This is a genomic window from Mycolicibacterium iranicum (assembly GCF_002101705.1).
GTDB lineage: Bacteria > Actinomycetota > Actinomycetes > Mycobacteriales > Mycobacteriaceae > Mycobacterium > Mycobacterium iranicum.
In genome coordinates, this window is record NZ_LQPC01000050.1 from 55753 (window position 1) to 102695 (window position 46943).

Consider the following 46943-nt stretch of genomic DNA (forward strand, 5'->3'; position numbering starts at 1 on the left):
ATGTTCGGATCCGATTGGGACGAGGGGTGTTCCGGCTGTTCCATGATGGCCGACCACATCGGTCCGCTGTCGCATCTTTACGCCAAAGACACGTCGCTCGTACTGGTGTCCCGTGCACCGGTCGGCAAGATCGTCGCCTTCAAGGACCGGATGGAATGGGACCTGCCATGGGTGTCATCCGGCCGCAGCACGTTCAACGAGGACTTTCGCGTCACCGTCGACGGCGAAGAGCGTCACGCGATCAGCGCGTTCCTTCGTGACGGCGACAGGGTTTTCCACACCTGGCAGACGTTCGACCGGGGCGAGGAACCCTTCATGGTGGTGTTCGATCTGCTGGACGTCACCGCGTACGGCCGGCAGGAGACGTGGGAGGACTCACCGCAGGGATGGCCGCAGAAGCCACCCTATGAGTGGATGCGACTCCACGACGCGTATGAAAGCTAGCGCAACCACTTCCACGGCTTGTCCCAGTGACCCGGGGGAACTCCGACCCACTGACCGATGTGCCCGGGCGGCACGTTGACGATCTGTCCGACATGCCCCGGCGGCGGCGGCGCGGGCCACCAGTGTGGATCCGCAGCAGCCTGACCGGCGCCGGCCAGCACACCGACACTTAACCCGCCGGCGGCGATCGCGGCCACCACATACTTCTTCGCCTGCATCGTGCACTCCTTGCCTGATTGGATGCTCGTTTCAGGGTGTTCTTCGGTTATATCGCGAGCGGCATCTAAGCCGTTAACCCATGGCGGAGTTGAAATAGTCCCAAGGACGAAGTCTGACGCCAACGATAAATTCTGGATCCAGTGCAGCAAACGGTCTGGGGCGAGTTACCGCAAACCGTGCTGGTCGAGCGCTTACTTAGCCCGCCGCTGTTTTTGCTGCTCAGATCCAAGAAATTTCGGGATTTGATCTTGAGAGATGTGGGGTAACCCCCGCAGCACACGATGTAGGGCATTACCGGTGAGCTACAGCAACGCCGTGTCGCGGCGAGAAAGCGAGACGCAGATGAGCGCGCAAGGGCTGAGTCCTGAAGAGTTGATGGCAGAGAGCGCGATCGCGCTGCCGGACAAAGAAGTGGTGTCGATCCTCGACCTCAACGCCGATGTCGACGTGGCCATCGATGCCGCGTCACCCATCGATCTGGCTGCCGCGGCGAATCTCAACGTTGCGGCCCCGATCGACGCCGCCGCCGGTGCCAACGTCCTGACCTACGGTTCGGGAAGCCAGGCCACCGTGGATCAGGGCACTTCGATCGAGCAGATGCTGGATGCCGACGCGTATGCCACCTCCACTCAGGTCAGTGGCATCGACCAGGGCGGCATGGACACCGACGACGACGAGGTTCCTGACGGCGGCACCGGAACGGACGACGGTGGAACAACGGAGGGAACCGGCGTGACGGACACGTCGGTGGACACCAGCCCCGGCGCGCTCCTCGACGGCAACCTGCTGAATGTCAACGTCAACGTGGACCTCGATTCCGACCTCGCGGCCCCGATCAGCGGAGCGGTCGCGGCCAACGCCAACGTCGCGGCGCCGATCAACGCCGGCGTGTCCGCCAACATCGGCTCGATCGACTCCGACGCGATTTCGGTGGCCGAGCAGGACGCCATCATCAAGCAAACGGTGGTCGGAGAAGCCGTTGCCGAAGCCGATCAGAACTCCACGATCTCGCAGGGTGACGGAGACGCCGACAGCGGCACGGACGCGGCTTCGGATTCCGGATCCTCGGATGCCGGCAGTGACGGTTCCGCAGCCTGAGATACCTGAGTTAACCGAGGGATTCCCGTGACCACCATGGGCGCCGAGCCGACCCAGGTCGTGCTTCGACGTGCGGACGGTGTCGAACTGATCGGCGAGATGGTGGGATCCGGATATCGGGTCCCACCATCGCTGGCCCGCCGCGCCGATGGTCAGACCGTGCAGTTGACACCGCTTCTGTATGCGGTGCTGCACCAGATCGACGGTGAGAAGTCCGCCGCGGAGGTCGCTGCTGCGGTGTCGGCGTCGACCGGGCGAACCATCAACGAGGACAACGTCTCTCAGCTCGTCGACGAAAAGTTGCGCCCCCTCGGGTTGTTGACGCTGACCGACGGTAGCCAGCCTGTCGTTCGCAAACGGGACCCTCTGCTCGGGTTGCGATTTCGCTACGCCGTCACTGACCCCGAGCGCACCAGAGCGTTCACCGACCCGTTCCGGATTCTGTTCCGGCCGTGGGTCACGCTCCCTGCACTTGCGGCCTTCGCCGTGGTCTGTTGGTGGGTGTTCTTCGAGAAGGGTCTGGCGTCGGCCGCCCATGATGCATTCGAGCGGCCAGGACTCCTGATCCTCGTCTTCGCGGTCACGATCGTGTCCGCTGGATTTCACGAATTCGGGCATGCTGCGGCGGCACGCTACGGCGGCGCCACTCCCGGTGTCATGGGGTTCGGCGTCTATCTGGTGTGGCCGGCGTTCTACACCGATGTCACCGACTCCTATCGCCTGGGCCGATGGGGCCGGATCCGAACCGACCTGGGCGGCTTGTACTTCAACGCTCTCGTCGCCATCGCGATCACCGGGCTGTGGTTGTGGCTCGGATACGACGCCCTACTGCTCGTCGTCGCCACGCAGATCCTGCAGATGCTGCGCCAACTCGCGCCGTTGGTGCGATTCGACGGCTACCACGTGCTCGCCGACGTCACGGGAGTGCCAGACCTCTACTCACGCATAAAGCCGACGCTGCTGGGTGCCCTGCCGTGGCGGTGGGGGGATCCGCACGCCCGCCTGCTGAAGCCCTGGGCACGAATCGTGGTGACACTGTGGGTGATTGTGGTCGTCCCGTTGCTTCTTGCGACCGTGGCGATCGCTGTGTGGGCGCTGCCGAGGGTGCTCGGCAGCGCGTGGGCCGGGTTGCAGAAGCAGCAGGACGTACTCGCGACGGCATGGGAGGATGGCGATGTCATTCAGATGATCGCCCGCGTGCTGGCGATGATCGCCATCGTCATCCCGGTCGCCGGAGTGCTCTACATGTTGGGCCGACTCGTGCGCCGCAGCAGCGCCGGGGTCTGGAAGTCGACTGCGGGCAAGCCCGTGATGCGCATGTTCGCCGTCGCCGCCGGCATGGCCATCGGGTGCGGTGTCGCCTATGCGTGGTGGCCGGGGGAGGCGAATTACCGGCCGATCCAGCCGTGGGAGCGTGGAACGATTGGCGACATCGTCTATGCGTTGGACGTCGGACGTTTGTCCAATTCGGCGGGCGGGGACGCAGATCCGCGCGCGGTGGCGTCGTCTCGCGCGCTGGTCAACGGTCAGCAGGGTGTCATGCAGGCGGTCTGGGACACCAGTTCCGCAATGCCGACGAAGCAATCCCCGCAACTTGCGCTGGTGCTCACCCCTGTGTCTGGGCCGGAGATGCGCGGCGGAAGCGGTGCAGGATCGACGGCGACCATATCGTCGCGTCGGGGTTGGGTCTTCCCGGTCGACAAGCCGCTGGCCCCTGAGCCCGGGGATGTCCAAGCGCTGGCGATCAACACCACAGATGGCACCACCGAATACGAAGCCGCGTTCGCGATGGTCTGGGTCACCGACGACTCCGATGCGATGAATGTCAACGAGGCGCAGGCCTACGCATCCTGCAATTCGTGTGCGGCCGTAGCGGTTGCGTACCAGGTCGTCTTCGTCGTCGACGGCGACGACACCGACGACAACGTGGTGGCCCCGCAGAACCTCGCCGGCGCGCTGAACTACGAATGCGTGAATTGCCTGACCTACGCGCTGGCGCGCCAAGTGTTCGTCACCCTCGACGAGCCGCTGTCGGAAGACACCATGCGGCAGCTCGACGAGGTGTGGTCGGAGATAAAGATGTTCGAGTTGCAGATCGAGCTCGGAATACTGCGTCCCGAGGAGATCGAGACACGAATCGGCGAGTACACCGAGCAGATCCTCGCGATCGTGGCTGCCGAACAACCGGAAGCCGCTGCGTCGCATACGGAATCGTCCACTGCGCCGACGACCACGACCAGCGGCGCGCCGACGACCACAAGTTCCCCCACGTCCGCGGTACCCACGACCTCCTCCACGTCCAGCGCGACCGCCACCAGTGCACCAGCGGAATCGACCGCGCCCACGACGTCAGCCGGCAGCACCGTCGTCGCCGAGCCGACCCCGACCGCCACGCCGGAGCCGACAGCTACGGCGGAGACCGCGACAAGCGACCCGAGCACGTCGACGGACACCGTCGTGGACAACACCGCCGACACCGACACTGGCGCCACGTCGGACGGTACTTCCTCGGCGGGTTCCGCCGAGTCGCCGTGAGGCGTGTGCGGCCTAGACCGAGACGACCTCGTAGTCGCCGAGGCGGCCGATCAGCACGTGCAGCTGGTCCTGCGTCGAGCCGAACGTGTTCTCGATGGCGGTGAGCCGTGCCGCGTAATGGGCGATCGGGTATTCGGCGGTCACGCCGATGCCGCCGTGCAGTTGGATGGACTCCTGGGCGATGTGGCGACCAGAACGGCCGATCTGCAGCTTCGCCCTGGCGGCCTTGGTCGGGTCGAGGTCGCCATCGGCGACCGACATCGCCGAGTAGAGCGCCATGCTACGGGCCAGCTCGAGCGAGACGTACATGTCGGCGGCGCGTTGAGTCAGCGTCTGGAATTTGCTCAGAGTGACGCCGAATTGCTTGCGCTGCGTGAGGTATTCGGATGTCAGGCGCAGCGCCTCCTCCATGGCCCCGAGGGCTTCGGCGCACAGGCCGGACAGGATCCGCACCACGGCGCGGGAGATCGCGCCCGATGCGTCGGTCGGCTCCCCCAGCGGTTCAGCGGACACCTTGTCGAAGTCGATCTCGGCACCGCGCTGACCGTCGAAGGTTCGATAGTTCTTGCGTTGCACCGCCTCGCCGTCGACGAGGAACAGTCCGGTACCGCCGTCGGGCAGCGCGGCGCTGACGATCAACGTGTCCGCGCAGTCGCCGGCCAGCACGGGGTTCTTCCGGCCCGAGATCGTCCACGAATCCCCTTCGCGCACAGCCTTGGTGGTGACCACGGCGACAGGTTGCCGCATTCCGGGCTCCAGGTGCGCGAACGCCAGTAGGCGCTCGCCGGCAGCCACCTCGTCCAACAGGGCCCGCTGCTCCACGCTGCCGACATCGGCGATGATCGCACCGGGGCCCAGAGCGGCATGCAGCACAGGCTCGGGTGCCAGCCGTCTTCCGACCTCGGTGAGCACCACCTGGACTTCGATCTGGCCGCCGGCGTCTTCGTCGAAGCCGAGCCCCAGGACACCGACTTCGGCGAGCTGAGTCCAGACGTCACGGCTCCAGCCGGGATCATTGTCGATGGTCTTGAGTCGGCTCTCGGGGTCGTACTTGCGCGACAGCATGTCGCGTGTGGTGTCGCGGAGCAGGGCCTGCTCTTCGCTGAGTTGAAAGTCCATGTCTTACCTCACAATCCGAGGATGGTCGACGCGATGATGGTGCGCTGGACCTCGTTGCTGCCGCCGTAGATGGAGGTCTTGCGGTAGTTGAGGTAGCGCGGGGCGCTGTGCTGGGCCCAGCCGGCCGAGGCGATGCCCTCGCCGTCGAACGGCAGCGCGTCGGGTCCGGCGACCTCCATCAACAGCTCGGTGGCGACCTGCTGCAGCTGGCTGCCCCGCAGTTTCAGTACGGACGACGCGGGATTGAGCTTTCCGTCCTTGGAGCCCGACGCCACCCGCATCTGCGTCAGTTCCAGTGCGAGGATGTCGTTTTCGAGTTCGGCGAGCCGGGCCGCGAACAACGGATCGTCGATCAGGCCGCTGCTCTGTGCGCGTTCCTTGACCTCGGAGATCCGCAGTTTGGTTCGACCCACCTGGGCAATGCCGTTGCGCTCGTTGCCCAGGAGGTACTTCGCGTAACCCCAGCCCTGGTTCTCCTCGCCGACGAGCTGGTCGGCAGGCACCCGGACATCTTCGAAGAAGACCTCGTTGACCTCGTAGCTGCCGTCGATGAGCTTGATCGGCCGCAGCGTGATGCCCGGGGTGTTCATGTCGATGAGCAGGAACGAGATTCCGGCCTGCTTCTTCGGGGCATTCGGGTCGGTGCGCACCAGGCAGAAGATCCAATCGGCGTACTGCCCGAGGGTGGTCCATGTCTTCTGGCCGTTCACCACATAGGTGTCACCGTCCCGCAGCGCGGTTGTGCGCAGCGATGCCAGGTCCGACCCGGCCTCGGGCTCGGAGAAGCCCTGGCACCACCAGATGTCCACTGCGGCCGTCGGCGGCAGGAAACGCTGCTTGAGCTCTTGAGAGCCGAACTCGGCGATCACCGGACCGACCATGTTGGCATTGAATGTCAGCGGCTCGGGCACGCTGGCCAGCTGCATCTCGTCGAGCCAGATCTGCTGCTGGATCGGCGTCCAGTCTTTGCCGCCCCACTCGACCGGCCAGTTGGGGACCATCAGCCCGTGGTCGTTGAGGATCTTGTTTGCCGTGACGATGTCGTCGCGGTTGGCCTCGGAGCCGGTGCGGGTGCGCTCGCGGATCTCGGCCGGAATCTTGGTCCGGTAGAACTCGCGAAGCTCGTCGCGGAACTCGGCTTCCTCGGGCGTGAGCGCCAGCTGCATGTGCGGCCTCCTGGTTCGTCGGCGTACCAACGGCCAGACTAACCGCTTGGTTGGGAGCCAAACAGGGTGCCCGGTGTTCTGTCACAATGCCGACCCGGTTGACCCCAGTCCCGACGCCGAACCGCGGCTCGACCACGGGCGGCCCGGTGCCGTAGGGATGCTAGCTGCGCAGCGTGAACCCGGCGTCGAGCGGCCACGAGGTGCCGGTGATGAAGGCCCCTGCGTCGGACACCAGCCACGCGACCGCCGACGCGATTTCCTCGGGTTGGACGAGCGCGATCGGTAGCGCGTTCTGCTGGGACAGCAGCCATGGATCGTTGTCGGCGGCCAGTGCCATGGTCGCCTCGTTGAGAATCATGTCCGTGGCCACACCGCTGGGGTGAATGGCGTTGACGCGTATCGAATGCGGGGCGAGCTGTTGTGCCCAACCCTGCATCAGGGCGACCAGAGCGCGTTTGGACGCGGCGTAGGCCTGAAGTCCGGCGCGATCGGTGCCGGACGCCTTGATGCCCTGGGTCGAGCTGGTCAGGACGACCGAGCCCCCGCGACCGCCGGCGATCAGCGCGGGGATGGCGGCTTCGACGGTGTTCCATGCGCCGATCAGGTTCACCTCGACGATCGACCGGAAGTCGCCGGCCCGGTCGTCGCTGTCGGTCACCCGGATCACTCCGGCGTTCGCGATGACGATGTCGAGACGACCGAATTCGCCGAGCCCGTCGGCAACGACGGAGGCCACGGCGTCGGGGTCACGGACGTCGGCCCGCCGCGCCATTATTCGACGGCCGTGCGCCTCGACCAGCCTCACGGTTTCGTTCAGATCGTCAGGGGAGGCGCCGGGGTAGCCGGTGAAGGGGAATCCTTGGCAGATGTCGAGCGCGATGACGTCGACGCCTTCACTGGCGAGCTTCACCGCGTGCGCACGGCCCATGCCCCTGGCCGCGCCAGTGACGAAGGCGACGCGGTCGGTGAGCGTGTCCATCGTCAGTCTCCGGTGCTTTCGTTCTTCGCGCCCGCGGGCGGAAAGTTGACGTCTTTGGTCACCGCTTCCCACTCGTCGATCGACGCCGAGAATGCGGCCAGCTTGTCCCGCACCGCCTTGAGCACGTCACGACCGAGCAGCAGCCGCAGCGGCGGATCATCGAGTTTGGTGACCATCAGCACTGCCTCGGCCACCTTGCGCGGATCGCCGGGAAGGTGATGGGCGAACTCTTTGATCAGCGTTTTGCGAGCCCCGACGTTCTCGTCGTAATCGCCGATCGGAGAGGATGATTCCCACATCGACCGCGCCGCCCAGTCGGTGCGGAACGCGCCGGGCTCGATCGCAGTGACCTTGATGCCGAACGGCGCGACCTCCTGCGCCAACGCCTCGGTCAGTGCCTCGAGGGCGAACTTGGTCGACGAGTAGTAGGCATTGGGCGGGTTGGCGACCAGCCCGGTCATCGACGAGATGTTCACGATGTGACCGCGGCGGCGGGCACGCATCTGCGGCAGCACCGCCTTGATGGTGTCGACGACGCCGAAGTAGTTGGTGTCGAAGAGTTTCCGGATCTGCTCGTCCTCGCCCTCTTCGACGGCGGACAGGTACCCGTTGCCCGCGTTGTTGACCAGGACGTCGACGCCGCCGAACCGTTCGTCGGCGGCACGCACGGCCGCGGTGATCTGGTCCTTGTCGGTGACGTCGAGGGCGACGATGGCCACGCGGTCCCCGAAATGGTCGGCGAAGTTAGACACCGATTCGGCGCGGCGAGCGGTCACCACCACCGATTGGCCGTCTTCGAGTGCAGCACGGGCGATTTCGCGTCCGATTCCGGTGGAGCATCCCGTGATCAACCAGCGAGCCATGTCAGATCGTCCCCTCGGGCAGGCGCCGAAGATACGCGGCGCGGCGCTGGGCAAGCTCGGTCGCCCGCTCCTGCTCGGACACCCGCGGCAGCGACGGCACCTCGTTGTCGAGATCGTCGAGTTTCACAACCCGGCCGCGCGCGCCCAGATCCTCTTTCGGCCCCTCCGGACCGAATTCGGCCATCCGCAGGGTCAGGATGCCCTCCCGAAGTCCGTCGGAGTCGATCCAATTGGCGGTGCCAGGGTCGGTGGGGGAGATGACAAAGGTGTAGGTGCCGTCCTCGTTCTCAGTGGATTGCGCCTTGTTGAGGCTGCCGGAGCGGTCTACGAGGTCCAAGGTGGTTCCCCAGATGTTGCTCAACGGGACGGTGAAATACTCTGCGCCGCCGTCGCCCACCTCCACGACGAAGGCTTCGCCCGGTTCCAGGTCGAAACGGCCCATGACATACACCTGGTTGCGCATCGCACCGACCTTGTCGGCAGACCAGGCGAGGTTGAAATGGTTTGCCGGCATCTTGTAGATGCCGTGGCTGAGCTTGCCGGTGAAGTTGGCGAAGTGGGCCATCATGTCAGCGGTCGCGTCGGCCTGCTCGTCGAGCGTCCGCGCCGGGGCCGACGGCTGCTCGCCGAGTCGTTGCACAGCAAGGTGATTGGGGTCGTCGCGGTCCCAGTTGAGCAGCACGTCGCGGATGTAGAACTCATGCGCCTCCGGCGTGGACTGCACATGGTTGGGGCGTCCGTTGGCGGGATCGGAGTCGACGGTGATAGTGAACGATCCGTCGGGCTCGACGTCCATGGTGCGGCCGTTGAGCACGGCGACGGTACCCATGTTGGCGTCCCACAGCGTGAAGTAGTTCTCCGTCATCCGGTGTGCGCCGACCCGGCCATGGATCTCGTAGCGTTCGTCACCTGAGATGGGGATGACGCGGTAGATGCTGTCCGGATTGTCGATGCCCCACCGTGATCCGGGTATGGTCCGGCCCTCGACCGGGTGTTGCAGCCGGGTGATGCAGCTGATTTTGGGCCGCAACGGATCCTGGTTCGACGACCAGATGGCGGCCGAGAACATCACCTCGGCGAACGCCGCGTCGAACACCTCGCGCATGGCCTCGGAGGGTTTCGCCCGTCCCAGCCAGTTCTCGGCGACGGTTCGATAGGCGGCTCTGACCGTCGGATGGTTCGTCAACTCCAGCGCGGCGAGCTCCTGCTCGTGTTGTGACACCGTGGCGACGGGGTGGCCGGAGAAGTCAGACACCGTGTCCTCCTATGCAGTTGCGGCGGCTCGGAATCTGTTCAGAACTTCAGGTGATGGCTGGTGTCGCCGACCTGGTCGACGAACATGATGCGGGTGTCGAACCACCAGGCGCCGTCGATGCGGTGGAAGGTGTCCCGATACCTTCCGGTCACGATGACCTGCAGCGGCAGGTCCGGAGTCGCCTGCGTCACGCAGTAGTACGCGCTGCCGCTGGCCGTACCGGCATCCTCGTCGACTCGCAGGACGACGTTGGTGGTGAAGTGTTTGGTCTTCGGGGTCCCGTCTTCGTGGAGGCGCGTCGCCATGTCGTACATCTGCCGCACCCGTGTCGTGCCTTCGAAGACTGTCTCCGGCGGACCGTCCTCCACGCCGCAGATCCGACCGTGCGCGAACAATGCGGCCACTCCGTCCAGGTCGCCTGCATCGATCCGCTCGGCGTACGTGTACACCAAGTTCTCGATCTCGCGGGCGGCGTCGCTCATCGCCGGTAGACAACCAGTCAAAAACTGTCATGTCAACGCTTGCGCGGTTCATCGGCGCAGCTAACCTCGGGGCGTGGCAACAACATGGTCGGAAAAGCGGCTCGGAGACATGACCGGTACACGCGTCATCGTCACAGGTGCGACGAACGGGGTCGGGCTGGGAACCGCGACGGCGCTCGCCCGAGCCGGAGCCCATGTCATCCTCGCCGTCCGAAACCTCGACCTCGGCGCACAGCGTGCGACGGAGATGGGCGGCGACACCTCCGTCGTCAAACTCGACCTCGCCGACCTGTCGTCCGTCAAAGCCTTTCCCGGACTGTTCGACGGTGACGTCGACATCCTGATCAACAACGCCGGACTCGTCGCTCAACACCGCGGCGAGACAGTGGACGGCTTCGAGTCGACCATGGGCACGAACTTCCTCGGCCCGTTCGCGCTGACGAACCTGCTCTTCGAACGGGTGCGATCGAAGATCATCAACGTGGGATCGGACGCCCACAAGTCGGCGGCAATAGCGTTCGACGACCCCCATCTGCGGACGCACCGATGGTCGGCCTTCCCGGCCTACGCACGTTCGAAGCTGGCCGTGATGCTGTGGGGCCTCGAACTCGACCGCCGGCTGCGCACAGCCGGCTCACCGGTCACCACCTACCTGACTCACCCCGGCTGGGTGTCGTCGAATTTGGCCAAGATGTCGGACACACGAATCATGACCGCATTCCACTCGGCGGTGAACCGGATGGCCGGCGTCGTCGGTAACGACATTCACGCTGGGGCCGCGCCGACGCTGTACTGCATCACCGAACCGATCCCGCCGGGCAGTTATGTGGGAATCGCGGGGCGGTTCGGCCTACAGGGCCCGCCGACGCTCAGCGGCCGGGCACCGGCTGCTTGCGACTACGCGGACGCGCAGAAGCTGTGGGAGTTCGCCGAGCGCGAGACCGGCACAACGCTGGGTATCTAGGTGCCTCACATCACCGGTCGGAGCACGACGATCCCGTTGATGGTGCTCAGATATGCCGACAGCGGAGTGTCGATCACCTGGCCGCTCTCTGACGACGCATGGCGGAACACGGGTCCGTCCGGCGCGTCGATGAACATGCCGACGTGTGTGACGTCGAGCCCGCCGTCCGGCGCGTAGGCCCCGAGGTAATCGCCCGTGGAGAGCCGGCTGACAACGTCGTCGTCGACGTTTTCACTCGGAACGTAGGTGACGGTTCGCGCGACGACCGGCAATCCCGGTAGGTACACGCCACCGTCGTCCTTGCTGTTGAGATCCTTGGATGTTCGCACTGCGTTGTCGCTGAGGCTTGCGGTGATGTCGGTGGCGAGCGCGGGGGCAGATGCGGACCAGTCCGTGAAGAAGTGCTTTCTGTTCTCGAACGAGACATCGCCGTTCTTGTAGCGGACGGCGATCAGGTTTGCGATGAACTCGTCGCGGTTGTCGGACCGTTTGAGCGCTTCGACGTAGTCGGCGTAGGTGAAGCAGTCGACGCGTTCCAGTTCCACGACATGCTGCTCGGGTTCGGTCGCCGAACCGATGAGAGTGTGTGCGCCATAGGGCGTTCCCAGGAAAAGCCGGGAGATGTATTCCGCCTGCGCACCCGCATCGGCACTCGGGGCGTCGTCGATCGCGGCGAGCATCGATTGCAGGTTCTGATCGCTGCCCTCGGTGATGCGAACGCCCGGCGCCGCGGAGGCCGAAACCGTTCCTCCGCCGGCGATCAGCGTGAGCACCACGCCAACACACGCAAGTCGGTGGAGGCTCATGATGCACCGCAGCATTGGGCCACTGTACGTCGAGAGTCCAACCGGATCGGTCAGACTGGTTGGATCACGGTGAACCGTCGTCGAGGAGATGGCATTGAGCGGCAATCGGGTTGGCGTTGCGGCGGTGGCCGCATCTGTGCTCGTCGGATGCTCCGCGCCTGCGCCGCCGGCCGCCGACCCTGCGCCACCTCAGGCGGTCGGGGCGCAGACTGCTCAGCCGACCCTGCCGAGCACCGCGCAACCGGTGCTCGCCCCGGATCCGGCACGGATCGTCGACGACCTCGTCGCCGACGAGCACGCCCTGCGCGATCAACAGTCCTCGGAGGAGACGCTGACCGCCGCTGCACGCCGGCAGCAGAAGGCCTACCGCGTCCTGGCCAGGCACCCGGAATGGGATGTGATCGCGCGCGCCCGCGTTCCCCGAACGCTTCTCGATGTGTACGACCGCAACATCGATGCGCGTAGGCAATTGAGTGCGATGGGCCGCGGCAAGCCGACGTTGCCGGCGTGGCGGATCGATCCGCCACGACCCGCCGAGGAGCTGCTCGGCTACTACCGCAAGGCCGAGGCGGCCTCGGGTGTCGGCTGGAACTACCTGGCGGCGATCAATTTCGTCGAGACCGCCTACGGGCGCATCTCGGGCGTCAGCACCGCCGGAGCGCAGGGTCCGATGCAGTTCATGCCCTCGACGTTCGCCACGCACGGCGCGGGCACGGACATCCTGTCCCCGCACGACAGCATCATGGCGGCCGGACGGTTCCTCGCCGCCCACGGCTTCGCGCGCGACCGCGATCACGCGCTCTATCGGTACAACAATTCGCGCCAGTACGTTCGCGCGATCAATCAGTACGCCACGCTGATCGGAGCGGACCCGGCTGTTTTCGCGGGCTACCACCGGTGGGACGTGTACTACAACACGGTGGCCGGCGACGTCGTTCTGCCGGTCGGCTATTCCTCGACCTCGCCCATCCCCGTGCAGGAGTACCTGAAGCGCCACCCGCAGTGAACGCCGGCCAGCTGTCAGCCGATCCCGGCTACGCTGCATCCCATGGCCGAGTCGATGTCTGCGAAGCGCAACGCCCGAGCTGTCGCGAACTTTCTTGACGCGCAACGATATACGCGTGACCAAGTGTTCGCCGACGACGATCCGGTGCCGGCTGCTGCGGGTGCTCACGGGTGGTGGTTCCGCCAGATTCCCGGTGGCATCGACGTCTCCGGCTGCGAGCAGCGCGATGGTTGGACGCTTCTGTACGTCGGAATCAGTCCCGGGCCGCCGCGCGCAGACGGCAAGCCCCAGGCGCCGCAGGATTTGCGCAAGCGCATCCGATACCACTTCGGTGCGGGCAACGCCAGCGCAGACGGGTCGACGCTGCGCAAGTCGCTCGGCGTTCTTCTCGGCGACGAGTTGGGTTTTGCGCTGCGCCGGATCGGCTCGGGCAAGCGACAGACCTTCGCAGGCGGGGAGGCGATCCTGACCCAGTGGATGGCCGAGAATGTCGCGGTGTCCTGGGTCCTGCATCCGGAGCCCTGGTACCTCGAGGCCAAGCTGATCAGCGCACTGGATCTGCCGTTGAACATTCAGAACAACGACCACAATGCGTTCGCATCGACCCTGAAGAAGCGCCGCAAGGACGCTGCGGTGAAGGCAGGCAAGATGCGCATCCTGGCGGAGTGGTCGTAGCGAACGACTTGCGAAGTGGGATGAACGCGACGCACCGCAGGACTACGATGCGAGTACGCAAAGTGGGTCGGGGTTCATCGCAGGAGGCCCGGATGCGGACGAGATCAATACGGACGGCGTTGACGGTCGCCGCGGTGGTGGCGCTTCCGGCTTCGTGGTTGGTGCTATCGGCGGGAAGTGCTCAGGCAGCCGAATGCGGCGTCGGCACGGTGTACGACGCACCGTCGAACACGTGTGTCGTTGCCCCGCTTCCACCGGCGCCGCCACCGCCACCGCCACCGCCGCCGCCTCCGCCGTGGAACGGTGACCCCACGCCGGGCTTCTCGATCGGGATCTGCGCGCCGATTCCTTTCGTGTCGCTGTGTACGGGGATCTGACGGGCCGGGGGCCACAGCCGGACGCCCTTGACGAAAACGATCCGGGGCCCGACCGAGGCTTCCTACACTCTCGGTAATGCGCTGATCAGCGCGAGGGAGGCATCATGAGAAACCTGACCGTGAGTGCGGTGGCCGCCGGTGTCTGTGCCACCGCCCTCGCTTTGGCGGCACCCGCGCATGCCGATCTCGCCCCGGGCCTGTATCAGTACCGGTCCGTCATGGCCACGGGTGCCACCGAGGACATCAGCATGCGTATCGACAGTTGCGGTCCCGGCTGTATCAGCCTGTTCAACCTCGAGAACAACAGGGATCAGGGCCAGGCGCGCATCCAAGGCGCGCAGTACGTGCTGGACCAGTTCGTGCCCGCAGGAGCGTTCTGCCCGGACGGTCGCGCCGTCGACGTGGTGGCCCGGTACACCTTCAACCTCGATGGCACGAACGGGCTCTACACACTGAACGGGCCGAATCCCTGTGGCAACAACGGACCTGTGGGATCGACCACCTTCGTCCTCGTCCCGTCCTGACAGGGGCGGTCGGCTCGGGGGCAGTTGACCTCCATCACCTCGAAGGACGTCGGCAGGCCGCTGTACTGGTGCGAAACCGCAGGCGGGCCCGCCTGTCGCGCCGACGGCGATGCCTCTGAAATCCTCCGGTTCGGAGGTGAAATCTATTGTCTAGAAATAGTTTTCACCAGTCATGCGTCACAGCGTCTGCTCTTGCAACCTGCATTCGCCGCTGGACGTCTTCCCAGCGCTTGGCCGCTCCAGCCGCCGCGGCATTCAGTCTGCGCGCCGGTCGCGTCCGGACTTCTGCACATCCTGGGGGCCGCGGCGGTCGTGCGGCGGGACGACGGGAGTGTCGCGCACCTTTTTTCCGTAACCGGCCACCGTGCTGAACGCCCTGTGACAGCCGGGGCAGATCGGCTTGCCGTCCTTGTTCACCGACCAACTCTTACCGCTGCCCTTGCACGCCTTGCTCGGCTTCATGAGTGCATCATCCTCGCAATCGTGCCGAGTGATCGTCGGAGTCAATCGGCGCCGTGACAGTCGTCCCCGAGGTTTGTCACATCACAATATGCTTGCGGCCTGTCACAAGTTGATATTGGGGAGGTCCCTCTAGCCGAATCCGATAGTAGGTTCCCTCTCGTGAAGCTGAGTTGGCTTGGCGCACTCAGCATCGTCTGGGTTCTGATGCCGGCAGTCGCGTGTCCCGCGGCTGCCGAGCCGGCACCTGATGTCGTTGCGCCGGTGCTCGACCCTGCCGTCAGCGGCGCAGCACCCGTCGCCCACGCAGCGGGAGTCATCGCCCCGGGCGCGGACGCACTCATCGTTTCCGCTCCTGCATCCACGACCACTACACCCAACGGTTGGGCGCTGACAGTTGGCGCCAAGGATGAGGTCATCCGCAACGTGAATCCGTTGACCACCGCGTTGTCGTCGCGGAGTTACGTGGTCAGTGGCGTGTTCAACGGTTCGCTTGTCGGGCCGGAGGGCTCCGTGCCGCCGCGAGGAGTGTTGGAGGTCGGTTACCAAATCGGTTGTGGCATCGACATGGGTGCCAACGGCGTCACCATGACGGGTTCTGCAGGGCTCACGCCGTCTCTGGGCCTGGTGGGACTCGATGGCGAGGGCGAGTTCATCGACGGCATCGCGCCGGTGCTGTCTGCGCCGGTCACCGGTGGCATCGCCGTCGGTTTGCGGCCCGGCATCATCAACACCGTTCCTGTGGGGCGCAAGGAGTTCACCGGCAACGACCCGTGGGTGTCGATCAGTGGTTTCCAGGTGAAGATCGACGGCTGCGTGGGAGAGTCGTTCATCAGGTCCTACGCCGTGCTCACGCATGCGACTGACCAATCCGACTCCATCCTGGGGTACTACGGCACGACGAAGAAGGTGTGATTCCCCGGTCAGGCCGGCTCATGTATTGCGCGAACTGTCCCTTGCTGGAACGAGACCGGGAGTAATCTGACAGGTCGGTTCCAGGGTCAAGGAGCGGCCATGGCAGTTCCGAACGGCGATATGTCGACGAGCGTGGTGGTGCCTGCGCAGGGCGGCGCGGTTGTGAGCCTGGCGGCCGGGAAACGCGTGAAAATCGTCGACGTCGAGGGATCTCAGGTCGCCGACGTGTTCGCGGTGTCTGCGACCGATCCGGACGAATGGCTGTCAGTGGCCGTCACCAGAGCCTGGAACTGGCGGCTGTTCCCAGCCGTCGGCGGGTCCTTTTGGACCACCGCCTACCGTCCCCTTCTCGCCTTCGAACAGGACGACTCGCCGGGGGTGCACGACATGATGTTTGCCCCGTGTAGCGCGGAGATGTACAGCGCGCTGGGGCATTTCGGTCACCATCCGAGCTGCAGCGAGAACTTTCGCGCGGAGGCGGCGAAGGTCGAATGGTTCCCGGCGCACGTGCCCGATCCGGTCAACTTATTTCAACGGACCCGGATAGAAGACAATGGCGTCCTCACCGCTCTCCCGGCGTTGAGCCGACCGGGTGACTCCGTGACCTTGCGCGCGGAGATGGCGGTCTTCGTCATCGTGACCGCATGCTCGATGGACCTCGAACCGATCAACGGAGACAACTGCGGTTCACTGCTGCTCGAGATCGGGCCATAGCGTGGGTACCGCGGCGAGATCGGTGAGCGTCCTGCTCACCGGTGCGGTGCTTCTCGCGAGTTGTTCAGCGGCCCCGCGCGAAAACGCCCCGGCATCAGCCCTTCCGGTCCCTCAGCTCAGCGAGTGGACCTCGTGCTCGGGTGAAGGCTCGGCGGGCCTGGAGTGCGCGACGTTGACAGTGCCCTACGACTACAGCCGCACCGACGGACCGCGATTCACCATCCCTGTCCGCCGAATCCCGTCCTCGGCCGCGAATCCGCAACTGCTGGTGATGAACCCGGGCGGCCCCGGCGTCAGCGGTGTCGGGGATCTGACCTCGGGTCGGGACTACTACCAGAAGTTCGCCGAGGTCTACACGGTGGTGTCCTTCGATCCGCGCGGCATGGGTGGGTCGAGCCCGGCCGTGTCGTGCCTCGACGATGCGCAGAAGGCGGCGATCTTCGACCAGCCCAGTGTGCCTCGAACCGAGCCCGACATTCGACGCCGTCAAGAACTCTCGGCGGGCATCGGCGCGGCGTGTGAGCGTCAATTCGCCTCGGCCCTCAGCCATCTCGGTACCGAGAACGTGGTCCGCGATGTGGATGCCCTTCGGGCAGCGATGGGTTTCGAGGAGGTCAGCTACCTGGGCTACTCCTACGGGACTTTCCTCGGGGCGCTGTACCTGCAGACGTTCCCGCAGCGCACCGGCCGAGTAGTGCTGTACTCAGTCATGGCGCCCGAGCTGGATTATCGCGAGGTCCGGCACGGTCAAGCCATCGGAATGCAAGCCAGTGTCACTGCTTTCGCGCAAGATTGTCTGCGTCGCACCGACTGCCCACTGACCGGTCCGGTGGAGAACGCGGTGCGCACGATCGTCGGTCTCATCGATCGGCTCGACGCGACGCCCCACCGCGAACCTGACGGGCGGCAACTGTCGGGGTCGAGGATGCTGGCTTTGGTCGAATCCTCGCAGTACATGCCACAGTCGGGATGGCCGACCTTGAGGACAGCGCTCGGCGACGCCCTGGCAGGCCGGTGGTCAGAGGTGGTCGAGGCCGCCTATTCCCCCGACTTGATGGTGAATCCCGCTGACTCGGAGTACCTCTCGGTGGTGTGCACAGACTTCGCCACCGAACGCGATCCGAAGCGTCCGGGCGAGTTGGCGCCGCTGTGGGCGAAGGAAAGCCCGATCAGCGGCGGCAATTGGGCGTGGTCGCTGGCGCCGTGTGAGTCCTGGCCCGTCGCCCCCGTTCGCAGACCCGCTCCCGTGAAGCCTGAAGGCGGCGGCCCCGTGCTGATCCTCACCACCACCGGCGACCCAGCTACCCCAGAGGAATGGGCGCGCTCCTTGCACGGTCAGATCAGCGGATCATCACTCGTGATCGCTCCCGGCCCAGGGCATCTGGCGAGTTCCCAGAACGCGTGTGCCGACGAGATGCTCATGGCATTCCTGCTGCGCGGTGCGACGCCGCCTGAACCGCTCTTCACCTGTCCAGCCACTCCATGAGACGCGCGGCGAGTGTTGCAGTGGTCCTTGCGGTCGCCGCGCTGCTCGGACTGGCCGATTGGACGGCAAGTCTGCAGAGCGAACAAAAACCAACCGCTTCTACCACGATCAGGCATCTGTCCACCGAGGACAAGGCTGGCGCCGATGAGGTGCTTGCCGGTGTCTACGTGTCCAATATTCAGGCCATCAATCTGACCACCAACAGCTTCGATGCCGACTTCTACGTGTGGCTGCGGTGGCGGAACCCCGACCTCGACCCCACGGCCGGGGTGGAGGTGATGAACCCCTACCAGTCCTGGGCGCTGGTGGTCACCCCGGTGTACGACGAGCCGCAGCTTCAGCCCGACGGGAGCCTACTGTGGCTGGCCCGCTACCAAGGTTCGTTCAACTCGCCACTGTCGTTGTCGGACTACCCCTTTGAGCGGCAGACTCTGCGCATCATCATCGAGGACGGCCTCGGCACCACCCGAGACGTCGTCTACCGGCCCGACAGCGATCCGATCGCGTTGGATCCCGAGGTAACCCTGCCCGGTTACCGCATTGGTGAGCCACAGATCGACTTCGGCGAATTCACCTACACCTCCTCCTTCGGGGAGGTCGAGAGCACGCGGGAGAGCCGCACGTATCCGAGGATCACGGTCAGCATCCCGTTGTCTTCGCCCGCAGCATCGGGAATCGTCAAGACGATCTTGCCGGTCACCATTGTTCTGATCGCCGCCGCTCTCGCGCTGATGGTTCCCGTGGTGCATGTGGACGCCAAGATCGGTCTGGGGATCACGGCCCTGTTGGCCCTGGTAGCCATGCACTGGGGAGTGTCCTCGACGCTGCCCGACGCGAGCTACCTCCTGATGATCGACGTCCTGTATCTGCTGTCCTACGCAGCCGTGACGGCCATCCTCGCCGTCACGGTCGCCGGCATCTACGTCAGGCAATCCCGTGGTGAGCAGGCCGCGTCTGGTGTAGAGCGGCGTGCGCTGGTGCTGATCGCCGGCGCGGTAGTGATAGGGCTCGCGCTTGTCCTGCTGTTCTATCTTCCGGAGTGAGCCGGCACCCGGCGCCGCCTATTTCGAGGCCTTCAAGTCGACAGCCTGGACCCCGATTCGGGAAAAGCGGCTGGTAAAAGGGTGCCCCCGGCAGGATTCGAACCTGCGGCCTTCTGCTCCGGAGGCAGACGCTCTATCCCCTGAGCTACGGGGGCGCGTGCTGTGACAGCTGCGCCGGTTGGGCCTGAACAGACTAACGCATCCACGACACGATCAATGAACACATCGGTAGGGGCCGACATCCACCGCTTCGACGGGTCGCACGTGGGCACGGATCGGTCGCGGCAGGCGCCCTTGCAGCCCTGGGCCGGCGACGGGGAAACGGATTCGGCCCGGAACAGGTCAGACCATAGGATGGACCCTCGTGACCCCCGCCGATCTGGCCGAACTGCTCAAGGCCACCGCCGCCGCGGTGCTGGCCGAGCACGCCCTCGACTCCGCTGCCCTGCCCGACGTCGTCACCGTCGAGCGTCCGCGCAACCCCGAGCACGGCGATTACGCGACCAACCTGGCACTGCAGCTCGGCAAGAAGGTGGGCGTCAATCCTCGCGAGCTTGCGGGCTGGCTGGCTGAAGCGCTCCTGGCGAACGACGGCATCGCCGCCGCCGACGTTGCAGGTCCGGGCTTTGTCAACCTGCGAATCGAGGCGTCGGCGCAGAACGTGATCGTCGGTGACGTCATCGCGGCCGGTACCGCGTACGGACACTCGGCCGACCTCGGTGGCAAGAACGTGAACCTCGAGTTCGTTTCTGCCAACCCGACCGGCCCCATCCATATCGGTGGCACCCGGTGGGCCGCGGTCGGCGACGCCCTGGGGCGGTTGTTGACCACCCAGGGGGCCGAAGTCGTCCGCGAGTACTACTTCAACGACCACGGCGCCCAGATCGACCGGTTCACCAACTCTCTGATCGCGTCCGCGAAGGGGGAGCCGACACCGGAGGACGGATACGCAGGCACCTACATCGCCGACATCGCGGGACAGGTTCTCGCGAAGGAGCCCGATGCACTCAACCTGCCCGACGCCGAGATGCGGGAAACGTTCCGGGCGATCGGCGTGAACCTGATGTTCGACCACATCAAGCAGTCACTGCACGAGTTCGGCACCGACTTCGACGTCTACACCCACGAAGACTCGATGCACACGTCCGGCCGCGTGGAGCAAGCCATCGCGAAGCTGCGCGAGACCGGGTTCGCCTACGAGAAGGACGGCGCAGTCTGGTTGCGTACCACGGACTTCGGAGACGACAAGGACCGCGTCGTCATCAAGAGCGACGGCAAGCCCGCCTACATCGCCGGTGACCTCGCGTACTTCCTCGACAAGCGTAAACGTGGCTTCGACCTGTGCATCTACATGCTCGGGGCCGACCACCACGGCTACATCGCCCGGCTGAAGGCCTCGGCGGCAGCGCTGGGCGACGATCCCGACACCGTCGAGGTGCTGATCGGCCAGATGGTCAACCTCGTTCGTGACGGCCAGCCGGTCCGGATGAGCAAGCGTGCCGGCACGGTCATCACCCTCGACGATCTCGTCGAGGCCATCGGCGTCGACGCCGCCCGCTACTCACTGATCCGTAGCTCGGTCGACACCCCCATCGACATCGACCTCGCGCTGTGGTCGTCGGCCTCAGCTGAGAACCCGGTCTACTACGTGCAATACGCGCATGCACGGTTGTCCGCGCTGGCGCGCAACGCCGCTGAACTCGGAATCACCCCTGACACCGCGCGGGTGGATCTGCTGACCCATGACAAGGAAGGCACCCTGATCCGCAATCTGGGGGAGTTCCCGCGGATTCTCAAGACTGCGGCGAGCCTGCGTGAGCCGCACCGCGTGTCGCGCTACCTCGAAGATCTCGCCGGGGACTACCACCGGTTCTACGACGCGTGCCGAGTGCTGCCTCAGGGTGACGAAGAGCCCGGTGAGCTGCACGCCGCACGGCTGGCACTGTGCGCCGCTACCCGGCAGGTGATCGCCAACGGCCTGGGCATCCTCGGTGTCAGTGCGCCGGAGCGGATGTGATCGCGCACCCGGCCGGCCCCAGACACGCCGAAGAAATCCAGGCTGCCGCGACGCCGGAGCGTCCGCTGACTGCCGCCGAAGTGCTGCAACTCGCGCCGAATGTGTGGCCGCAGAACACTGTTCGTGACCTCGACGGAGGTCTCGTCTCCGTCGCGGGCGTCTCCGTCACCGACATCGCCGCCGAGTTCGGCACCCCGGTCTTCGTCATCGACGAGGCTGACTTCCGTGCTCGCTGCCGCGACATCTCGTCGGCATTCGGCGGAGGTGAGTACGTCCACTACGCGGCCAAGGCGTTCCTGTGCTCGGAGATCGCACGATGGGTCGACGAAGAGGGGTTGTCGCTCGATGTCGCCACGGGCGGCGAGCTTGCCGTCGCGCTGCACGCCGGTTTCCCTGCCGAGCGAATCACGATGCACGGCAACAACAAATCTGTCGAGGAGCTGACGGCAGCGGTCAAGAACCGCGTCGGCCACGTGGTGGTCGACTCCATGGTGGAGATCGACCGCCTCGACCGGATTGCGGCCGAAAACGGAACCGTTCAGGACGTTCTGGTCCGTGTCACCGTCGGCGTGGAGGCGCATACCCACGAGTTCATCTCGACCGCGCACGAGGACCAGAAGTTCGGACTGTCGCTGGCGTCCGGCGCTGCGATGGCCGCGGTACGCCGCGTTTTCGAGACCGACAACCTGCGACTTGTCGGTCTGCACAGCCACATCGGTTCGCAGATCTTCGACGTCGCGGGTTTCGAAATCGCCGCGCACCGGGTGATCGGCCTGTTGCGCGACGTCGTGGCCGAATTCGGTGTTGAGAAGACCTCGCAGATGGACATCGTCGACCTCGGTGGTGGACTGGGCATTTCCTACCTGCCGCATGACAATCCGCCGCCGATGAGCGAGCTAGCGAGCAAGCTGAAGGGGATCGTGCGCAGCGAGTCCGAGGCCGTCGGGTTGCCTGCTCCGAAGCTGGTGGTCGAGCCCGGCCGCGCCATCGCCGGACCCGGCACCATCACGCTCTACGAGGTGGGCACCGTCAAAGACGTTGCCGTCAGCCCGACCGCGCACCGCCGGTACGTCAGCGTGGACGGTGGGATGAGCGACAACATCCGCACCTCGCTGTATGGCGCCGAATACGACGTCCGGCTGCTGTCGCGGACCAGCGAAGCGACCCCGACGCTGTCTCGGGTGGTCGGCAAGCACTGTGAGAGCGGGGACATCGTGGTGCGCGACGCGTGGCTGCCCGACGACGTAACGCCGGGGGACCTGCTCGGCGTCGCCGCGACCGGCGCATACTGCTACTCGATGTCGAGCCGCTACAACCTGATCGGCCGGCCCGCTGTGGTGGCCGTGCGCGACGGACGGGCCCGCCTGATCCTGCGCCGGGAGACGGTCGACGATCTACTGAGTCTGGAAGTAAGTGAGGTAAAGCGGTGAGTGACGTGGCAGAAAAGCCGATCGGAATAGCCGTACTGGGGCTGGGCAATGTCGGCAGCCAGGTGGTGCGCATCATCGAGGAGAGCGCGGCCGACCTGACGGCCCGTATCGGCGCGCCGCTGGTCGTGCGCGGGATCGGTGTCCGGCGGGTGGCCGAAGACCGCGGTGTGCCGGCGGATCTTCTCACCGACAACATCGAAGAACTGGTCTCCCGCGACGACGTCGACATCGTCGTCGAGGTGATGGGACCGGTGGAGCCCGCCCGCAAGGCGATCCTCGCCGCGCTCGAACAGGGCAAGTCCGTCGTCACCGCCAACAAGGCCCTGATGGCCGTGTCGGCCGGCGAGCTCGCTCAGGCGGCCGAGAGCGCCCACGTCGACCTCTACTTCGAAGCCGCTGTCGCCGGGGCTATCCCCGTCATCCGGCCGCTGACCCAGTCGCTGGCCGGCGACACCGTCCTGCGAGTGGCCGGAATCGTCAACGGCACCACGAACTACATCCTCTCGGAGATGGACAGCACCGGCGCCGACTACGCCAGTGCCCTCGCCGACGCCGGCGCGCTCGGATACGCCGAGGCTGATCCGACCGCCGACGTCGAAGGCTACGACGCAGCGGCCAAAGCGGCGATCCTCGCGTCGATCGCGTTCCACACGCGCGTCACCGCCGACGACGTCTACCGGGAGGGTATGACGAAGGTGTCGGCGGCAGACTTCGCGTCCGCCCGTGCCCTCGGCTGCACGATCAAGCTGCTCGCGATCTGCGAGCGGCTCGTCGACGACGAAGGGCGGGAACGGGTTTCAGCCCGTGTCTACCCGGCGCTGGTGCCGCTGGAGCACCCGTTGGCCTCCGTCAACGGCGCCTTCAACGCGGTCGTCGTCGAGGCCGAGGCGGCGGGACGGCTGATGTTCTACGGACAGGGCGCAGGCGGTGCGCCCACGGCGTCGGCCGTGCTCGGCGACGTGGTGATGGCCGCGCGCAACCGTGTGCAGGGGGGCCGTGGACCTCGCGAGTCCAAGTACGCCAAGCTCCCGGTCGCGCCGATCGGCTTCATCCCCACCCGCTACTACGTCAACATGAACGTGGCAGACCGGCCCGGTGTGCTGTCAGCCGTCGCGGCCCAGTTCTCCAAGCGTGAGGTCAGTATCGCCGAGGTACGCCAGGAGGGGATGGTCGACGAAGGCGGGCAGCGCTGCGGCGCCCGCATCGTGGTGGTGACCCATCAGGCCACCGACGCCGCCCTCTCGGAAACCGTTGCCGCACTGGCCGATCTGGACGTCGTGCAAAACATCAACAGTGTCCTGCGCTTGGAAGGGACCACAGAGTGAGTACCACCCGTGCCGTACACCAGCCCTGGCCTGGGCTGATCGAGGCCTACCGGGACCGGCTCCCGGTCGAGGACACCTGGACCCCGATCACGTTGCGCGAGGGCGGCACCCCGCTGCTGCCTGCGCCGCGGCTCTCCGAATACACCGGTTGCACCGTGCATCTGAAGGTCGAAGGGCTCAACCCGACCGGGTCCTTCAAGGACCGCGGCATGACGATGGCCGTCACGGAGGCCGTGTCGCGTGGGCAGCAGGCCGTGCTGTGCGCCTCCACCGGCAACACGTCGGCATCGGCGGCAGCGTACGCGGCTCGCGCCGGCATCACCTGCGCGGTGCTCGTGCCGCAGGGCAAGATCGCGATGGGCAAGCTCGCCCAGGCGGTCATGCACGGCGCCAAGATCATCCAGATCGACGGCAACTTCGACGACTGCCTCGAGCTTGCGCGCAAGCTCACCTCTGACTTCCCGACGGTGTCACTTGTCAACTCCGTCAACCCATTCCGGATCGAAGGTCAGAAGACGGCCTCCTTCGAGATCGTCGACGCGTTGGGCGACGCCCCTGACATCCATGCACTGCCGGTCGGCAACGCGGGCAACATCACCGCCTACTGGAAGGGCTACACCGAGTACCACCGCGACGGCCTTGCCACGCGGTTGCCGCGCATGCTCGGCACCCAGGCCGCAGGCGCGGCGCCTCTGGTGCTCGGTGAGCCCGTCAGCGATCCCGAGACGATCGCCACCGCGATCCGCATCGGCTCGCCCGCGTCGTGGACCTCGGCAGTCGAAGCCCAACAACAGTCGGACGGTCGATTCCTGGCCGCCACCGACGAAGAGATCCTTGCCGCATACCACCTCGTCGCCCGCGCAGAAGGCGTGTTCGTCGAGCCCGCTTCGGCCGCCAGCATCGCCGGCCTGCTGAAGGCCATCGAAGACGGTTGGGTGGCCAAGGGTTCCACCGTCGTATGCACCGTCACCGGCAACGGCCTCAAGGATCCCGATACCGCGCTGAAGGGCATGCCCGCGGTCATTCCGGTCCCCGTCGACCCCGTCGCCGTCGTCGCCAAGCTCGGCCTCGTCTAGGACGGGACAACGTGACCAGCACCCTGCCGCCCGGTCTGACGGCGACCGCCGAGGTACCTGCCTCCAGCGCGAATCTCGGACCCGGCTTTGACAGCATGGGGTTGGCGGTCAGTCTGTACGACGAAATCGTGGTGGAGACAACTGAATCCGGTCTCACCGTCGAGGTAGAGGGCGAAGGTGCGGGTCAGGTTCCGCTCGACGGGTCTCATCTGGTCGTGCGCGCCATCGAACGGGGACTGCGTGAAAACGGGGTGGTGACTCCCGGACTGATCGTGCGCTGCCGCAACAACATTCCACACTCCCGAGGCCTGGGTTCCTCGGCCGCCGCGGTGGTCGGCGGTCTCGCGGCCGCCAATGGTCTTGCCGCACAGATCGATTCGTCCACCATGTCGACGGACCGGTTGGTGCAGGTCTCGTCGGAGTTCGAAGGGCACCCGGACAACGCTGCGGCCGCCGTCCTCGGAGGGGCAGTGGTGGCGTGGACCGAGGGCCACGGCGGTGAGGCGAGGTACGCCGCAGCCTCGATTCGCCTACACCCGGACATCACCGTGTTCACCGCGATCCCGCAGGAGCGTTCGTCGACCGCCGAAACCCGCGTACTTCTGCCCGACCACGTCGCGCACACCGATGCGCGCTTCAATCTGAGCCGGGCAGCGCTGCTGGTCGTGGCGTTGACCGAACGGCCCGATCTGCTGATGGTCGCGACCGAGGACGTGCTGCATCAGCCGCAGCGGGCCGCGGCGATGCCGGCATCAGCGGAATACTTGGCGGTGCTTCGGCGTTGTGGTGTGTCGGCAGTGCTATCAGGCGCTGGACCTGCAGTGCTGGCGTTGAGCACCGAACCGGAGTTGCCCGAAGAAGCCGTGGAATACGGCAGGGAGAACGGGTTCGCGGTAAACAGAAGGTCGATCGGTCAGGGCGTCACGTGGACGTCGGGTGTTGCTGTAGGCAGCTAGTCCAGCGAGTAACACCGGCAACATGCGAATCACGCCGTTTCTTGCTTCCGAATCGGATGCGGGTTATTCTCGCTGTCGTCCAGCAATCGCAGCTTCTTCACCTGCGCCGACACTAGGACGACTCTTCTTTCAGGTGTTCAAACTTGTGGACTGACGGTTCGCCGTATCCCGGCGAAGCCCGGCGATCACCGTTGCAGTGGCAATGGTGTGACCTAGGCGCTCAGCAGATTGGCTGAGCGCACTGAACCCCCGCGTGACTCGATCAGCGAGGGAAGAAAGGAAATCCGTGACTGATACGGACCTCATCACGGCTGGTGACAGCACCGAAAACGGCGCGCTGCCGAACACCGTGACTGCAGACATCACGACTCCCGCAGATGCTGGCGCCCCCGCGGCTGCGCCCGCTGCGGATACTTCCGCGGTTGCGGCGGCCCCCGCCCGACGTGGAGCGCTGACCAGCCTCGTCCTGCCTGAACTGCGCGCTCTCGCCAAGGAGATCGGCATCGAAGGCGCCTCCGGGATGCGCAAGAGCGAACTGATCGCTGCCATCAAGGAGCGTCGCGCCGACTCCAACGGGACGTCCGCGCCGAAGAATGTCTCCGCCGAGACCGCCAGCGCTTCTGCCGAGGCCGCGAGTGCTCCTGCTGAGGCGCAGGCCGATCAGGCGGCCGAGGCGCAGCCGCGGCGCCGCGAACGCCGCGGAGCTTCCCGCGAGCAGGGCGGCCCCACCGGCGGTGACCAGGCGGGCAAGGATCAGGCTCCCGAGAAGGGCACGGCAACCGCCGACACCCAGCAGCCCGAGGCCGGTGAGCAGCCCGGCCGGGGCAAGAGGGTAGGACAGGACGATCGCGGTCGCGAGGACAACCGCGACGCCAAGGCAAACCAGGGCAACCAGGACGCGAAGGCCGACTCCGGGTCCGACAACCGCGGTGACAACGACCAGCAGGGTGGCCAGAACCGCAACCGCGGTGGCGACAACAACCGGGGTGGCGACAACAACCGCGGAGGCGATAACGACGAGGACGGCGACGGTCGGCAGGGCCGGCGTGGCCGCCGGTTCCGCGATCGCCGCCGCCGCGAGCGTGGGGGCGACGGCGGCGGTGGTGGCGGCGCTGACCGCGACACCGAGCTGCGCGAGGACGATGTCGTCCAGCCGGTAGCCGGCATCCTCGACGTACTCGACAACTACGCATTCGTCCGCACGTCGGGATACCTGGCGGGCCCCAACGACGTCTACGTCTCCATGAACATGGTGCGCAAGAACGGTCTGCGTCGCGGCGATGCCGTCACCGGAGCCGTCCGCGTCGCCAAAGAGGGGGAGCAGGCGAACCAGCGCCAGAAGTTCAACCCGCTGGTGCGCCTCGACACCGTCAACGGCGGCCCGGTCGAGGACGCCAAGAAGCGTCCCGAGTTCACCAAGCTCACCCCGCTGTACCCGAATCAGCGGCTGCGTCTTGAGACCAGCGGCGACAAGCTGACCACGCGCGTGATCGACCTGATCATGCCGATCGGCAAGGGCCAGCGCGCGCTGATCGTGTCGCCGCCGAAGGCCGGTAAGACGACGATCATGCAGGACATCGCGAACGCGATCACCCGCAACAACCCCGAATGCCACCTCATGGTGGTGCTCGTCGACGAGCGCCCCGAAGAGGTAACCGACATGCAGCGTTCGGTCAAGGGTGAGGTCATCGCCTCCACCTTCGACCGCCCCCCGTCAGACCACACACAGGCCGCCGAGCTCGCGATCGAGCGCGCCAAGCGCCTGGTGGAGCAGGGCAAGGACGTCGTTGTGCTGCTCGACTCGATCACCCGCTTGGGCCGCGCGTACAACAACGCGTCGCCGGCGTCGGGCCGCATCCTCTCCGGTGGTGTCGACTCGACGGCGCTGTATCCGCCGAAGCGCTTCCTCGGTGCGGCGCGCAACATCGAAGAGGGCGGTTCTCTGACGATCATCGCCACAGCGATGGTCGAGACCGGTTCGACGGGCGACACGGTGATCTTCGAGGAGTTCAAGGGCACCGGTAACGCCGAGCTCAAGCTCGACCGCAAGATCGCCGAGCGTCGCGTGTTCCCCGCGGTGGACGTCAACCCATCCGGCACCCGCAAGGACGAGCTGTTGCTCTCGCCCGACGAGTTCGCGATCGTGCACAAGCTGCGCCGTGTGCTGTCGGGTCTCGATCCGCACCAGGCCATCGATCTGCTGATGAGCCAATTGCGCAAGACCAAGAACAACTACGAGTTCCTAGTTCAGGTCTCGAAGAACACCCCCGGCGGTAACGGCGACGACTGATCGGTGATTCGGGCGTAGTTGGTCAACTAGAGCGTGACCAACTACACCGAAGTCACTCGTAGGAGTGCTGCGCGCATGGTGTCGAACACCTTGTCGCCCAGCTGCTTTCGCCATTCCGCCTCGATTCGGACAACCTCGGCGTTTGCGCGTCGGCACACCGCGGCGCCCTTATCGCTCAACGTCACCAGTCGGGCCCGCGCGTCGCTGGGGTCGGGTTCGCGCGTGACGTAGCCTGCTCGTTCCAGCTGATCGACAAGTGCCCCGGCCGTCTGTTTGGTGACCCGCGCCTGTTCGGCGAGCTCGGTCAGTCGGATGCCTGCCGGATCCAGTCGCTGCATCAGCCGGGACTGGGCAACGGTGATGTCGTCGAAGCCCTCTCGTGCCAGCGTCGTCATCACCCGGCTCTCGACGTCGCGGTGGGCCATGAACATCAACACCGCGGTTCCCGGCTGCTCGACCATGCGTTGACTTTAGTACGAAGCCCTGACTATATTCGTCAGTGTTCCTGACTAATCAACCCTCGGGGGGGCGGCATGGACCGCGACAGCGTGTGGCGACACATTCAGCAGCAGCGGCTGGAGATGGCGGACCTGTTCGAGACGATCGACACCCGGGGGCCGGAAATCTGGGACACGCCCTCGCTCTGCGCCGGCTGGACCGTCCGCAACGTCGCCGCCCATCTCACACACTCCACGCTGAGCGCGCCGCGAATGCTGCTCGAGGCCGTGCGCAGCGGATTTCGGTTCAACGCGATCGTGGATCGACTGGCGAAAACCGACACCCGGTCACCTGGGGAGCTCGCGGCCAGCCTGCGCGAATCGGCGGGATCGCGCAGGCATCCGCCGGGCACGACGGAACTGGAGCCGCTCATCGACGTGCTCGTCCACGGTCAGGACATCTGTGTGCCGCTGGGCATCGAGCGACCCATGCCCACCGACGCGGCGGTCGCGGCCGCGCAGCGAGTGTGGAGTATGGGGTTTCCCTTCCGGGCGCGGAAACGGTTGGCAGGCGTGAGGCTCGTCGCCACCGACGCGGACTTCGCCGTCGGCGAAGGGCGCACCGTGTCGGCGCCCATCGCAGATCTCCTCATGGTGATGACCGGCCGCCACGTCGCCCTGAACAACTCGCCGAACTGAGGTTCCGAGTCGGGATTTGAGCCCGGATCCACAACCCCGGCTCGGCGCAGTCCGAAACGAGCGCCGGACGTCAGCTCGCCGCCGGGTCGCTGCGCAACGCCGCGACGATGTAGCGCCGAGCGTGCCGCAGGACCGAGTCGTGGTCATCGACGTTGCACTGCTCGCCGGGCACGGTCGCCAGGCTCATCATGATCCGCGCGATCCACTCAGCTGCTTCGGCCTTGTCGGTGTCGGGATGGATCTCGCCTCGGTCGATCGCGGCCTGAACGTAGGACTCCCAGAACGCGGCGATCTCCGGGATGAGTCCGCGGACGCCGAGTCCGACGCACGCGGTGAACGCTTCGGGCTCCTCCTGGCGCAGCTTGAGCACGAGGGCGCCTGGCGTCTCGGACTCTTTGCGCGCCAGTCCGACGCCGACGGCGATCTGCTCGTCGAGCCCTTCGACCTCGTCGAGGCGGGTGCGTGAGCCCGTCCAGAACGCGTCGTTGAGTCGCACGATCGCGGCGCCCAGCAGCTCGGCCTTGTCGGGAAAGTGGCGGTAAAGCCAACCGCGGCTGACGCCTGCCACCTCAGCCACCTCGGACACGGTCGTTGCGCGAATCCCTTTGGCCATCAAACACTGTTCGGCGGCATCGATCAGCCGATCCCGGACGGGCCGCGTCTCGGGTTTGACCGCCGGATCGGTTTCGCGACCCGGTACTGGATTGGCTACGGCGCCCACGCTCATCGACATATCTTCGCAAATGAACGCCGCGTCGTGGCTGAGGTAGGCTGCGCGCGGTCGGAATGTAGACAGAAGTTTGAAACTGTTCACAGTGCGGAGGGCGGATTGGCCGAGACAGTTCAGCAACTGCTGCGGGAACGTGCGGCCGACGACGGTGTCGCGATGAAGTACGACGGCCGGACCTGGACCTGGCGGGAGCACCTCGCCGAGGCCGCGGCGCAGGCTGCCGCGCTGATCGCCATCGCCGATCCGGGGCGTCCGGTGCACGTCGGCGTTCTGCTGGGCAACACCCCGGACATGCTGACCGCGATGGCGGCAGCCGGGCTCGGCGGCTACGTCGTGTGCGGCATCAACAACACCCGCCGCGGCGAGGCGTTGGCCCGCGACATCCGCAGAGCCGATTGCCAGATCCTCGTCACCGACGACGCCCATCGCGACCTGCTCGACGGACTGGACCTGACCGGCGTGCGGGTGCTCGTCGCGGGCAGCCCCGAGTGGGTTCAGCTGACCTCGGACGCCGGCGAACTCACGCCGCACCGCGAGGTGGCCGCCACCGACACCTACATGCTGATCTTCACATCGGGAACCAGCGGCGACCCCAAGGCCGTCAAGATGATGCACGCGATGGTGCTGCTCGCCGGCGCGGCGCTGGCAGGCCGCTACGAGCTCACCCCCGAGGACGTCTGCTACCTCTCCATGCCGCTGTTCCACAGCAACGCCGTCCTCGCCGGGTGGTCTGTCGGCCTGAATTCAGGCGCCGCGATGGCGCCTGCGCAGTTCACCGCGTCCGGGTTCGTCGACGACATCCGCCGATACGGCGCCACGTACATGAACTACGTGGGTAAGCCGCTGGCCTACATCCTGGCCACCCCCGAGAAACCCGACGACATCGACAACCCGCTGCGCGTCGCGTTCGGCAATGAAGCCAGTGACAGGGACATCGCGGAGTTCGCGCGACGTTTCGGCTGCGAAGTCTGGGACGGGTTCGGGTCGACGGAGAACGCGGTGACGGTGACGCGCGAGGACGGCTGTCCCCCCGGCTCGATCGGGAAGGGATTTCCGGGCGTGGCCATCTACAACGCGGAGACCCTCACCGAGTGCGCGGTCGCCGAGTTCGACGAACACGGCGCGCTGGTCAACGGCGACGACGCGATCGGGGAATTGGTCAACACCCAAGGCGCCGGCATGTTCGCCGGCTACTACAACGACGAAGGCGCGACCGACGAGCGGATGCGGCACGGCATGTTCTGGTCCGGTGATCTGGCCTACCGGGACGCCGACGGCTGGATCTACCTCGCGGGTCGCACCGCCGACTGGATGCGGGTCGACGGCGAGAACATGACATCGGCGCCGATCGAGCGCATTTTGATCCGGCTGCCCGCCGTCAGCAGGGTGGCGGTGTATCCCGTTCCCGACGACCATGTCGGCGACCAGGTGATGGCCGCGATCGTGCTGCAGGACGAAGCCACGCTCACCCCGGAGGAGTTCGGCGCGTTTCTCGCCGACCAGCCCGATCTGTCGCCGAAGGCGTGGCCACGGCATGTCTGGATAGCCGACGATCTGCCCAGCACCGCCACCAACAAGGTGGTCAAACGTGAGCTTGTCGCCATGGGCACCGACCCCGCCGGACGGACGTTGTGGAAGCGCGACGGCCGCGTCTATCGAGCAGTCCCGGGCAAGGAATAGCAGCCTCCGAATGGACGTTTAGGCTGCTGGCGGTTGATTTGGCATAATGGACCGCCGTCACCTCGGTTCCGGTTCACGCCGCAGCCTCCCAGCCCGAAATTGGTCGGTGCGGGTAGGGCGACCCGGGTCCCACGATTGAAGAGGAAACCATGAAATCAGGCATTCACCCTGACTACGTCGAGACCACCGTGCTGTGTGGTTGCGGTGCCAGCTTCACCACGCGCAGCACGAAGAAGAGCGGAAACATCACGGTCGAGGTCTGCTCGCAGTGCCACCCGTTCTACACCGGCAAGCAGAAGATCCTCGACAGCGGCGGCCGCGTCGCCCGCTTCGAGAAGCGCTACGGCAAACGCAAGGCTGCTGCCGACAAATAGCCGCCACAACGGCGCCCGCTCTGCCGCTCTACGCGCAGGCCGGGCGCCGTTTCGCGCATTCAGGTTCGACACAGGGAAGGCGAGATGACCGAGACCGCACCAGCGATCGAGGCGATTCTGGCCGAGTACGGGGAGCTCGAGCAGCGTCTGTCCGACCCCGACCTGCACGCCGACGCCGGCGCCGCCCGCAAGGTGGGCCGGCGCTTTGCTCAGATCTCGCCGATCGTCGCGACATTCCGCAAGCTCGACGCTGCGCGCGGAGACCTCGAAGCGGCGCGCGAACTGGCCGCCGACGACTCGTCGTTTGCCGCCGAGGTCGAGGAGCTGACGTCGACAGTGGCGACGCTGGACAGGCAGCTGACCGATCTGCTTGCACCGCGTGATCCCCACGATGCCGACGACATCGTTTTGGAGGTGAAATCCGGCGAAGGCGGCGAGGAATCAGCGCTGTTCGCCGCCGACCTCGCGCGCATGTACACCCGTTACGCGGAACGCCACGGATGGACAGTCACCATGCTCGGTGAGACCGGCTCGGATCTCGGCGGCTACAAGGACGCGACGCTGTCCATCCGCAGCAAGGGCGATTCGGCAGACGGCGTGTGGGCGCGGCTGAAATTCGAGGGCGGGGTACACCGCGTGCAGCGGGTGCCGGTCACCGAATCCCAGGGCCGCGTACACACCTCGGCCGCGGGCGTCCTCGTCTATCCCGAACCCGACGAGGTCGAGCAGGTGCAGATCGATGAATCCGACCTGCGCATCGACGTCTACCGGTCGTCCGGCAAAGGCGGCCAGGGCGTGAACACCACCGACTCCGCCGTGCGCATCACCCACCTGCCGACCGGGATTGTGGTGACCTGCCAGAACGAACGCTCTCAGCTGCAGAACAAGGCGCGCGCGATGCAGGTACTCGCCGCGCGTCTACAGGCGTTGGCCGAGGAGCAGGCCCAGGCCGACGCGTCCGCCGACCGCGCCAGCCAGATTCGCACCGTGGATCGCAGCGAGCGGATCCGCACCTACAACTTCCCCGAGAACCGGATCGCCGATCACCGCATCAACTACAAGTCGCACAACCTCGACCAGGTTCTCGACGGTGACCTGGATCCGTTGTTCGACGCGTTGGCTGAAGCCGACAAGCAGACCCGGCTACAGAACACATGACCGTAGCCGAACGGCGCGTGACGATGCGTCAGGTAATCGCCGAGGCCGCGGACGTTTTGGCCGCCGCAGGTGTCGGATCGCCACGGGTCGACGCCGAACTGCTGGCGGCCCACGTGGCGGGCATCGACCGTTGGCGAGTCGCCTTTCTAGAGCCCGACACCGAATTCGAAACCCGCTACCGGGGCCTCGTCGCACAGCGGGCGCAACGCGTCCCCCTGCAGCACCTCACGGGCACCGCGGCCTTCGGGCCGATCGCCGTGCAGGTGGGGCCCGGCGTGTTCGTGCCGCGGCCAGAAACCGAATCCCTGCTGGAATGGGTTCTCGCGCAGTCGTTTTCATCGGCACCGGTGATCGTCGACCTGTGCACCGGATCGGGCGCGCTGGCGCTCGCACTGGCTCACAGCGTGACGAACGCGCGCGTCGTCGCCGTCGACGACTCCGACGAGGCCCTTGCCTACGCCCGGCGCAACACCGCGGGCACCACCGTCGAAGTTCGCCGCGCCGACGTCATGAGTGCCGGCGTGCTCGACGATCTCGACGCGGCCGTGGACGTGCTGGTCTGCAACCCGCCCTACATCCCGGACGGCAGCGAGCTGGAACCCGAAGTGGCGCAGCATGATCCGGCGCACGCACTGTTCGGCGGGCCGGACGGGATGACCATCATCGACAGCCTCGCCGGTGTAGCGGCACGCCTGCTGAAGCCCGGTGGCATCTGTGCGGTCGAGCACGACGACACCACGTCGCAGCACACGGTCGACGCTTTCGTCCGCACGGGCGACTTCGTCGACGTCACGGCGCGACACGACCTGGCCGGCAGGCCACGTTTCGTGACCGCGGTGCGGGCCGGGTGAGAGGCTGGCTGGCATGAGCGCAGCGTTGTTCGACTGCACCGATCCGGCGCAGCGGGAGGCGGGAATCGCGTCGGCGATCAGCGCCCTCAAAGGGAGCCGTCTCGTCGTGATGCCCACCGACACCGTCTACGGCATCGGCGCCGACGCGTTCGACGGAGAGGCGGTGGCGTCGCTGCTGGCGGCCAAGGGCCGGGGACGCGACATGCCGGTCCCCGTGCTGGTCGGTTCGTGGCACACCATCCAGGGACTCGTCTACTCCGTCCCCAACAGCGCCAAAGAGCTGATCCGCGCCTTCTGGCCCGGTGCGCTGAGCCTGGTCGTGCGCCAGGCTCCGTCCCTGCAATGGGATCTCGGCGACGCGAACGGCACCGTGATGCTCCGGATGCCCCTGCACCCGGTGGCCATCGAACTGCTGCGCGAGGTCGGCCCGATGGCCGTATCGAGCGCCAACATCTCCGGCAGGCCCGCATCGGTCACCGCAGAGCAGGCCCGCGACCAACTCGGTGACCTCGTCGAGGTCTACCTCGACGGCGGTCCGGCCGAACAGAAGGCCGCATCGACCATTGTGGATCTGACCGGCGCGCACCCGCGGGTGTTGCGGCAGGGGCCGGTGACGCTCGAGGCCATCGCGGATGTGCTGGGTGTCGAGGCGGGAACCCTCACCGACCAGACCGACTGATCTGGAGTTCTGTGCACCTGGGTTCAGCGACGATCACCGCCACGCAGGCGGGGGAGAGCCTGATGGCGCTCTCCGACCGCGGTGCGGGTGTGCCGTTGCGCGAGCTCGCACTGGTAGGACTGACCGCGGCGATCATCACCTACCTCGCAACGGGTTGGGTCCGGGTGCTTGCGACCCGCTGGGGTGCGGTGGCCAAGCCCCGTGCACGCGACGTGCACCTGCAGCCGATCCCGCGGATGGGCGGCCTCGCCATGTACGTCGGGGTGGCAGCGGCAGTGCTTCTCGCATCGCAGCTGCCTGCGCTGACCCGCGGGTTCGTCTACTCCTCGGGGCTGCCGGCAGTCGTCGTCGCGGGCGGACTGATCATGGTCGTGGGGCTGATCGACGACCGGTGGGGGCTCGACGCGCTGACCAAGTTCGCGGGACAGATCACCGCGGCGAGCGTCCTCGTCACCATGGGTGTTGCCTGGAGCGTTCTCTACATACCCATCGGCGGCGTCGGCACGATCGTCCTCGACCAGGTCGCGTCCATTCTTCTGACCCTGGCATTCACGGTCGCCCTCGTGAACGCGATGAACTTCGTGGACGGCCTCGACGGCCTGGCGGCCGGTCTGGGGCTGATCACCGCGTCGGCCATCTGCATCTTCTCGGTCGGGTTGCTGCGCGATCACGGCGGAGACGTGCTGTTCTACCCACCCGCGGTGATCTCGGTCGTTCTCGCGGGCGCGTGCCTGGGATTTCTCCCGCACAACTTTCACAAAGCCCGGATATTCATGGGGGACTCGGGGTCGATGCTGATAGGCCTGATGCTGGCCGCGGCGGCGACCACCGCAGCGGGCCCGATCTCACAGACCGCGTACGGGGCACGCGACGTTTTCGCGCTGCTGTCCCCGTTCCTGCTCGTCGTCGCCGTGGTGTTCGTGCCTGCGCTCGACATGCTGCTCGCCATCATCAGGCGCACCCGCAAAGGCCTAAGCCCGTTCAGCCCCGACAAGATGCACCTGCATCACCGTCTGCTGGAGATCGGTCATTCACATCGGCGAGTGGTCCTGCTGATCTACCTCTGGGTCGGCATCGTCGCGCTCGGGGCGGCGAGCACGATCTTCTTCGATCCACGACATACCGCGATCGTCATGGTGTGCGCCATCGTGGTCGCAGTGGTGGTGACGCTGATACCGCTGTTGAGGCGCGGTAACGAGCCCGTCGACGGCATATACGACAAAAAGTAGTAGGCCAGCTTTTGTGGCTCTCACCATGTGTTAAGGTTCAGGCAGAACCCGAAAAGACCTCGCGGGTTGCCGGCCCCCGTGCCGTTCGGAGCAATCGTTCTTGCACCGGCCGGAACGGAACAACGACCGACATTTTGACCGAAACAGGGAGCTGCCCCTTGGGTGATTCCAGCGCGCTTGTCGCCCTCCGATACGCTACGGGCGCCACGCACAGGATCATCGGGACAAGCTCCGTTGACGACCGCGGGATTGAGGTGAAGCAGTGACGACGCCAGCGCAAGACGCGCCGTTGGTGTTTCCGTCCGTTGCTTTCAGGCCAGTGCGCCTGGCGATCATCTGTGCGGCCCTGACCGCGCTGGCTCTGGTGGCTGCCGGGTTCGGCGGCAACATCCTTTACGGCGCTTTCTTCGGGGTCGGCCTCGGTCTCGGCTTGATCAACGCACTCCTGGTGCGCCGAGCGGTCGAGAGCATCACCGCCGAAGACCATCCGCTCAAGAAGAAGATGGCACTCAACTCGGCGACGCGGCTGCTGGTCATCACGGCGATCGCGCTGACAGTCGCCTTCATCTTCAGGACCAACGGTGGTATCGCGGTGTTGTTCGGCCTCGCGATCTTCCAGGCATTGCTGGTTATGAGCACCAGCATCCCGGTGCTGCGCAAGATTCGTAGCGAGGGGCTCAACGTGGCAGACACGGAAGCGAAGGATTGAGCTAACCCCCATGACGCAGATGACTGTCCTCGCCGCTGAGGAAGGTGGAGCGCCCATCCACGTCGGGCATCACACGCTGGTGTTCGAGCTTTTCGGCATGACGTTCAACGGGGACACCATCCTCGCCACCGCCATCACCGCGGTGATCGTCATCGCCCTTGCGTTCTACCTCAAGTCCAAGGTGACCTCGACCGGCGTACCGGGTGGCGTCCAGCTGTTCTGGGAAGCGCTGACCATTCAGATGCGCGGCCAGATCGAGCAGGCCATCGGCATGAAGGTGGCGCCGTTCGTTCTCCCGCTGGCCGTGGCAATCTTCGTCTTCATCCTGATCTCGAACTGGCTGGCCGTGCTGCCGCTGCAGTACGGGGGATCCGACGGTGCCGCAGGCGAGCTCTACAAGCCGCCCGCCTCCGACATCAACTTCGTGCTCGCGTTGGCGCTGTTCGTGTTCCTCGCCTACCACGCCGCCGGTTTCTGGCGTCGCGGCATCATCGGCCATCCGATCAAGGTCGTGAAGGGGCACGTCGCGTTCCTCGCGCCGATCAACATCGTCGAAGAGCTGGCCAAGCCGATCTCGCTGGCACTCCGACTTTTCGGCAACATTTTCGCCGGCGGCATCCTCGTCGCTCTGATCGCGATGTTCCCCTGGTACATCCAGTGGGCGCCGAACGCGATCTGGAAGACCTTCGACCTGTTCGTGGGCCTGATCCAGGCATTCATCTTCTCGCTGTTGACGATCCTGTACTTCAGCCAGTCGATGGAGCTCGACCACGAAGACCACTGAGCGCACTGACACACGCATGACCACTTGCCGTTAGGACCACATAAACCCCTGGCAGAGACCCTCTGCCAGATATCAAGGAGGATAGGAAATGGATCCCACAATCGCTGCCGGCGCACTCATCGGCGGTGGTCTGATCATGGCCGGCGGTGCTATCGGCGCCGGTATCGGTGACGGTATCGCCGGTAACGCGCTGATCGCGGGCATCGCCCGGCAGCCGGAGGCCCAGGGTCGTCTCTTTACACCGTTCTTCATCACGGTGGGTCTGGTCGAGGCCGCCTACTTCATCAACCTGGCCTTCATGGCACTGTTCGTCTTCGCTACGCCGGTCGGCTAATTCAGCGACATGGGTGAAGTGACATCGACGATCCTCGCCTCCGCCACGCTCGCGGCGGAGGAGGGGGGCGGGACAAGCAACTTCCTGCTCCCCAACGGCACCTTTTTCGCCGTGCTGCTCATCTTCCTGATCGTGCTCGGCGTGATCGCGAAATGGGTTGTGCCACCGATCAGCAAGGTGCTGGCCGAGCGTGAGGCGATGCTGGCCAAGACCGCCGCTGACAATCGCAAGTCGGCAGAACAGGTGGCTGCGGCCCGGGAAGACTACGACAAGACCTTGGCCGAGGCGCGCGGCGAGGCCTCGTCAATCCGCGACGAGGCTCGGGTGGCCGGCCGTCAGGTCGTCGACGAGAAGCGCGCGACGGCCAGCGGTGAGGTTGCCGAGACCGTGAAGACAGCCGACGAGCAACTTTCGCAACAGGGTTCGGCCGCGCAGTCGGAACTGCAGTCGTCGGTGGACGGACTGTCGGCCACGCTCGCGAGCCGGATCCTGCGTGTCGACGTGAAATCAGGTGGGAGCCAGTAGATGTCGACATTCATCGGACAGCTGATCGGCTTTGCCGTCATCGTCTTCATCATCGTGAAGTGGGTGGTGCCACCCGTACGCAACCTGATGCAGAAGCAGCAGGAGGCGGTACGGATTGCACTGGCCGAGAGCGCGGAAGCCAGCAAGAAGCTGGCTGATGCCGACGCGATGCATGCCAAGGCGGTCGCGGATGCGAAGTCCGACGGGCAGAAGGTCACCGACGAGGCGCGGCAGGATTCGGAACGAATCGCCGCTCAGCTCGCCGAGCAGGCCGATGCCGAGGCGGAGCGCATCAAGGCGCAAGGCGCGCAACAGGTTCAGCTGATGCGCCAGCAGCTGATCCGCCAGCTGCGCTCAGGCCTGGGCACCGAGTCGGTACACAAGGCCGAAGAAATCGTTCGCAACTACGTCGCCGATCCGGCCGCGCAGGCCTCCACCGTCGACCGCTTTCTGCAGGAACTCGACGACATGGCGCCGAGTCCCGTGGTGTTGGAAGCCGGAGCGTCGTTGAACCTGCGGGCGGCGAGCCGCGAGGCACTGGCGGAGGTGGTCAAGAAGTTCGAGTCGGTCGCTGAAGGCGCTGACAGTGCAGCGCTGACCACGCTGGCCGATGAACTCGCCTCCGTGGCAAAGCTTCTGCTGAAGGAGCCGGCGCTCAACAAGCACCTCGCCGAGCCGGCCGATGACGCCGCACCCAAGGTGCGCATGGTCGAGCGCCTGTTCGACGGCAAGGTGGACGGCAGCACCCTGGAGATCCTGAAGACGGCGGCAGCGCAACGCTGGTCGGTCGAGGCGAACCTCGTGGACGCCATCGAACACGTGTCGCGACTGACACTGCTGGTGCGCGCAGAGCGTGACGGGCAGAGCGAAGAGGTCGAGGATCAGCTGTTCCGTTTCGGCCGCGTATTGGACGCCGAATCGGAGTTGAGCCGTCTCCTCTCCGACACCGTGGTGCCCACCGAGAAGCGTGTCGAGCTGCTGAAGAAGGTGCTCGACGGCAGCGGCGGGGGGAACGCCACCGCGGCTGCCCTGTTGACGCAGACGGTCGAACTGCTCCGCGGCGAACCCGCCGATGACGCGGTCAACGACCTGGCCGAGCTGGCGGTTACCCGTCGCGGCGAGGCCGTCGCTCAGGTCACCGCGGCCGCTGAGCTGACCGCCGAGCAGCGAACCCGGCTCACCGAGGTGCTGACCCGCATCTATGGCACCCCGGTGTCGATCCAGCTCGAAGTGGACCCCGAGGTTCTCGGCGGTCTCCTGATCACCGTCGGCGACGAGGTCATCGACGGCTCCATCTCATCGCGGTTGGCCGCGGCCCGCGCAGGGCTGCCGGACTGACCCCCAGAACTCGCGCAAAACAAACACCAAGGCAGGAAGACGAAAACCCATGGCAGAGTTGACAATCTCCGCTTCCGACATCGAAGGGGCGATCGAGGACTACGTCTCCTCCTTCACCGCCGATTCCGACCGCGAAGAGATCGGCACCGTGATCGATGCCGGTGACGGCATCGCCCACGTGGAGGGCCTGCCCTCCGTGATGACCCAGGAACTGCTCGAGTTCCCCGGCGGCGTCCTCGGCGTCGCGCTGAACCTCGACGAGCACAGCGTCGGCGCGGTCATCCTGGGCGAGTTCGAGAAGATCGAAGAGGGCCAGCAGGTCAAGCGGACCGGCGAGGTGCTCTCGGTGCCCGTCGGCGACGCCTTCCTCGGACGCGTCATCAACCCGCTTGGTCAGCCGATCGACGGCCAGGGCGACATCGAATCCACCGAGCGTCGCGCCCTCGAGCTGCAGGCGCCGTCCGTCGTTCAGCGCCAGGGCGTTTCAGAGCCGCTGCAGACCGGCATCAAGGCCATCGACAGCCAGACCCCGATCGGCCGCGGCCAGCGTCAGTTGATCATCGGCGACCGCAAGACCGGCAAGACGGCGGTCGCGGTGGACACGATCCTCAATCAGCGTCAGGCGTGGGAAACCGGTGACCCCAAGCAGCAGGTGCGCTGCGTGTACGTCGCGATCGGCCAGAAGGGCACCACGATCGCCTCGGTGAAGCGCGCCCTCGAAGAGGGCGGCGCGATGGAGTACACCACCATCGTCGCGGCCCCGGCGTCCGACGCTGCGGGCTTCAAATGGCTTGCGCCCTACACCGGTTCGGCCATCGGGCAGCACTGGATGTACGACGGCAAGCACGTCCTGATCGTCTTCGACGACCTGTCCAAGCAGGCCGACGCGTACCGCGCGATCTCGCTGCTGCTGCGCCGTCCGCCGGGCCGTGAGGCCTTCCCCGGCGACGTGTTCTACCTGCATTCGCGTCTGCTTGAGCGCTGCGCGAAGCTGTCCGACGAGCTCGGCGGCGGTTCGATGACCGGTCTGCCGATCATCGAGACCAAGGCCAACGACATCTCGGCCTTCATCCCGACCAACGTCATCTCGATCACCGACGGCCAGTGCTTCCTGGAGTCCGACCTGTTCAACCAGGGTGTGCGCCCGGCCATCAACGTCGGTGTGTCGGTGTCGCGAGTCGGTGGCGCCGCGCAGATCAAGGCCATGAAAGAGGTTGCGGGCTCGCTGCGTCTGGAGCTTTCGCAGTACCGCGAGCTGGAATCCTTCGCGGCCTTCGCGTCGGATCTCGATGCCGCGTCGAAGGCTCAGCTGGATCGCGGCGCCCGTCTGGTGGAACTGCTCAAGCAGCCCCAGTACACGCCGTATGCGGTCGAGGACCAGGTCGTCGCGATCTTCCTCGGTACCAAGGGCCACCTGGATTCGGTTCCCGTCGAAGACGTCGCCCGTTTCGAGCAGGAAGTCCTCGAGCACGTGAAGGCGTCGCACGACGACATTCTCAAGGAGATCCGCGAGACGAAGAAGCTCTCGGAGGACACCGAGGAGAAGCTGACGAACGTCATCAACGACTTCAAGAAGGGCTTCTCGGCGTCTGACGGCAGCTCGGTCGTGGTCAACGAGGCCGAGGCCGAAGCCATGGACGAAGCGGACGTCGAAAAGGAATCCGTGAAGGTCCGCAAGCCGGCGCCCAAGAAGTAAGACCGAGAGGGTCTGGAGAAGCTAGATGGCTGCAACACTGCGCGAGCTACGCGGGCGCATCCGTTCCGCCGGGTCGATCAAGAAGATCACCAAGGCCCAGGAACTGATCGCCACATCGCGAATCGCCAAGGCGCAGGCCCGAGTCGAGGCGGCTCGGCCCTACAGCACCGAGATCACCAACATGCTCACCGAGCTTGCGAGCGCCAGTGCGCTCGACCATCCGCTGCTCGTTCCGCGGGAGAACCCGCGGCGCGCAGCGGTGCTGGTGGTCTCGTCCGATCGCGGGCTGTGCGGTGCGTACAACGCCAACGTGCTGCGTCAGTCCGAAGAGCTGTTCTCGCTGCTGCGCGAAGAAGGCAAGGAGCCGGTTCTCTACACGGTCGGGAGAAAGGCGCTGGGCTACTTCAGCTTCCGCCAGCGCGAGGTGGTGGAGTCGTGGTCAGGCTTCTCCGAGCGCCCCACTTATGAGAATGCACGGGAGATCGCCGACACCCTGGTGACGGCCTTCATGTCCGGCGCCGACGACGAAGGCGACGACGCCGGTGCGGACGGCATCCTGGGTGTCGACGAACTGCACATCGTGTTCACGGAGTTCCGGTCGATGCTGTCGCAGTCGGCGGCCGCGCGGCGCATCGCTCCGATGGTCGTGGAGTACGTAGGCGACGAGCAGCCCGAGGACGGTCCTCAGACGCTGTTCTCGTTCGAGCCGAGTGCCGAAACGCTGTTCGACGCGCTTCTTCCGCGCTACATCGCGACCCGCGTCTACGCGGCGCTGCTGGAGGCGGCCGCGTCGGAGTCGGCTTCCCGGCGGCGCGCCATGAAGTCGGCAACCGACAATGCCGACGACCTGATCAAGGCACTGAAGCTGTCGGCGAACCGGGAACGTCAGGCGCAGATCACCCAAGAAATCAGCGAAATCGTCGGTGGCGCCAACGCGCTCGCCGACGCGAGCAAGTAGAAGCCCCGTAGGAAGCGAAGAGAAAATGACTGCTACCGCAGAGAAGACCGCAGGCCGGGTCGTCCGCATCACGGGCCCCGTGGTCGACGTGGAGTTCCCGCGAGGCTCCGTGCCTGAACTGTTCAACGCGTTGCATGCCGACATCTCCTACAAGGAGCTGTCGAAGACCCTGACGCTGGAGGTCGCGCAGCACCTCGGTGACAACCTGGTGCGCACCATCTCCATGCAGCCCACCGATGGTCTGGTCCGCGGTGTCGAGGTGACCGACACCGGCACCTCGATCTCGGTTCCGGTCGGCGACGGCGTCAAGGGCCACGTGTTCAACGCCCTCGGTGACTGCCTCGACGAGCCCGGCTACGGCAAGGACTTCGAGCACTGGTCGATCCACCGCAAGCCGCCGGCCTTCGCCGAGCTCGAGCCGCGCACAGAGATGCTCGAGACGGGCCTCAAGGTCGTCGACCTGCTCACCCCGTACGTGCGTGGCGGCAAGATCGCCCTGTTCGGCGGTGCCGGCGTGGGCAAGACGGTCCTCATCCAGGAGATGATCAACCGTATTGCTCGTAACTTCGGCGGTACCTCGGTGTTCGCCGGCGTCGGTGAGCGCACCCGTGAGGGCAACGACCTCTGGGTCGAGCTCGCGGACGCCAATGTGCTCAAGGACACCGCGCTGGTGTTCGGTCAGATGGACGAACCGCCGGGCACGCGTATGCGTGTCGCCCTGTCGGCACTGACGATGGCGGAATTCTTCCGCGACGAGCAGGGCCAGGACGTGCTGCTGTTCATCGACAACATCTTCCGGTTCACGCAGGCAGGTTCCGAGGTCTCGACGCTTCTCGGCCGTATGCCGTCCGCGGTGGGTTACCAGCCCACGCTGGCCGACGAGATGGGCGAGCTGCAGGAGCGCATCACGTCGACCCGCGGCAAGTCGATCACCTCGATGCAGGCCGTGTACGTGCCCGCCGACGACTACACCGACCCGGCACCGGCCACCACGTTCGCGCACCTCGACGCCACCACCGAGCTTTCTCGTACGGTATTCTCGAAGGGCATCTTCCCGGCGGTGGATCCGCTGGCGTCGTCCTCGACGATTCTGGACCCGGCAGTGGTCGGTGACGAGCACTACCGCGTCGCTCAGGAAGTTATCCGAATCCTGCAGCGCTACAAGGACCTTCAGGACATCATCGCCATTCTCGGTATCGACGAGCTTGCCGAAGAGGACAAGCAGCTGGTGAACCGGGCACGCCGCATCGAGCGTTTCTTGAGCCAGAACATGATGGCGGCCGAGCAGTTCACCGGGCAGCCGGGCTCGACGGTGCCGCTGAAGGAGACCATCGAGGCCTTCGACAAGCTCACCAAGGGCGACTTCGATCACCTGCCTGAGCAGGCGTTCTTCCTCATCGGTGGCCTCGACGACCTGGCGAAGAAGGCCGAGAGCCTCGGCGCCAAGCTGTGATGAGCGCTCGCGCGAAGAACAGATGGGTTGAGCCCTTGTGCTTAACCTCGAAGGTGGTGTGACATGGCGGAATTGCACGTCGAGATCGTCGCCGTGGAGCGCGAGTTGTGGTCGGGTGACGCGACGTTCGTGTTCACCCGCACCACCGCGGGCGAGATCGGGATTCTGCCGCGGCACATCCCGCTCGTCGCGCAGCTCGTCGACGACGCCATGGTGCGCGTCGAGCGCGAGGGCGAAGATGATCTGCGCATCGCGGTCGACGGCGGATTCCTCTCGGTGACCGAGGAAGCTGTTCGGATCCTCGTCGAGAACGCCGAGTTCGAATCGGAGATCAACGCCGACAGCGCAAAGCAGGACTCAGAGTCCGACGACGAGCGGACCGCGGCATGGGGTCGGGCGCGTCTGCGCGCCCTCGGCCAACTGGACTGACCGCCGATGAGCGCGTCCATGCTGTTCATGGTCGCGCTCGTCGGTGTGCTCCTGCTTGTCGTCGTCGCTCTGAGCTACCGGCTGTGGAAGTTGCGGCAAGTGGGTGGGACGGCGGCGATCCTGCGGGATGTCCCTGCGGTCGGCGGTCACGGATGGCGTCACGGTGTGATGCGCTATCGCGGCGGTGAGGCTGGTTTCTACCGACTTTCAAGTTTGCGTTGGTGGCCAGATCGCACGTTGACCCGGCGTGGCCTCGAGGTGGTATCCCGGAGGGCGCCGCGCGGGGATGAATTCGACATCATGACTGACGAGATCGTCGTCCTGGAGTTGCGTGACACCGGTCCGGAACGCGGCCGCGGCTACGAAATCGCGCTGGATCGGGGGGCGTTGACAGCCTTCACCTCATGGCTGGAATCACGGCCGTCGCCGCGGACGCGGCGCCGGTCCTATTGAGAGATTCGCGGTCCTACGGAGTTCTAACGACTTGCGCTCCTACTGCCGCTTTCCTCCCGGTTGCCACAGAACGTCGCCGTCGGGATTGGCTACCCGCGACAGAATGAACAGCAGGTCAGACAGTCTGTTGAGGTACTTCGCAGGAAGCACGCTCACTGAGTCGCCATGAGTGTCGATGGCTTGCCAGGCAGATCTTTCCGCTCGTCGTGCGACGGTCCGGGCAACGTGCAGAAGCGCTGACAAAGATGTGCCGCCGGGCAGGATGAACGAGTTCAGTGCCGGTAGCGGCTCGTTGAACTCGTCGCACCATGCCTCGAGCCTGTCGATGTAGCTTTGCTGAATCCGCAGCGGCGGATACTCCGGGTTCTCGATCACGGGCGTCGACAGGTCGGCGCCCGCGTCGAACAGGTCGTTCTGAATCTGTCGCAAGACCGGAAGAATTCGCTCGTCGGGGTGTCCCATCGCGACCGCGACGCCGATCGCAGCGTTGACTTCGTCACAGTCGGCGTAGGCCGCCAGGCGTGCATCGTTCTTCGAAACTCGGCTGAAATCACTCAGGCCCGTTGTGCCATCGTCGCCGGTCCGCGTATAGATTCGCGTCAGGTGGACTGCCATGGTCGAAACGGTACCGGGCTGCCCCGCAGGCCCGCGGCTCGGCAGCCTGACATGGTCCGCCGCGCTGTTTACACTAACCGGCGTGAGCGACCGATTCGTGGTGACCGGCGGTGGCCGGTTGTCGGGTGAAGTTGCTGTTGGGGGCGCCAAAAACAGTGTGCTCAAGCTGATGGCCGCCGCTCTGCTCGCCGAAGGCACCAGCACGATCACCAACTGCCCCGACATTCTGGATGTCCCGTTGATGGCCGAGGTCCTGCGCGGACTCGGTGCGACGGTCGAACTCGACGGTGACACCGTCCGCATCACGTCTCCGGATGAACTGAAGTACGACGCTGACTTTGCCGCGGTGCGCCAATTCCGAGCTTCGGTTTGTGTTCTGGGTCCGCTGGTGGGCCGGTGCAAGAAGGCCAAGGTGGCCCTGCCGGGTGGGGACGCGATCGGGTCGCGGCCTCTCGACATGCACCAGGCCGGCCTCAGACAGCTGGGTGCGCGGTGCAATATCGAGCACGGCTGTGTCGTGGCCGAAGCCGATCACCTGCATGGCGCGGAGATTCAGCTTGAGTTCCCCTCGGTCGGCGCCACCGAGAACATCCTGATGGCCGCGGTGCTGGCCGACGGGGTCACCACGATTCACAATGCGGCCAGGGAGCCGGACGTCGTCGACCTCTGCACGATGCTCAACCAGATGGGTGCGCAGATCACCGGCGCTGGATCCTCGACGATTACGATCACCGGCGTGGATCGCCTGTATCCAACTGAGCATCGAGTGATCGGGGACCGGATCGTCGCAGCTACGTGGGGGATTGCTGCGGCAATGACGCGGGGCGACATTTCGGTTACCGGTATCGACCCGGCACATCTGCAGTTGGTGCTGCACAAACTCCACGACGCCGGCGCGACCGTGACGCAGACCGATGACGGCTTCCGCGTTGTCCAGTACGAACGGCCGAAGGCTGTGAACGTTGCGACGCTGCCGTTCCCCGGATTCCCGACGGATTTACAGCCGATGGCCATCGGTTTGGCGGCGATCGCGGACGGGACGTCGATGATCACCGAGAACGTGTTCGAAGCGCGATTCCGGTTCGTCGAGGAAATGATCAGGCTGGGCGCGGACGCCCGAACCGATGGTCATCACGCGGTTGTCCGCGGTATCCCACAACTGTCGAGTGCGCCTGTATGGTCCTCTGATATTCGCGCCGGCGCCGGACTGGTGCTCGCCGGGCTTGTCGCCGATGGCGACACCGAGGTGCACGACGTCTTTCACATCGACCGCGGGTATCCGAAGTTCGTGGAAAATCTCGTCGCATTGGGCGCAGAGATCGAGCGCGTGGCGTAGCGTTGAGAGGCTAAACAGCTTCTGTACTGGGCATTTGGGGCATCGGCCGACACGGCGTAGTATTTCCGCCAGAAGCCGGAAGGCCAGTCCGATCGGACATCGATCGGACCGAATAGCCAGGCTTGACCACCTTGCCAACATGAAGTAAGCTGGCAGGGTTGCCCGAAACAGGGCTCTGTTGTTTGAGAACTCAATAGTGTGTTTGGTGGTTTTTGTTTGTTGTTTTTGTCGTGCCCCGGATTTTCCCGTTTGT

The 46943-nt window shown here is 65.6% G+C and carries 48 protein-coding genes and 1 tRNA gene (1 of these 49 running past the window's edge); 36 read left to right on the forward strand and 13 right to left on the reverse strand.

From position 1 onward, the window contains the following. Positions 1–444: the 3' portion of a DUF899 domain-containing protein gene (locus AWC12_RS24890; protein WP_085177702.1), read on the forward strand. 237 nt of this gene lie to the left of the window's left edge; only the last 444 of its 681 coding nucleotides appear in the window; its start codon lies off the left edge, out of view; its stop codon occupies positions 442–444. Here the strand turns inward: AWC12_RS24890 and AWC12_RS24895 are convergent. Then, a complete protein-coding gene (locus AWC12_RS24895; RefSeq protein ID WP_024449253.1) occupies positions 441–662 on the reverse strand; it encodes a hypothetical protein in 222 nt (73 codons plus the stop codon). The two genes, AWC12_RS24890 and AWC12_RS24895, sit on opposite strands and share 4 nt — an antisense overlap. A gap of 298 nt (positions 663–960) precedes the next feature. Here AWC12_RS24895 and AWC12_RS24900 point away from each other — a divergent pair, with 298 nt between their 5' ends. After that, positions 961–1761, forward strand: a complete 801-nt coding sequence (locus tag AWC12_RS24900; protein WP_234814151.1) for a peptidoglycan-binding protein — start codon at positions 961–963, stop codon at positions 1759–1761. A gap of 36 nt (positions 1762–1797) precedes the next feature. Then, the gene (locus AWC12_RS24905; protein WP_234814154.1) at positions 1798–4296 is read left to right on the forward strand and encodes a M50 family metallopeptidase; all 2499 of its coding nucleotides are present in this window, start codon (positions 1798–1800) and stop codon (positions 4294–4296) included. A 12-nt stretch (positions 4297–4308) separates the two neighbouring features. On the opposite strand, the gene AWC12_RS24910 is transcribed toward AWC12_RS24905, so the two are convergent. The 6 genes from AWC12_RS24910 to AWC12_RS24935 all read right to left on the reverse strand — a co-directional run bounded on the left by AWC12_RS24910 (position 4309) and on the right by AWC12_RS24935 (position 10160). After that, entirely contained in the window at positions 4309–5415 is a 1107-nt protein-coding gene (locus tag AWC12_RS24910; RefSeq protein WP_085177706.1) for an acyl-CoA dehydrogenase family protein, read from the reverse strand. 8 nt (positions 5416–5423) lie between these two features. Further along, positions 5424–6581 carry an acyl-CoA dehydrogenase family protein gene (locus tag AWC12_RS24915; RefSeq protein ID WP_085177707.1) on the reverse strand — a complete coding sequence of 386 codons (1158 nt, stop codon included), beginning with the start codon at positions 6579–6581 and terminating at the stop codon, positions 5424–5426. 160 nt (positions 6582–6741) lie between these two features. Next, the gene (locus tag AWC12_RS24920; RefSeq protein WP_085177709.1) at positions 6742–7560 is read right to left on the reverse strand and encodes a mycofactocin-coupled SDR family oxidoreductase; all 819 of its coding nucleotides are present in this window, start codon (positions 7558–7560) and stop codon (positions 6742–6744) included. 2 nt (positions 7561–7562) lie between these two features. After that, positions 7563–8423 carry an oxidoreductase gene (locus AWC12_RS24925; protein WP_085177711.1) on the reverse strand — a complete coding sequence of 287 codons (861 nt, stop codon included), beginning with the start codon at positions 8421–8423 and terminating at the stop codon, positions 7563–7565. 1 nt (position 8424) lies between these two features. Beyond that, on the reverse strand, positions 8425–9678 hold the full coding sequence (locus AWC12_RS24930) for a DUF1214 domain-containing protein (RefSeq protein ID WP_085177713.1): 1254 nt from the start codon (positions 9676–9678) through the stop codon (positions 8425–8427). Between the two features lie 38 nt (positions 9679–9716). Further along, a complete protein-coding gene (locus AWC12_RS24935) occupies positions 9717–10160 on the reverse strand; it encodes a nuclear transport factor 2 family protein (RefSeq protein ID WP_085177715.1) in 444 nt (147 codons plus the stop codon). A gap of 73 nt (positions 10161–10233) precedes the next feature. Between AWC12_RS24935 and AWC12_RS24940 the strand changes: the two genes are divergently transcribed. After that, positions 10234–11124: an SDR family NAD(P)-dependent oxidoreductase gene (locus tag AWC12_RS24940; protein WP_110808741.1), complete on the forward strand. Its 891-nt coding sequence runs from the start codon at positions 10234–10236 to the stop codon at positions 11122–11124. Positions 11125–11129: 5 nt separating this feature from the next. Here AWC12_RS24940 and AWC12_RS24945 read toward each other — a convergent pair whose 3' ends face one another. Beyond that, positions 11130–11945, reverse strand: coding sequence for a DUF1460 domain-containing protein (locus tag AWC12_RS24945; RefSeq protein WP_085177719.1), 816 nt, complete (start codon positions 11943–11945; stop codon positions 11130–11132). A 73-nt stretch (positions 11946–12018) separates the two neighbouring features. On the opposite strand from AWC12_RS24945, the gene AWC12_RS24950 reads away from it, so the two are divergent. The 4 genes from AWC12_RS24950 (at position 12019) to AWC12_RS24965 (ending at position 14512) form a co-directional block, all read left to right on the forward strand. Further along, on the forward strand, positions 12019–12936 hold the full coding sequence (locus AWC12_RS24950) for a lytic transglycosylase domain-containing protein (protein ID WP_085177721.1): 918 nt from the start codon (positions 12019–12021) through the stop codon (positions 12934–12936). Between the two features lie 42 nt (positions 12937–12978). Then, positions 12979–13611 carry a GIY-YIG nuclease family protein gene (locus tag AWC12_RS24955; RefSeq protein ID WP_085177723.1) on the forward strand — a complete coding sequence of 211 codons (633 nt, stop codon included), beginning with the start codon at positions 12979–12981 and terminating at the stop codon, positions 13609–13611. A gap of 92 nt (positions 13612–13703) precedes the next feature. Continuing rightward, positions 13704–13988, forward strand: a complete 285-nt coding sequence (locus AWC12_RS24960; RefSeq protein WP_085177725.1) for a hypothetical protein — start codon at positions 13704–13706, stop codon at positions 13986–13988. A gap of 104 nt (positions 13989–14092) precedes the next feature. Continuing rightward, positions 14093–14512 (forward strand): hypothetical protein, encoded by a 420-nt coding sequence (locus AWC12_RS24965; protein ID WP_085177727.1) that lies wholly within the window; start codon positions 14093–14095, stop codon positions 14510–14512. A gap of 255 nt (positions 14513–14767) precedes the next feature. Here AWC12_RS24965 and AWC12_RS24970 read toward each other — a convergent pair whose 3' ends face one another. Next, positions 14768–14974, reverse strand: coding sequence for a hypothetical protein (locus tag AWC12_RS24970; RefSeq protein ID WP_085177729.1), 207 nt, complete (start codon positions 14972–14974; stop codon positions 14768–14770). Between the two features lie 159 nt (positions 14975–15133). Between AWC12_RS24970 and AWC12_RS24975 the strand changes: the two genes are divergently transcribed. From AWC12_RS24975 to AWC12_RS24990, 4 genes are all read left to right on the forward strand, one after another. Beyond that, complete coding sequence (locus AWC12_RS24975) at positions 15134–15886, forward strand: MspA family porin (protein ID WP_024449268.1); 753 nt, start codon at positions 15134–15136, stop codon at positions 15884–15886. Positions 15887–15985: 99 nt separating this feature from the next. After that, on the forward strand, positions 15986–16600 hold the full coding sequence (locus tag AWC12_RS24980; protein WP_085177731.1) for a DUF1989 domain-containing protein: 615 nt from the start codon (positions 15986–15988) through the stop codon (positions 16598–16600). 22 nt (positions 16601–16622) lie between these two features. Further along, positions 16623–18086 carry an alpha/beta hydrolase gene (locus AWC12_RS24985; protein ID WP_133057380.1) on the forward strand — a complete coding sequence of 488 codons (1464 nt, stop codon included), beginning with the start codon at positions 16623–16625 and terminating at the stop codon, positions 18084–18086. A gap of 20 nt (positions 18087–18106) precedes the next feature. Then, on the forward strand, positions 18107–19129 hold the full coding sequence (locus AWC12_RS24990) for a hypothetical protein (protein WP_085177735.1): 1023 nt from the start codon (positions 18107–18109) through the stop codon (positions 19127–19129). Positions 19130–19211: 82 nt separating this feature from the next. On the opposite strand, the gene AWC12_RS24995 is transcribed toward AWC12_RS24990, so the two are convergent. Continuing rightward, a tRNA-Arg gene (locus AWC12_RS24995) sits at positions 19212–19284 on the reverse strand. A gap of 209 nt (positions 19285–19493) precedes the next feature. Here AWC12_RS24995 and argS point away from each other — a divergent pair. From argS to rho, 6 genes are all read left to right on the forward strand, one after another. Further along, positions 19494–21146, forward strand: a complete 1653-nt coding sequence (gene argS, locus AWC12_RS25000) for an arginine--tRNA ligase (RefSeq protein ID WP_085177737.1) — start codon at positions 19494–19496, stop codon at positions 21144–21146. Beyond that, a complete protein-coding gene (gene lysA / locus AWC12_RS25005; RefSeq protein ID WP_085177738.1) occupies positions 21143–22576 on the forward strand; it encodes a diaminopimelate decarboxylase in 1434 nt (477 codons plus the stop codon). Before argS ends, lysA begins: the two co-directional genes overlap by 4 nt. Before the next feature lie 5 nt (positions 22577–22581). After that, positions 22582–23901: a homoserine dehydrogenase gene (locus tag AWC12_RS25010; protein ID WP_024449274.1), complete on the forward strand. Its 1320-nt coding sequence runs from the start codon at positions 22582–22584 to the stop codon at positions 23899–23901. Next, on the forward strand, positions 23898–24977 hold the full coding sequence (gene thrC / locus AWC12_RS25015; protein ID WP_085177740.1) for a threonine synthase: 1080 nt from the start codon (positions 23898–23900) through the stop codon (positions 24975–24977). Before AWC12_RS25010 ends, thrC begins: the two co-directional genes overlap by 4 nt. Positions 24978–24988: 11 nt before the next feature. Beyond that, positions 24989–25933: a homoserine kinase gene (gene thrB, locus AWC12_RS25020; protein ID WP_085177742.1), complete on the forward strand. Its 945-nt coding sequence runs from the start codon at positions 24989–24991 to the stop codon at positions 25931–25933. Between the two features lie 286 nt (positions 25934–26219). Continuing rightward, entirely contained in the window at positions 26220–28223 is a 2004-nt protein-coding gene (gene rho / locus AWC12_RS25025; RefSeq protein ID WP_085177744.1) for a transcription termination factor Rho, read from the forward strand. A gap of 41 nt (positions 28224–28264) precedes the next feature. Here rho and AWC12_RS25030 read toward each other — a convergent pair whose 3' ends face one another. Then, complete coding sequence (locus tag AWC12_RS25030; protein ID WP_085177745.1) at positions 28265–28684, reverse strand: MarR family winged helix-turn-helix transcriptional regulator; 420 nt, start codon at positions 28682–28684, stop codon at positions 28265–28267. A gap of 72 nt (positions 28685–28756) precedes the next feature. On the opposite strand from AWC12_RS25030, the gene AWC12_RS25035 reads away from it, so the two are divergent. Next, positions 28757–29359 (forward strand): maleylpyruvate isomerase family mycothiol-dependent enzyme, encoded by a 603-nt coding sequence (locus AWC12_RS25035; protein ID WP_085177747.1) that lies wholly within the window; start codon positions 28757–28759, stop codon positions 29357–29359. Positions 29360–29429: 70 nt separating this feature from the next. On the opposite strand, the gene AWC12_RS25040 is transcribed toward AWC12_RS25035, so the two are convergent. Continuing rightward, a complete protein-coding gene (locus AWC12_RS25040; protein ID WP_024449280.1) occupies positions 29430–30092 on the reverse strand; it encodes a TetR/AcrR family transcriptional regulator in 663 nt (220 codons plus the stop codon). A gap of 96 nt (positions 30093–30188) precedes the next feature. On the opposite strand from AWC12_RS25040, the gene fadD1 reads away from it, so the two are divergent. From fadD1 to AWC12_RS25120, 16 genes are all read left to right on the forward strand, one after another. Further along, positions 30189–31769: a fatty-acid--CoA ligase FadD1 gene (gene fadD1 / locus AWC12_RS25045; RefSeq protein ID WP_085177749.1), complete on the forward strand. Its 1581-nt coding sequence runs from the start codon at positions 30189–30191 to the stop codon at positions 31767–31769. A gap of 149 nt (positions 31770–31918) precedes the next feature. Beyond that, positions 31919–32143, forward strand: coding sequence for a 50S ribosomal protein L31 (rpmE, locus tag AWC12_RS25050; protein ID WP_024449282.1), 225 nt, complete (start codon positions 31919–31921; stop codon positions 32141–32143). Positions 32144–32227: 84 nt separating this feature from the next. Further along, on the forward strand, positions 32228–33301 hold the full coding sequence (prfA, locus tag AWC12_RS25055; RefSeq protein WP_024449283.1) for a peptide chain release factor 1: 1074 nt from the start codon (positions 32228–32230) through the stop codon (positions 33299–33301). Beyond that, positions 33298–34152, forward strand: coding sequence for a peptide chain release factor N(5)-glutamine methyltransferase (prmC, locus tag AWC12_RS25060; protein WP_024449284.1), 855 nt, complete (start codon positions 33298–33300; stop codon positions 34150–34152). Before prfA ends, prmC begins: the two co-directional genes overlap by 4 nt. Positions 34153–34165: 13 nt before the next feature. Continuing rightward, positions 34166–34831 carry an L-threonylcarbamoyladenylate synthase gene (locus AWC12_RS25065; RefSeq protein WP_085177751.1) on the forward strand — a complete coding sequence of 222 codons (666 nt, stop codon included), beginning with the start codon at positions 34166–34168 and terminating at the stop codon, positions 34829–34831. Between the two features lie 62 nt (positions 34832–34893). Continuing rightward, complete coding sequence (locus AWC12_RS25070) at positions 34894–36060, forward strand: glycosyltransferase family 4 protein (protein ID WP_051226963.1); 1167 nt, start codon at positions 34894–34896, stop codon at positions 36058–36060. Between the two features lie 262 nt (positions 36061–36322). Continuing rightward, positions 36323–36769: an ATP synthase subunit I gene (locus AWC12_RS25075; RefSeq protein ID WP_024449287.1), complete on the forward strand. Its 447-nt coding sequence runs from the start codon at positions 36323–36325 to the stop codon at positions 36767–36769. A 10-nt stretch (positions 36770–36779) separates the two neighbouring features. Then, positions 36780–37553 carry a F0F1 ATP synthase subunit A gene (gene atpB / locus AWC12_RS25080; protein WP_024449288.1) on the forward strand — a complete coding sequence of 258 codons (774 nt, stop codon included), beginning with the start codon at positions 36780–36782 and terminating at the stop codon, positions 37551–37553. Positions 37554–37641: 88 nt separating this feature from the next. Then, positions 37642–37887: a F0F1 ATP synthase subunit C gene (locus AWC12_RS25085; protein WP_024449289.1), complete on the forward strand. Its 246-nt coding sequence runs from the start codon at positions 37642–37644 to the stop codon at positions 37885–37887. A 9-nt stretch (positions 37888–37896) separates the two neighbouring features. Next, on the forward strand, positions 37897–38412 hold the full coding sequence (locus tag AWC12_RS25090) for a F0F1 ATP synthase subunit B (RefSeq protein WP_085177753.1): 516 nt from the start codon (positions 37897–37899) through the stop codon (positions 38410–38412). After that, positions 38413–39750: a F0F1 ATP synthase subunit B/delta gene (locus AWC12_RS25095; protein WP_085177755.1), complete on the forward strand. Its 1338-nt coding sequence runs from the start codon at positions 38413–38415 to the stop codon at positions 39748–39750. A 49-nt stretch (positions 39751–39799) separates the two neighbouring features. Further along, a complete protein-coding gene (gene atpA / locus AWC12_RS25100; RefSeq protein WP_024449292.1) occupies positions 39800–41446 on the forward strand; it encodes a F0F1 ATP synthase subunit alpha in 1647 nt (548 codons plus the stop codon). 25 nt (positions 41447–41471) lie between these two features. After that, positions 41472–42404: a F0F1 ATP synthase subunit gamma gene (locus AWC12_RS25105; protein ID WP_024449293.1), complete on the forward strand. Its 933-nt coding sequence runs from the start codon at positions 41472–41474 to the stop codon at positions 42402–42404. A gap of 25 nt (positions 42405–42429) precedes the next feature. Continuing rightward, positions 42430–43857: a F0F1 ATP synthase subunit beta gene (gene atpD, locus AWC12_RS25110; RefSeq protein ID WP_024449294.1), complete on the forward strand. Its 1428-nt coding sequence runs from the start codon at positions 42430–42432 to the stop codon at positions 43855–43857. A 63-nt stretch (positions 43858–43920) separates the two neighbouring features. Beyond that, positions 43921–44286: a F0F1 ATP synthase subunit epsilon gene (locus AWC12_RS25115; protein ID WP_024449295.1), complete on the forward strand. Its 366-nt coding sequence runs from the start codon at positions 43921–43923 to the stop codon at positions 44284–44286. A 6-nt stretch (positions 44287–44292) separates the two neighbouring features. Further along, a complete protein-coding gene (locus tag AWC12_RS25120; RefSeq protein ID WP_024449296.1) occupies positions 44293–44739 on the forward strand; it encodes a DUF2550 domain-containing protein in 447 nt (148 codons plus the stop codon). A gap of 39 nt (positions 44740–44778) precedes the next feature. On the opposite strand, the gene AWC12_RS25125 is transcribed toward AWC12_RS25120, so the two are convergent. Beyond that, complete coding sequence (locus AWC12_RS25125) at positions 44779–45354, reverse strand: cob(I)yrinic acid a,c-diamide adenosyltransferase (protein WP_085177757.1); 576 nt, start codon at positions 45352–45354, stop codon at positions 44779–44781. An 82-nt stretch (positions 45355–45436) separates the two neighbouring features. On the opposite strand from AWC12_RS25125, the gene murA reads away from it, so the two are divergent. Then, positions 45437–46690: a UDP-N-acetylglucosamine 1-carboxyvinyltransferase gene (gene murA / locus AWC12_RS25130; RefSeq protein ID WP_085177773.1), complete on the forward strand. Its 1254-nt coding sequence runs from the start codon at positions 45437–45439 to the stop codon at positions 46688–46690. The last annotated feature ends 253 nt before the right edge of the window (positions 46691–46943 follow it).

What these genes read in the sequence shown, in the direction of transcription:
- AWC12_RS24960 (WP_085177725.1), top strand. Translation starts at nt 13,704, where the DNA reads ATGCGGACGAGATCAATACGGACGGCGTTGACGGTCGCCGCGGTGGTG.
- atpB (WP_024449288.1), top strand. Translation starts at nt 36,780, where the DNA reads ATGACGCAGATGACTGTCCTCGCCGCTGAGGAAGGTGGAGCGCCCATC.
- AWC12_RS25065 (WP_085177751.1), top strand. Translation starts at nt 34,166, where the DNA reads ATGAGCGCAGCGTTGTTCGACTGCACCGATCCGGCGCAGCGGGAGGCG.
- AWC12_RS25120 (WP_024449296.1), top strand. Translation starts at nt 44,293, where the DNA reads ATGAGCGCGTCCATGCTGTTCATGGTCGCGCTCGTCGGTGTGCTCCTG.
- AWC12_RS25030 (WP_085177745.1), bottom strand. Translation starts at nt 28,684, where the DNA reads ATGGTCGAGCAGCCGGGAACCGCGGTGTTGATGTTCATGGCCCACCGC.
- AWC12_RS25090 (WP_085177753.1), top strand. Translation starts at nt 37,897, where the DNA reads ATGGGTGAAGTGACATCGACGATCCTCGCCTCCGCCACGCTCGCGGCG.
- AWC12_RS24965 (WP_085177727.1), top strand. Translation starts at nt 14,093, where the DNA reads ATGAGAAACCTGACCGTGAGTGCGGTGGCCGCCGGTGTCTGTGCCACC.
- AWC12_RS25035 (WP_085177747.1), top strand. Translation starts at nt 28,757, where the DNA reads ATGGACCGCGACAGCGTGTGGCGACACATTCAGCAGCAGCGGCTGGAG.
- AWC12_RS24980 (WP_085177731.1), top strand. Translation starts at nt 15,986, where the DNA reads ATGGCAGTTCCGAACGGCGATATGTCGACGAGCGTGGTGGTGCCTGCG.
- AWC12_RS24955 (WP_085177723.1), top strand. Translation starts at nt 12,979, where the DNA reads ATGGCCGAGTCGATGTCTGCGAAGCGCAACGCCCGAGCTGTCGCGAAC.
- AWC12_RS25105 (WP_024449293.1), top strand. Translation starts at nt 41,472, where the DNA reads ATGGCTGCAACACTGCGCGAGCTACGCGGGCGCATCCGTTCCGCCGGG.
- atpA (WP_024449292.1), top strand. Translation starts at nt 39,800, where the DNA reads ATGGCAGAGTTGACAATCTCCGCTTCCGACATCGAAGGGGCGATCGAG.
- AWC12_RS24920 (WP_085177709.1), bottom strand. Translation starts at nt 7,560, where the DNA reads ATGGACACGCTCACCGACCGCGTCGCCTTCGTCACTGGCGCGGCCAGG.
- prfA (WP_024449283.1), top strand. Translation starts at nt 32,228, where the DNA reads ATGACCGAGACCGCACCAGCGATCGAGGCGATTCTGGCCGAGTACGGG.
- AWC12_RS24970 (WP_085177729.1), bottom strand. Translation starts at nt 14,974, where the DNA reads ATGAAGCCGAGCAAGGCGTGCAAGGGCAGCGGTAAGAGTTGGTCGGTG.
- AWC12_RS24935 (WP_085177715.1), bottom strand. Translation starts at nt 10,160, where the DNA reads ATGAGCGACGCCGCCCGCGAGATCGAGAACTTGGTGTACACGTACGCC.
- AWC12_RS24895 (WP_024449253.1), bottom strand. Translation starts at nt 662, where the DNA reads ATGCAGGCGAAGAAGTATGTGGTGGCCGCGATCGCCGCCGGCGGGTTA.
- AWC12_RS24910 (WP_085177706.1), bottom strand. Translation starts at nt 5,415, where the DNA reads ATGGACTTTCAACTCAGCGAAGAGCAGGCCCTGCTCCGCGACACCACA.
- AWC12_RS24905 (WP_234814154.1), top strand. Translation starts at nt 1,798, where the DNA reads ATGGGCGCCGAGCCGACCCAGGTCGTGCTTCGACGTGCGGACGGTGTC.
- AWC12_RS25095 (WP_085177755.1), top strand. Translation starts at nt 38,413, where the DNA reads ATGTCGACATTCATCGGACAGCTGATCGGCTTTGCCGTCATCGTCTTC.
- AWC12_RS24925 (WP_085177711.1), bottom strand. Translation starts at nt 8,423, where the DNA reads ATGGCTCGCTGGTTGATCACGGGATGCTCCACCGGAATCGGACGCGAA.
- AWC12_RS24945 (WP_085177719.1), bottom strand. Translation starts at nt 11,945, where the DNA reads ATGCTGCGGTGCATCATGAGCCTCCACCGACTTGCGTGTGTTGGCGTG.
- AWC12_RS25115 (WP_024449295.1), top strand. Translation starts at nt 43,921, where the DNA reads ATGGCGGAATTGCACGTCGAGATCGTCGCCGTGGAGCGCGAGTTGTGG.
- AWC12_RS25070 (WP_051226963.1), top strand. Translation starts at nt 34,894, where the DNA reads ATGGCGCTCTCCGACCGCGGTGCGGGTGTGCCGTTGCGCGAGCTCGCA.
- prmC (WP_024449284.1), top strand. Translation starts at nt 33,298, where the DNA reads ATGACCGTAGCCGAACGGCGCGTGACGATGCGTCAGGTAATCGCCGAG.
- AWC12_RS24915 (WP_085177707.1), bottom strand. Translation starts at nt 6,581, where the DNA reads ATGCAGCTGGCGCTCACGCCCGAGGAAGCCGAGTTCCGCGACGAGCTT.
- AWC12_RS25125 (WP_085177757.1), bottom strand. Translation starts at nt 45,354, where the DNA reads ATGGCAGTCCACCTGACGCGAATCTATACGCGGACCGGCGACGATGGC.
- atpD (WP_024449294.1), top strand. Translation starts at nt 42,430, where the DNA reads ATGACTGCTACCGCAGAGAAGACCGCAGGCCGGGTCGTCCGCATCACG.
- AWC12_RS24950 (WP_085177721.1), top strand. Translation starts at nt 12,019, where the DNA reads ATGGCATTGAGCGGCAATCGGGTTGGCGTTGCGGCGGTGGCCGCATCT.
- AWC12_RS25040 (WP_024449280.1), bottom strand. Translation starts at nt 30,092, where the DNA reads ATGTCGATGAGCGTGGGCGCCGTAGCCAATCCAGTACCGGGTCGCGAA.
- rpmE (WP_024449282.1), top strand. Translation starts at nt 31,919, where the DNA reads ATGAAATCAGGCATTCACCCTGACTACGTCGAGACCACCGTGCTGTGT.
- AWC12_RS25085 (WP_024449289.1), top strand. Translation starts at nt 37,642, where the DNA reads ATGGATCCCACAATCGCTGCCGGCGCACTCATCGGCGGTGGTCTGATC.